General features: G+C 66.8%; 49 protein-coding genes and 1 tRNA gene (2 of these 50 only partly in view). 16 read left to right on the forward strand and 34 right to left on the reverse strand.

Annotated elements, in window-relative coordinates; genetic code table 11:
• From CFB40_RS11580 to CFB40_RS11595, 4 genes are all read right to left on the reverse strand, one after another.
• A protein-coding gene (locus CFB40_RS11580) for an L-threonylcarbamoyladenylate synthase (RefSeq protein ID WP_039364722.1) crosses the window boundary here: on the reverse strand, positions 1-210 show its 5' portion. Its footprint begins 423 nt before the window's first position; only the first 210 of its 633 coding nucleotides appear in the window; it begins with the start codon at positions 208-210; its stop codon lies off the left edge, out of view.
• A gap of 72 nt (positions 211-282) precedes the next feature.
• The gene (locus CFB40_RS11585) at positions 283-1,113 is read right to left on the reverse strand and encodes a 3',5'-nucleoside bisphosphate phosphatase (protein WP_179255063.1); all 831 of its coding nucleotides are present in this window, start codon (positions 1,111-1,113) and stop codon (positions 283-285) included.
• 81 nt (positions 1,114-1,194) lie between these two features.
• On the reverse strand, positions 1,195-2,085 hold the full coding sequence (locus CFB40_RS11590) for an alpha/beta fold hydrolase (protein ID WP_089431255.1): 891 nt from the start codon (positions 2,083-2,085) through the stop codon (positions 1,195-1,197).
• 179 nt (positions 2,086-2,264) lie between these two features.
• Complete coding sequence (locus CFB40_RS11595; protein WP_089431256.1) at positions 2,265-3,122, reverse strand: ferritin-like domain-containing protein; 858 nt, start codon at positions 3,120-3,122, stop codon at positions 2,265-2,267.
• A 149-nt stretch (positions 3,123-3,271) separates the two neighbouring features.
• Here CFB40_RS11595 and CFB40_RS11600 point away from each other — a divergent pair, with 149 nt between their 5' ends.
• The 3 genes from CFB40_RS11600 to CFB40_RS11610 all read left to right on the forward strand — a co-directional run bounded on the left by CFB40_RS11600 (position 3,272) and on the right by CFB40_RS11610 (position 5,266).
• Entirely contained in the window at positions 3,272-3,796 is a 525-nt protein-coding gene (locus CFB40_RS11600; protein WP_071334714.1) for a gamma carbonic anhydrase family protein, read from the forward strand.
• Between the two features lie 25 nt (positions 3,797-3,821).
• Entirely contained in the window at positions 3,822-4,772 is a 951-nt protein-coding gene (hslO, locus tag CFB40_RS11605) for an Hsp33 family molecular chaperone HslO (RefSeq protein ID WP_089425746.1), read from the forward strand.
• A 134-nt stretch (positions 4,773-4,906) separates the two neighbouring features.
• Positions 4,907-5,266 carry a hypothetical protein gene (locus CFB40_RS11610; RefSeq protein WP_089425747.1) on the forward strand — a complete coding sequence of 120 codons (360 nt, stop codon included), beginning with the start codon at positions 4,907-4,909 and terminating at the stop codon, positions 5,264-5,266.
• 90 nt (positions 5,267-5,356) lie between these two features.
• On the opposite strand, the gene ftsB is transcribed toward CFB40_RS11610, so the two are convergent.
• From ftsB to CFB40_RS11660, 9 genes are all read right to left on the reverse strand, one after another.
• Positions 5,357-5,782, reverse strand: coding sequence for a cell division protein FtsB (gene ftsB, locus CFB40_RS11615; RefSeq protein ID WP_046546044.1), 426 nt, complete (start codon positions 5,780-5,782; stop codon positions 5,357-5,359).
• An 81-nt stretch (positions 5,783-5,863) separates the two neighbouring features.
• Positions 5,864-7,147: a phosphopyruvate hydratase gene (gene eno, locus CFB40_RS11620; protein ID WP_011352544.1), complete on the reverse strand. Its 1,284-nt coding sequence runs from the start codon at positions 7,145-7,147 to the stop codon at positions 5,864-5,866.
• A 106-nt stretch (positions 7,148-7,253) separates the two neighbouring features.
• Positions 7,254-8,108, reverse strand: coding sequence for a 3-deoxy-8-phosphooctulonate synthase (kdsA, locus tag CFB40_RS11625; RefSeq protein WP_046546045.1), 855 nt, complete (start codon positions 8,106-8,108; stop codon positions 7,254-7,256).
• Positions 8,109-8,110: 2 nt separating this feature from the next.
• Positions 8,111-9,763: a CTP synthase gene (locus CFB40_RS11630; protein ID WP_089431257.1), complete on the reverse strand. Its 1,653-nt coding sequence runs from the start codon at positions 9,761-9,763 to the stop codon at positions 8,111-8,113.
• 181 nt (positions 9,764-9,944) lie between these two features.
• Positions 9,945-10,790: an alpha/beta fold hydrolase gene (locus CFB40_RS11640; protein ID WP_089425749.1), complete on the reverse strand. Its 846-nt coding sequence runs from the start codon at positions 10,788-10,790 to the stop codon at positions 9,945-9,947.
• 239 nt (positions 10,791-11,029) lie between these two features.
• Positions 11,030-13,513: a DNA internalization-related competence protein ComEC/Rec2 gene (locus tag CFB40_RS11645; protein ID WP_089431258.1), complete on the reverse strand. Its 2,484-nt coding sequence runs from the start codon at positions 13,511-13,513 to the stop codon at positions 11,030-11,032.
• 57 nt (positions 13,514-13,570) lie between these two features.
• Positions 13,571-14,359: a TatD family hydrolase gene (locus CFB40_RS11650; RefSeq protein WP_089425751.1), complete on the reverse strand. Its 789-nt coding sequence runs from the start codon at positions 14,357-14,359 to the stop codon at positions 13,571-13,573.
• Positions 14,360-14,427: 68 nt separating this feature from the next.
• The gene (gene lolD, locus CFB40_RS11655) at positions 14,428-15,186 is read right to left on the reverse strand and encodes a lipoprotein-releasing ABC transporter ATP-binding protein LolD (RefSeq protein WP_373452674.1); all 759 of its coding nucleotides are present in this window, start codon (positions 15,184-15,186) and stop codon (positions 14,428-14,430) included.
• Positions 15,179-16,432, reverse strand: coding sequence for a lipoprotein-releasing ABC transporter permease subunit (locus CFB40_RS11660; protein ID WP_089425752.1), 1,254 nt, complete (start codon positions 16,430-16,432; stop codon positions 15,179-15,181). The genes lolD and CFB40_RS11660 overlap by 8 nt, the downstream gene beginning before the upstream one ends.
• A gap of 162 nt (positions 16,433-16,594) precedes the next feature.
• Between CFB40_RS11660 and CFB40_RS11665 the strand changes: the two genes are divergently transcribed.
• The 5 genes from CFB40_RS11665 to CFB40_RS11685 all read left to right on the forward strand — a co-directional run bounded on the left by CFB40_RS11665 (position 16,595) and on the right by CFB40_RS11685 (position 23,329).
• A complete protein-coding gene (locus CFB40_RS11665; RefSeq protein WP_089425952.1) occupies positions 16,595-17,659 on the forward strand; it encodes a regulator in 1,065 nt (354 codons plus the stop codon).
• Positions 17,660-17,674: 15 nt separating this feature from the next.
• Positions 17,675-19,372, forward strand: a complete 1,698-nt coding sequence (gene recJ / locus CFB40_RS11670; RefSeq protein WP_089431259.1) for a single-stranded-DNA-specific exonuclease RecJ — start codon at positions 17,675-17,677, stop codon at positions 19,370-19,372.
• A gap of 152 nt (positions 19,373-19,524) precedes the next feature.
• Positions 19,525-20,629 (forward strand): peptide chain release factor 2 gene (gene prfB, locus CFB40_RS11675; protein ID WP_111941483.1). Its coding sequence is split into 2 segments (ribosomal slippage): positions 19,525-19,605 and positions 19,607-20,629, totalling 1,104 coding nucleotides; the frame shifts between segments, so codons are not numbered across the junction.
• Between the two features lie 82 nt (positions 20,630-20,711).
• Positions 20,712-22,238 (forward strand): lysine--tRNA ligase, encoded by a 1,527-nt coding sequence (gene lysS, locus CFB40_RS11680; RefSeq protein ID WP_089431260.1) that lies wholly within the window; start codon positions 20,712-20,714, stop codon positions 22,236-22,238.
• A 347-nt stretch (positions 22,239-22,585) separates the two neighbouring features.
• Entirely contained in the window at positions 22,586-23,329 is a 744-nt protein-coding gene (locus tag CFB40_RS11685; RefSeq protein WP_089431261.1) for a glycine zipper 2TM domain-containing protein, read from the forward strand.
• A gap of 132 nt (positions 23,330-23,461) precedes the next feature.
• Here the strand turns inward: CFB40_RS11685 and iscX are convergent, their stop codons facing one another.
• The 12 genes from iscX to CFB40_RS11745 form a co-directional block, all read right to left on the reverse strand.
• A complete protein-coding gene (gene iscX, locus CFB40_RS11690; protein WP_069621826.1) occupies positions 23,462-23,671 on the reverse strand; it encodes a Fe-S cluster assembly protein IscX in 210 nt (69 codons plus the stop codon).
• Between the two features lie 19 nt (positions 23,672-23,690).
• Positions 23,691-24,032, reverse strand: coding sequence for an ISC system 2Fe-2S type ferredoxin (fdx, locus tag CFB40_RS11695; RefSeq protein ID WP_011352558.1), 342 nt, complete (start codon positions 24,030-24,032; stop codon positions 23,691-23,693).
• 88 nt (positions 24,033-24,120) lie between these two features.
• Positions 24,121-25,989 carry a Fe-S protein assembly chaperone HscA gene (gene hscA / locus CFB40_RS11700; protein ID WP_089425756.1) on the reverse strand — a complete coding sequence of 623 codons (1,869 nt, stop codon included), beginning with the start codon at positions 25,987-25,989 and terminating at the stop codon, positions 24,121-24,123.
• Between the two features lie 54 nt (positions 25,990-26,043).
• Entirely contained in the window at positions 26,044-26,571 is a 528-nt protein-coding gene (gene hscB / locus CFB40_RS11705; RefSeq protein ID WP_042973645.1) for a Fe-S protein assembly co-chaperone HscB, read from the reverse strand.
• Positions 26,572-26,668: 97 nt separating this feature from the next.
• Positions 26,669-26,992: an iron-sulfur cluster assembly protein IscA gene (gene iscA, locus CFB40_RS11710; protein WP_012492710.1), complete on the reverse strand. Its 324-nt coding sequence runs from the start codon at positions 26,990-26,992 to the stop codon at positions 26,669-26,671.
• A gap of 64 nt (positions 26,993-27,056) precedes the next feature.
• Positions 27,057-27,464, reverse strand: coding sequence for a Fe-S cluster assembly scaffold IscU (gene iscU, locus CFB40_RS11715; protein ID WP_089425757.1), 408 nt, complete (start codon positions 27,462-27,464; stop codon positions 27,057-27,059).
• A gap of 68 nt (positions 27,465-27,532) precedes the next feature.
• On the reverse strand, positions 27,533-28,756 hold the full coding sequence (locus tag CFB40_RS11720; protein WP_089425758.1) for an IscS subfamily cysteine desulfurase: 1,224 nt from the start codon (positions 28,754-28,756) through the stop codon (positions 27,533-27,535).
• A gap of 64 nt (positions 28,757-28,820) precedes the next feature.
• The gene (gene iscR, locus CFB40_RS11725) at positions 28,821-29,360 is read right to left on the reverse strand and encodes a Fe-S cluster assembly transcriptional regulator IscR (RefSeq protein ID WP_009691731.1); all 540 of its coding nucleotides are present in this window, start codon (positions 29,358-29,360) and stop codon (positions 28,821-28,823) included.
• A gap of 114 nt (positions 29,361-29,474) precedes the next feature.
• Entirely contained in the window at positions 29,475-29,957 is a 483-nt protein-coding gene (locus CFB40_RS11730) for a low molecular weight protein-tyrosine-phosphatase (RefSeq protein ID WP_089431262.1), read from the reverse strand.
• 101 nt (positions 29,958-30,058) lie between these two features.
• A complete protein-coding gene (locus CFB40_RS11735) occupies positions 30,059-30,286 on the reverse strand; it encodes a hypothetical protein (protein WP_089425760.1) in 228 nt (75 codons plus the stop codon).
• Between the two features lie 129 nt (positions 30,287-30,415).
• The gene (locus CFB40_RS11740; protein ID WP_089431263.1) at positions 30,416-31,828 is read right to left on the reverse strand and encodes a lactate utilization protein B; all 1,413 of its coding nucleotides are present in this window, start codon (positions 31,826-31,828) and stop codon (positions 30,416-30,418) included.
• A 34-nt stretch (positions 31,829-31,862) separates the two neighbouring features.
• Entirely contained in the window at positions 31,863-32,585 is a 723-nt protein-coding gene (locus CFB40_RS11745) for a (Fe-S)-binding protein (protein WP_089425762.1), read from the reverse strand.
• 183 nt (positions 32,586-32,768) lie between these two features.
• Here CFB40_RS11745 and CFB40_RS11750 point away from each other — a divergent pair, with 183 nt between their 5' ends.
• Positions 32,769-33,578 (forward strand): IclR family transcriptional regulator, encoded by an 810-nt coding sequence (locus CFB40_RS11750; RefSeq protein WP_034183553.1) that lies wholly within the window; start codon positions 32,769-32,771, stop codon positions 33,576-33,578.
• Between the two features lie 90 nt (positions 33,579-33,668).
• Here CFB40_RS11750 and pbpG read toward each other — a convergent pair whose 3' ends face one another.
• Positions 33,669-34,835: a D-alanyl-D-alanine endopeptidase gene (gene pbpG / locus CFB40_RS11755; protein WP_089425763.1), complete on the reverse strand. Its 1,167-nt coding sequence runs from the start codon at positions 34,833-34,835 to the stop codon at positions 33,669-33,671.
• Positions 34,836-35,489: 654 nt separating this feature from the next.
• On the opposite strand from pbpG, the gene CFB40_RS11760 reads away from it, so the two are divergent.
• On the forward strand, positions 35,490-36,056 hold the full coding sequence (locus CFB40_RS11760) for a phasin family protein (RefSeq protein ID WP_039364780.1): 567 nt from the start codon (positions 35,490-35,492) through the stop codon (positions 36,054-36,056).
• Between the two features lie 202 nt (positions 36,057-36,258).
• On the opposite strand, the gene lpdA is transcribed toward CFB40_RS11760, so the two are convergent.
• From lpdA to aceE, 3 genes are all read right to left on the reverse strand, one after another.
• The gene (lpdA, locus tag CFB40_RS11765) at positions 36,259-38,025 is read right to left on the reverse strand and encodes a dihydrolipoyl dehydrogenase (protein ID WP_059233710.1); all 1,767 of its coding nucleotides are present in this window, start codon (positions 38,023-38,025) and stop codon (positions 36,259-36,261) included.
• Positions 38,026-38,304: 279 nt separating this feature from the next.
• The gene (gene aceF / locus CFB40_RS11770; protein WP_089425764.1) at positions 38,305-39,945 is read right to left on the reverse strand and encodes a dihydrolipoyllysine-residue acetyltransferase; all 1,641 of its coding nucleotides are present in this window, start codon (positions 39,943-39,945) and stop codon (positions 38,305-38,307) included.
• Between the two features lie 68 nt (positions 39,946-40,013).
• A complete protein-coding gene (aceE, locus tag CFB40_RS11775; protein ID WP_089425765.1) occupies positions 40,014-42,710 on the reverse strand; it encodes a pyruvate dehydrogenase (acetyl-transferring), homodimeric type in 2,697 nt (898 codons plus the stop codon).
• Positions 42,711-42,983: 273 nt separating this feature from the next.
• Here aceE and fixL point away from each other — a divergent pair, with 273 nt between their 5' ends.
• The 4 genes from fixL (at position 42,984) to CFB40_RS11795 (ending at position 49,565) form a co-directional block, all read left to right on the forward strand.
• The gene (fixL, locus tag CFB40_RS11780) at positions 42,984-45,500 is read left to right on the forward strand and encodes an oxygen sensor histidine kinase FixL (RefSeq protein ID WP_011352574.1); all 2,517 of its coding nucleotides are present in this window, start codon (positions 42,984-42,986) and stop codon (positions 45,498-45,500) included.
• Positions 45,497-46,135, forward strand: coding sequence for an oxygen response regulator transcription factor FixJ (gene fixJ / locus CFB40_RS11785; RefSeq protein ID WP_006493245.1), 639 nt, complete (start codon positions 45,497-45,499; stop codon positions 46,133-46,135). Before fixL ends, fixJ begins: the two co-directional genes overlap by 4 nt.
• Positions 46,136-46,373: 238 nt before the next feature.
• The gene (folD, locus tag CFB40_RS11790; RefSeq protein ID WP_089425766.1) at positions 46,374-47,234 is read left to right on the forward strand and encodes a bifunctional methylenetetrahydrofolate dehydrogenase/methenyltetrahydrofolate cyclohydrolase FolD; all 861 of its coding nucleotides are present in this window, start codon (positions 46,374-46,376) and stop codon (positions 47,232-47,234) included.
• 243 nt (positions 47,235-47,477) lie between these two features.
• On the forward strand, positions 47,478-49,565 hold the full coding sequence (locus CFB40_RS11795) for a M3 family metallopeptidase (RefSeq protein WP_089431264.1): 2,088 nt from the start codon (positions 47,478-47,480) through the stop codon (positions 49,563-49,565).
• Between the two features lie 61 nt (positions 49,566-49,626).
• Here the strand turns inward: CFB40_RS11795 and dinB are convergent, their stop codons facing one another.
• Entirely contained in the window at positions 49,627-50,790 is a 1,164-nt protein-coding gene (gene dinB, locus CFB40_RS11800; RefSeq protein WP_089425768.1) for a DNA polymerase IV, read from the reverse strand.
• A gap of 138 nt (positions 50,791-50,928) precedes the next feature.
• Between dinB and CFB40_RS11805 the strand changes: the two genes are divergently transcribed.
• Positions 50,929-51,621, forward strand: coding sequence for an aspartate/glutamate racemase family protein (locus CFB40_RS11805; protein WP_089431265.1), 693 nt, complete (start codon positions 50,929-50,931; stop codon positions 51,619-51,621).
• A 102-nt stretch (positions 51,622-51,723) separates the two neighbouring features.
• On the opposite strand, the gene CFB40_RS11810 is transcribed toward CFB40_RS11805, so the two are convergent.
• Positions 51,724-51,800 (reverse strand) — tRNA-Met (locus CFB40_RS11810).
• A gap of 183 nt (positions 51,801-51,983) precedes the next feature.
• Between CFB40_RS11810 and xth the strand changes: the two genes are divergently transcribed.
• Positions 51,984-52,760, forward strand: a complete 777-nt coding sequence (gene xth / locus CFB40_RS11815) for an exodeoxyribonuclease III (protein ID WP_089425780.1) — start codon at positions 51,984-51,986, stop codon at positions 52,758-52,760.
• 23 nt (positions 52,761-52,783) lie between these two features.
• On the opposite strand, the gene CFB40_RS11820 is transcribed toward xth, so the two are convergent.
• The 3 genes from CFB40_RS11820 to glnL form a co-directional block, all read right to left on the reverse strand.
• Positions 52,784-54,898 carry a prolyl oligopeptidase family serine peptidase gene (locus CFB40_RS11820; RefSeq protein WP_089431266.1) on the reverse strand — a complete coding sequence of 705 codons (2,115 nt, stop codon included), beginning with the start codon at positions 54,896-54,898 and terminating at the stop codon, positions 52,784-52,786.
• 89 nt (positions 54,899-54,987) lie between these two features.
• The gene (gene ntrC / locus CFB40_RS11825) at positions 54,988-56,502 is read right to left on the reverse strand and encodes a nitrogen regulation protein NR(I) (RefSeq protein WP_089425782.1); all 1,515 of its coding nucleotides are present in this window, start codon (positions 56,500-56,502) and stop codon (positions 54,988-54,990) included.
• Between the two features lie 46 nt (positions 56,503-56,548).
• On the reverse strand, positions 56,549-57,671 hold the 3' portion of the coding sequence (gene glnL, locus CFB40_RS11830; RefSeq protein WP_174975551.1) for a nitrogen regulation protein NR(II). 20 nt of this gene lie beyond the right edge of the window; 1,123 of the gene's 1,143 nt are visible here — the last part of the coding sequence; the start codon falls outside the window, past its right edge — the gene reads right to left on this strand; the stop codon is at positions 56,549-56,551.

Consider the following 57,671-nt stretch of genomic DNA (forward strand, 5'->3'; position numbering starts at 1 on the left):
GCGCACGAGCAGCGACAGGTGCTGCTTCTCGTCGAGGCCGCGAATCCGGCGCACGCGCTCGACCGCATCCTTGTCGTCGAGATGGCACGCGAGCGCATAGCTCGAATCGGTCGGCATCGCGATCACGCCGCCCTTGCTGACGATTTCCACGGCCTGCTTGATCAGGCGCGGCTGCGGATTATCCGGGTGAATCCTGAAGAACTGGGACATGGGGGGCGTAAAGGGGGAGAAATCGGATGCGCGCGGCCGGCAGCAACGCAGGTGGCAGGCCGCCGCCCGGTGTCAGAGCCAGCGTTCCCAGACCGGAGTCAGGTCGGGCGGCAACGGCGGCAGGCTGCCGAGCTCGACACGGCCCTCGCCTGGTGCATGGAAATCCGAGCCGCGCGACGCTTCGAAGCCGAAGCGGCGTGCGACGTCCGCATATTCGCGGTACTGGTCGGGGGTGTGGCTGCCCGTGACGACCTCGATCGCGCGGCCGCCCAGATCGATGAACTCGCCGAAGAACGCGTCGAATTCGACGGGCGTATAGCGATAGCGGCCCGGATGCGCGACCACCGCTTCGCCGCCGGCCGCGCGAATCCACGCAACGGCGTCGGGCAGCGTCGCCCAGCGGTGCGGGACGAAACCGGGCTTGCCGTCGCCGAGCAGCCGATCGAACACATCGGATGTCGACGTGGCGTGACCGTTTTCAACGAGGAAGCGCGCGAAGTGCGTGCGCGAGATCAGGTCGGGATTCGACACGTACTTCAACGCACCGTCGTACGCACCGGGAATGCCGAGCGTGGCGAGCTGCTCGCCGATCGCCACCGCGCGCGCCGCGCGGCCGTGGCGCGTGCGGTACAGGCCGTCGACCAGCACCGGATTCGCGGGATCGACATTCAGGCCGACGATGTGCACGGTGCGCGACGCCCACGTGACCGAAATCTCGACGCCGCTCAGGTAGCGCATGCCGAGCGCTTCCGCTTCGCTGCGCGCCGCTGCCTGGCCGCCGATCTCGTCGTGGTCGGTCAGCGCCCACAGGGTCACGCCGCCGGCATGAGCGCGGCGCGCGACGTCGGCAGGCGGCAGCAACCCGTCGGAAACATTCGAATGGCAGTGGAGATCGGCGTTCATTGTCGGCATGGCAGGTAAGGCTTCATTCTACTGCAACGCGGCAATGCGCCGCCCGCGTGCCACGCCGCTGCCGCCGCGCGCCTACGCGCAGAACGCCTCGATCAGCGCCGCGATCTGCTCGGGCTGGTCGTGATGCACCATGTGTCCGGCGTCCTCGACGAGCTTCTCGCGCCAGTCGCGGAACGCGTTGAAGCGCGCCTTGAATTCCGGCAACGGGATGTCGCCCGCGATGTGGGCCAGCGTCGGCGAATTGACGGCTTCGACGTGCAGCACCTTCGCGCGCACCTGCGCCCAGGTGGCCATCACTTCGTCGAGCCGGTACAGCTGCGGGCCCGGCATCTTGTGCGCGGGGTCGGCCAGCAGGTGGTACTGGCTGTCGTCGCCGCGCTTCGACCAGTGCGCGGCGAGGAACGCCGCACGGCGCGGGTCGAGCCGCGGATTGGTCTTGATCAGGCGCGCCGCCACGTCGTCGAGGGACGCATATGGGCGCAGCACGGGCGGTTCGCGCAACTCGTCCAGCCAGCCGCGCAACCGGCGCGGCGCCTGCTCGGCCCGCGCGGGCGCCAGCCCGAAACCCTCGAGATCGACCACGCGCCGCACGCGCTCCGGCCGCGCGCCGGCATACAGGCACACGACGTTCGCGCCCATGCTGTGCCCGACCAGGTTGACTTCGCCGGCCGGCGCATAGTGGTCGACGAGCGCATCGAGGTCGGCCAGGTACTCGTGGAACCAGTAATGGCCGCCGCCCTGCCGCGCGACCGGCCAGTCGGACAGCCCGAAACCGCGCGCATCGGGCGCGATCACCTGCCAGTCGCCCGCGAGCGCATCGACAACGAACTGGAACGATGCCGAGACGTCCATCCAGCCATGCAGCATGAACAGCGTCGGCGCATCGGGCCGGCCCCAGCGCCGGACATGCAGCTGGACGCCGCGCACCGTGACGAAATCGGAAACAGAACTCGATGCACTCATTGCCGCCGCCAGAAAAAAGAATGATCGTTCGATTATAGCGGCGCTGCCCTCTTTCCGGCGTCCGGCAATCGAGGGGCCGCTCTAGCGGCGCGCGTAAGCCCGGGGCCGCGGAGAAGCACCATGTCCCGGGCCCCCGAGACGGCGGGCGGCACGTCGAAGCGCGGCCGAACGCGCGCCGGCTAGCGTGGCGCGTTGCCGTCCGCCACGTCCTGCGCGGCCAGTTCGTCGAGTTCGGCCTGCTCGAATCCGGCATCGCGGCGCGCATCGAAATTGAACGGGCCGCGCAGCCGCGGCGCATGGTATTGCTCGGCGAGCTGCCGGTAGGTGGGCACCGGATCGCGGCCGGCTTCGTCGCACAGATGCCGGAACCAGCGGTTGCCGATGGCGACATGGCCGATTTCGTCGCGCAGGATCACGTCGAGGATCGCGGCCGACGCATCGTCGCCCGCCTGCACGAGCCGCGCGCGGATCGGCGGCGATGCGTCGAGCCCGCGGGCCTCGAGCGTGCGCGGCACGAGCGCCATGCGCGCCAGCACGTCGCCCTTGGTCCGCTCGCACATCTCCCACAGGCCGTTGTGCGCGGGAAAATCGCCGTACGCATGCCCGAACGCCGCCAGGCGCTCGGACAGCAGCGTGAAGTGATAGGCCTCCTCGGCCGCCACCTTCAGCCAGTCCGCATAGAACGGGGCCGGCAGGCCCGCGAAGCGCCAGACCGCATCGAGCGCCAGGTTGATCGCATTGAACTCGATATGGGCAAGCGCGTGCAGCAGCACGGCGCGCCCTTCGGGCGAACGCATGCTGCGTCGCTCGAGCTGGCGCGGCTCGACGAGCGGCGGGCGCGCCGGCCGGCCGGGCAGATCGGCCGGCTCGGGCAATTCGAGCGACGGCGCGATCGCCGCCTGCCCGGCCCGCAGCGCATCGTAGAGCGCGCGCACCTGGGCGGCCTTCGCCACGGGTTCGGCGTCACGCAGCGCGGCAAGCGCGGTGCGGCGCACACAGGCAGGCGCATTGCCGAAAGAAGAAGACTCCATGCTCATAAACGGGGACACCCTGCGTGCGCATCGCGGGAACGCACGCACGCGACGGTTTACAATAGGCGATTGTTCCGCGGCGCAATGCGCATGCGCCGGGCAAACCAGACGCGCCATTCTACCGGCGCCCATCATCGAAGAGACAAGGAGACTCCGTGACGATCTACAAGCTGGGCGATACGGCCCCGACGATCCACGAAAGCGTATTCGTCGCCGATACGGCGGCCATCATCGGCAAGGTCGTGCTCGAGGAGAACGCGAGCGTCTGGTTCGGCGCGACGATTCGCGGCGACAACGAGACGATCACCGTCGGCGCTGGCAGCAACGTCCAGGAAGGCGCGGTCCTGCACACGGACCCCGGCTTTCCGCTGACGATTGCCGAAAACGTGACGATCGGGCACCAGGCCATGCTGCACGGCTGCACGATCGGCGAGGGTTCGCTGGTCGGTATCCAGGCGGTGGTCTTGAATGGAGCGGTAATCGGCCGCAACTGTCTGGTCGGTGCCGGCGCGGTCGTGACGGAAGGCAAGACGTTCCCGGACAACTCGCTGATTCTCGGCGCACCGGCGAAAGTCGTGCGCGAGCTGTCGGCGGAAGACATTGCGCGGCTGCGCACGAACGCGAAGACATACGTCGAGCGGCGTGCGCATTTCAAGGAGCAACTCGTGCGGATCGGGTGATTCGCACGGATTTCAAGGAAGAAGAGTGAGCGACCAGTTACAGAAATTCATGTTCAATGCGGCGCCCGTGCGCGGCGAGATCGTTTCGCTGCGCAATACGTGGCAGGAAGTGCTCGCCCGCCGCGACTACCCTGCCCCGGTGCGCACGGTGCTCGGCGAGATGATGGCCGCGTGCGCGCTGCTGTCCGCGAACCTGAAATTCAACGGCACCCTGATCATGCAGATCTTCGGCGACGGGCCGGTCCAGATGCTGGTCGTCCAGTGCGGTTCGGATCTGTCGATGCGGGCCACCGCGAAGTTCGCCGGCGACTCCGCCCAGACGATCGGCGACGACACGCGCTTCGCGTCGCTCGTCAATGCGAGCGGCCACGGCCGCTGCGTGATTACGCTCGACCCGGCCGACAAGCTGCCGGGCCAGCAGCCGTACCAGGGCATCGTGCCGCTGAACGGCGTCGAAGGCCCGCTTGAATCCGTCTCGCAGGTGCTCGAGCATTACATGCATCACTCGGAGCAGCTCGACACGCGGATGTGGCTCGCGGCCGATCGCGACCGCGCGGTCGGCATGCTGCTGCAGAAGCTGCCGGGCGACGGCGGCATCGTGCCGCGTAACGCCGAAACCGATACCGATACGTGGGAGCGCGTCTGCACGCTCGGCGGCACGCTGTCCGCGCAGGAACTGCTCGAGGTCGAACCGGAAGTCGTGTTCCGCCGGCTGTTCTGGCAGGAAAACGTGCAGCACTTCGAACCGGCCGGCACGCGTTTCCAGTGCTCGTGCTCGCGCGAGAAGGTCGGCGCGATGCTGCGCATGCTCGGCCGTGAAGAAGTCGACAGCGTGATCGTCGAGCGCGGCCATGTCGAGATTCATTGCGAGTTCTGCAACCAGCGCTATGAATTCGATCCGGTCGATGTCGCGCAGCTGTTCGCGGCACCCGGCGTCGAGACGGGCATCGCGCCCGCGACCGAGCAGCGTCACTGATCAGTGGCCCGATGCCCGCCATCCGGGCACGGGCGCATAATGACGCACGAGCGTCGCACGCAAGGCTCCGGCGCCGAAGTCACGCACTTCGGCGCAAGCCGCTTCCCGTCGTCGGCGCGCTGCAGGAGAAACACATGAGCCCGCTTCATCGTCCGTTCCACACCATCGTCCTGACGAGCGTTGCCGCCGGCACGCTCGCGCTGGCCGGCTGCGCGATGCCGCCGCCGACCTCCACGATCCTGAGCCGCCTGCCCGAACCCGGTGCATCGGGCGGCCAGCCGCCCGCACTGTCGAGCGCCGAACGCAAGCGCTATGACGAGATCGACCAGCAGGTGCTGCGCGAACAGAACAGCGCGATGGCAGCCGAGGCCGCCGCGCGCGCATGGGCCTATTACTCGCCGCCGCCGGTGACGGTCTACGGCGGGTATTACGGCGGATGGGGCAATCGCTGGGGCTCCGGCATCAGCTACGGCTACCCGGGATGGTGGTGGTGAGCGTGCATCGCTCAGCTAATTGACTACCAGCAGGAAATAAAAAAGCGCGGCATTTCCCGCGCTTTTTCAATGGGTTCGAGCAATCATGCATCAGTGATGCGCGGCCTTGCCCTTGTCGCCGCCATGATGCCGCGACGGCTTCGCGATCGACTGCGGATTCGGCACGACACGCACCGGTGCCGCGGACACGGCGCCGCGCGTCGACGTATTCGACGGCGTGTTGTTCAGCGGGACGGCAGGCGCATTCGGCGACACGAACTGCACGAATACCTCGCCGTCCTTCACCATGCCCATCTCGTAGCGCGCGCGCTCCTCGATGGCCGCGGTGCCGCCCTGCAGATCCTGTACTTCGCCCGCGGTGCGCTCGTTGCGCAGCTTCTCGTCCGCGTTCTTCTGGAGCTGGTCGTCGAGCTGCTGACGCAATTCATGCACCCGCAGCCAGCCGCCGTGTCCCCACCATAGGGGGTACTGAATGAGCGCCAGCAAGGCAATCAGGACGACAGTGACAAGCCGCATGTAAGAACCGCAGATATAAGAAGCGCCGCTCCGCGCACATGCACAGAGCGGCGTCGATATGACGAACCCGATAGTAGCGCGTTAGCGCAGGTTATAGAAAGCCGATTTACCCGGGTAGCTTGCGATGTCGCCGAGATCTTCCTCGATGCGCAGCAGCTGGTTGTACTTCGAGATGCGGTCGCTGCGCGACAGCGAACCCGTCTTGATCTGACCGGCGTTCAGGCCGACCGCGATGTCCGCGATCGTCGAATCTTCCGTTTCGCCCGAGCGGTGCGAGATCACGGCCGTGTAGCCTGCGCGCTTCGCCATTTCGATTGCCGCGAACGTTTCGGTCAGCGTACCGATCTGGTTGATCTTGATGAGGATCGAGTTCGCGATGCCCTTCTCGATGCCTTCCTTCAGGATGCGCGTGTTCGTGACGAACAGGTCGTCGCCGACCAGCTGCACCTTCTTGCCAAGGCGATCGGTCAGCAGCTTCCAGCCTTCCCAGTCGCTTTCGTGCATGCCGTCCTCGATCGACACGATCGGGAACTTGTCGGCGAGCGTCGCGAGGTAGTCGGTGAATTCGGCCGACGACAGTTGCAGGCCTTCGCCCGCGAGCTGGTACTTGCCGTCGTGGTAGAACTCGGATGCCGCGCAGTCGAGTGCGAGCAGCACGTCTTCACCGGCACGGTAGCCGGCCTTCTCGATCGCCTGCAGGATCGTCGACAGGCACTCGTCGTTGCTGCCGAAGTTCGGCGCGAAGCCGCCTTCGTCGCCGACCGCCGTGCTCATGCCGCGGTCGCTCAGGATCTTCTTCAGTGCGTGGAACACTTCCGCGCCGCAACGCAGGGCTTCACGGAACGTCGGCTGGCTCACCGGGACGATCATGAATTCCTGGATGTCGAGGCTGTTGTTCGCGTGCGCGCCGCCGTTGACGATGTTCATCATCGGCACCGGCAGTTGCATGGCGCCCGAACCGCCGAAATAGCGGTACAGCGGCAGGCCGGCCTCTTCGGCGGCTGCCTTCGCGACGGCCATCGACACGGCCAGCATCGCGTTCGCGCCGAGGCGCGACTTGTTGTCGGTGCCGTCCAGCTCGAGCAGCGTCTTGTCGAGGAACGCCTGTTCCGACGCGTCGAGGCCCATGATGGCTTCGGAGATTTCGGTGTTGATATGCTCGACTGCCTTCAGCACGCCCTTGCCGTTGTAGCGGCCGGCTTCGCCGTCGCGCAGTTCGATCGCTTCACGCGAGCCGGTGGACGCGCCCGACGGCACCGCCGCGCGGCCCATCGTGCCCGATTCGAGCAGCACGTCGCATTCGACGGTGGGGTTGCCGCGCGAATCCAGAATCTCGCGGCCGATGATATCTACGATTGCACTCATGGGTTTCCTCTGAGAATGACGATGGATTCTTCAAACTGCGACGGCGCGCGCGCCTGAACCGCTTTCGCTACTGACGCGCGAAGCCGTCGCAAGGTTCATTCGATCTTTAATTGAAATCGTTTTCCAGGAACGGATTGCGCTTTACCGCCTGGTCGAGCGTGACGAGGGTCTCCAGCAGCGCACTCATCCGGTTCAGCGGCACCGCGTTCGGGCCATCCGACTTTGCTTCGGCCGGATTCGGGTGCGTCTCCATGAACAGGCCCGCGACGCCCGTCGCGACCGCCGCACGCGCGAGCACCGGCACGAATTCGCGCTGGCCGCCCGAGCTCGTGCCCTGCCCGCCCGGCAGCTGCACCGAGTGGGTCGCATCGAACACGACCGGGGCGCTCGTCTCGCGCATGATCGCGAGCGAACGCATGTCCGACACCAGATTGTTGTAGCCGAACGAGACACCGCGCTCGCACGCCATGAAGCGGTCTTCCGACAGCCCCGCTTCACGGGCCGCTTCGCGCGCCTTGTCGATCACGTTCTTCATGTCGTGCGGCGCGAGGAACTGGCCCTTCTTGATGTTGACGGGCTTGCCCGAGCGCGCGCATGCATGGATGAAATCGGTCTGGCGGCACAGGAACGCCGGCGTCTGCAGCACGTCGACGACCGACGCGACCTGCTCGATCTCTTCGATCGAATGCACGTCGGTCAGCACCGGCAGGCCGAGCTGGCGCTTCACCTCGGACAGGATCCGCAGGCCCTCGTCCATTCCGAGGCCACGGAACGACTTGCCCGAGCTGCGGTTCGCCTTGTCGTAGGACGACTTGTAGATGAACGGAATGTTCAGCTTCGCGCAGATCTCCTTCAGGCGGCCGGCCGTGTCGATCGTCATTTGCTCCGATTCGACGACGCAGGTGCCCGCGATCAGGAAGAAAGGCTTGTCGAGACCGACCTCGAAATCGCACAGCTTCATGCTTACACTCCGCGCGCTTGCTTGTTGGCAAGCGCAGCTTCGACGAACGACTTGAAGAGGGGATGACCGTCACGCGGCGTGGACGTGAATTCCGGGTGGAACTGGACGCCGACGAACCACGGGTGCATCGAACGCGGCAGCTCCATCATTTCCGGCAGATCCTCGCTCGGGGTACGGGCGCTGATGATAAGGCCGCCGGCTTCGAGCTGGGGCACGAAGCGGTTATTGACTTCATAACGGTGGCGATGGCGCTCGTTCACGTCCTTGCCATAGATCTCTTCCGCCATCGTGCCCGGCTTGATCGGGCAGCGCTGCGAACCCAGGCGCATCGTGCCGCCGAGATCGGATTCCTCGGTGCGCGTCTCGACCTTGCCGTCGCGGTCGTACCACTCGGTGATCAGCGCGACCACGCGTTCCGGCGTGTCCGGCTCGAATTCCGTGCTGTTCGCCTGCTTCAGGCCGACGACGTCGCGCGCGAATTCGATCACCGCGAGCTGCATGCCGAGGCAGATGCCGAGATACGGCACCTTGGCTTCACGCGCATAGCGGATCGCCGCGATCTTGCCTTCCGTGCCGCGACGACCGAAACCGCCCGGCACCAGCACGGCGTCGAGATGCTTCAGGCTGTCGACACCGTTCGTCTCGATCTCTTCCGAGTCGATGTATTCGATGTTGACCTTGGTCGACGTGTGCAGCGATGCGTGGCGCAGCGCTTCGATCAGCGACTTGTACGACTCGGTCAGGTCGACGTACTTGCCGACCATGCCGATCGTCACTTCGTGCTTCGGGTTCTCGAGCTTCTCAACCAGCTCCGACCACATGGTCAGGTCCGCATCCTTCGGCGACAGCTTCAGTTCCTCGCAGATGATGCGGTCGAGGCCCTGGTCGTGCAGCATCTGCGGAATCTTGTAGATGCTGTCGGCGTCCCACACCGAGATCACGGCGTCTTCCGGCACGTTCGAGAACATCGAGATCTTCTTCGATTCGTCGTCCGGAATGCGGCGGTCCGCACGGCACAGCAGCACGTGCGGCAGGATGCCGATCTCGCGCAGCTTCTGCACGCTGTGCTGGGTCGGCTTCGTCTTCAGTTCGCCGGCCGTCGCGACGTACGGCACCAGCGTCAGGTGCACGAAGCACGCGCTGTTGCGGCCGAGGCGCAGGCTCATCTGGCGCGCGGCTTCGAGGAACGGCAGCGATTCGATGTCACCGACCGTGCCGCCGATCTCGACGATCGCGACATCCGGCTCACCGCAGGTGGCCGACGCGGCCCCGCGCTCGATGAACGCCTGGATTTCGTTCGTGATGTGCGGAATGACCTGCACGGTCTTGCCGAGATAGTCGCCGCGGCGTTCCTTGCGGATCACCGATTCGTAGATCTGGCCGGTCGTGAAGTTGTTGGCCTTGCGCATCTTCGTGCTGATGAAGCGCTCGTAGTGGCCGAGGTCGAGGTCGGTCTCCGCTCCGTCTTCCGTCACGAACACTTCGCCGTGCTGGAACGGGCTCATCGTGCCGGGGTCGACGTTGATGTACGGATCGAGTTTGAGGAGGGTGACTTTCAGACCGCGCGATTCAAGGATCGCGGCGAGGGAAGCGGCGGCAATACCCTTGCCAAGGGAAGAAACTACGCCGCCGGTGACGAAAACATATTTGGTCATCGCTGGATGCTCGCGGGAAAAACGGATTATACCGTAAAGGCCGCCCTTCTCTCAGCAATTGACTCGATGATCGCGCCCTTTCGCGCCGCCCCGCACCAGCCGTGCGCGCCGGGACGCAACCGCCCGCCGGCCGGCGCAACCGCGCGTGCCGGAGGCGGCGCCCCGGCCGCCAAACCCTGCGTCAGGCGCGCTTCGCGAGGGGGATGACGCCCTGCGACACATCGCCCTCCGCCGCCTTCAGCGAATTCAGCATCCGCTGCAATGCGCGGGCGGTCTCGAGCGGCCGCTCCATCGGAAACAGGTGGCTGCCTTCCAGCCATTCGACGCGGCCGCGCGCCGCGCGGCGTGTCGCATCGAGCCCGACCTGGCGCACCTCGCGCGAACGCGTACCGGCGAGAAAGCCGAGCGGCACCGGCGCGCCATGCGCGAGCCGCGGGCCGAGCGTATGCGGCAGCGTCCGGTAGATCAGGTATTCGACCTGCCGGTCGAACGCGAGCGAGCGCTCGCCGTCGGCGCCGACCTGAGGAATCCCGTAGTCGATGTAGTCGGCCAGCATCCGTTCGTCCCAGCGGGCGAACGCCGGCTTTTCGCGGAAGTGCCGCCAGACTTCGTCACGGCTTACCCAGTGCGTACGCCGGTTGCGCGTCGCGGCGGCCGGCGACAGCCGCTCGTCGAGCCCCGCCCACTGGCTCGCGCGCAATGCACCGGCGCGCCAGCCCGCGATGATCGGCGAATCGATCATCACGACGCCGCGCACCCACTGCGGCTTCTTCAGTGCGGCCATCAGCGACAGGTAGCCGCCGAGCGAATGACCGACAAGCCAGACTGGACGCTCGTAGCGGCTGCCGATGTCGTCGAGCAGTTGCTCGACGAGATGCGGCCAGTCGCGCGTCACCGGGTAGCGGCGGTCGTGGCCGATCCGTTCGATGTAGCGCAGCTCGTAGTCGTCGGCCAGTTCGGCGAAGATCGTGCGGTACGTCGATGCCGGAAAGCCGTTCGCATGCGAGAAGTGGAGGATGTCCTTCAAACGCCGATGTCTCCTTTGTCGACCGGAGTTAGTGCTTTAGCACTTACTCCGGTCCCATGCTTCGCGGTCGACCCGAGTTGGCGCTTCAGCACTTACTCCGGTCCCGTGCTTCGCGGTCGACGAGAGTGAGTGCTTTAGCGCTTGCTCTCGCCCCATGCTTCGCGTTCTGCCGGGCCCACGCTTCGGCATTGAGCGCGGATCCCGGGCCATCTTTATTGATACGCCGGCTTTCGCCGCGCTCACCGATCCATCCAGTACCGCCGCCAAACGTCGCGATGACGCTCGAAGGCAAACCCGCCGTCGGCCGGCGCGACGTCGAACCGCACGGCGCCGTCGCGATCGGTGCGCGGCAGCGGGATCCCGCGCGCCTCGTAACGGGCGAGCACCGTCCGGTGCGGATGTCCGAAACGATTGCGATAGCCTACAGGAAATACCGCGACGCGCGGCCCGACCGAATCGAGGAAAGGCTCGACCGACGACGTGCGGCTGCCATGGTGCGGAACGACCAGGATCTGTGCGGCCAGCGCGTCGGGCGCAGCGTCCACGAGCCGGCGTTCGCCGCGCGCATCGACATCACCCGTCAGCAGCGCGGACGTCTCGCCCGCGTCGATGCGCAGCACGCACGACCGCCCGTTCGACGAGCCCGCGCCCGGGCCGCCTTGTGGCCACAGCATCGTGAACGCGACGCCGTCCCAGGTCCAGCGCTGCCCGGCCGTGCACGGCAGCCGGTCGGCGACGCCGGCGGCTGCCGCATCGCGCCACAACCGGCTGTTCGGCACGATGCCGGCCAGCAGCTGGCGCACGTCGGCTGCCGCATAGACGGCCGGTGCACCGCCCGCGTGATCGGCATCCGCGTGACTGAGCACGAGCGAATCGATCACCGCGATGCCGCGTGCACGCAACGCCGGCGCGACGATCCGCGCGCCGGCGTGGGTCGACTCCGCGCCCGGCCCCGCATCGAACAGCAAGGTGCGCCGCGCGGTCTCCACCAGCACCGACGCGCCCTGCCCGACGTCAAAAACGGTCAGCCGGAAGCCGCCCGGCGGCGGCGCATCAGATGCCGGCGCGACGAGCGGCAGCCACGTGAGCGGGGCCGCCCAGCGCAACGGCCAGCCGTGCGGCATCAGCGCCCATGCGACGCCCACGCAGGCCAGCACCAGCACCGGCCAGTCGGGCATGCGCAGCCAGAACACGCCGGCCGGCCAGTCGGCGAGGTATCCGAGCAGCGTCATCATCGGTTCGAGCGCCGCATGCGCAAGCCGGAACGCGTACGCATCGAGCGGCGCGGGTAGCGCGATTCCCGCCAGCACGACGGGCGTCACGACCGAGCTGACCCACGGAATCGCGAACGCATTGCCAAGCGGGCCCGACAGGGATATCTGCGCGAACCAGGCGGCCGTGAGCGGTGCGAGACCGATCGTCACCGCGTACTGCACGCGCGTGGCCTCGGCGACCCGGCGCCCGGCGCGGGCACCCCACGCGCGCAACCGGCTCGACAAGCCGGCCGTGCCGTCACCCTCCTCGTTTTCCGTATCAACCTCACGCACGCCACGCCAGCCGGCGACGGCCATCAGGATCACGGCGACCGCCCCGAACGACAGCCAGAACCCGGCCGACAGCACGGCCCACGGGTCGGCAAGCAGCACGCCGCCGAGCGCCGCGCACAGCACCGCGGAAGTCGGCACGCGGCGCCCGGCCAGGTACGCAATGCCGCCGGCCGCGATCATCCACCATGCGCGCTGCGCCGGCACGTTGAAGCCGGCAAGCGCCGCATAGCCGCCGGCAGCTGCCAAGGCGGCCAGCGCGGCCACGTACGGTGCCGGAAACACGAGCGTGGCAGCCCGTGCGCGCCAGCGCAGGCGACGCCAGACCATCGACACGAGCCCACCCGCGATCGCGCCGACGAGCCCGACATGCAGGCCGGAAATCGCGACGAGGTGGCTCGTGCCCGTGCTGCGCAGCACGTGCCAGTCGTCGTCGCCGATGTCAGACTGGTCGCCGATCGCGAGCGCGGCGACGATGCCGCGATGACCGGCGTCGCTGCCGAGCGACGCGTCGATACGCGCGCGCAGCGCATCGCGCAGCCGATCGATCGACGCACGCCATCCCGCCGCGCGCGCATCGAGCAATTCCGCCCGCCGGGGCGCACTCACATACCCGATCGCGCGAATGCCTGCGGCCAGCCACGCCGCCTCGCTGTCGCGCACACCGGGATTGGCCTCGGCATGCGGGCGCTTCAGGCGCACGACGAAACGCCAGCGCTGTGCGGCGCGCAGATCGGGAAGTGGATCGCGTGTCGCCGACGCACCATAGGCGCGCCACGACAGCCGGATCAACGGCGGAAAACGGGCCAGCCCCGCATCGTTCGACTCGACCGCGAACAGCAGCCGCGCGCCTGTCTCGTCGATCACGGGCAGCCCGCGGATCACGCCGGTGACGACGATGTCGCGCCCCTCCCACTCGACGGGCAGGCTGTCGCGCAGCCGCCATTCGGCCCGCGCGGCCGCATAGCCTAACCCTGCATCGCAGGCCACGAGCGCACACAGCAACCATCCGAACATGGCGGTGTTGCGCGTACGCTGGCGACGCCTGCACCACACGCTCAGCACCGCGCAGCCCGCGAGCACGGCCACACCGCTCGTCCATGCGAGCGCACCCGGCAGCGCCGCCTGCCGCTGCAGTACGACCACGCCGAGCGCGAACGCGATCCACCACACGCGCATCGCCCCTCCTCGTCGACCCGGCGCCGCCATCGAGCATGCAGCGCCTCAGGGCTACGATTATGCGGATGAAAGTGCGAGTCGCGGCAGCGCGGCGAGCGCGTTAGCCGAAGTGCATAGGGACACCGCGCCGGCGTCGATTCCGCGCAGTTCGGCGAGCACGCCGCCGATGCGCGGCACCTGGTCGGGCGTGTTGCGAGATTTGTACGCCCATTCGGGCGCGATGTCGGGTGCGTCCGTCTCGACGACGATCGCCTCGAGCGGCAACTGCGCCGCGAGCCGGCGGATCTGCAGCGCGCGGGTGAAGGTCACGTTGCCGCCGAAGCCGAGATGCAGCCCATGCGCGAGATACGCTTCGGCCTGCTGGAAGCTGCCGTTGAACGCATGCGCGATACCGCGCTGCACGCCGAAACGGCGCAGCCCGGCGAGCACGCGATCCTGCGACTTGCGCACGTGGCACAGCACGGGCAGGTCGAATTCGCGCGCGAGCTTCAGTTGCCCCTGGTAGAAGAACTGCTGCCGGTCTTCGTCGAGCCCCGGCACGAAATAGTCGAGACCGATCTCGCCGATCGCGACGAAGCGCGGATCGTCGAGGCTCGCCTCGATCTCCATGCGCAGCCGGTCGAGATCCTCGTCACGTGCGCGTGGCGTAAACATCGGATGGATGCCGAGCGCGTAGACCGCGCCCGGCGTGCGTTGCGCGAGTTCGCGCACCGTCGTGAAGTTGTCGCGCCCGACGCTCGGGATCACGATGCGCGACACGCCGGCCGCGCGCGCCGCGTGCGCGACCGCGTCGCGGTCGGCGTCGAACTCGGCGGCATCGAGATGGCAGTGCGTGTCGATCCACATGGCGGCAGTCCTGCGCGCTGGCGCCGCACCGGGACCACCCCCGGCAGCAGGCCAAGCGCGTTCGCTTCTTACACCGGCAGCGCCGGCTCCTCGTGCAGCACGCCGTCGCGCAGCCGCATGATGCGGTCGCAGCGCGCGGCGAGATCGGGATCGTGCGTGACGATCACGAAGCTCGTTTCGAGCGTCTCGGACAGCTCGAGCATCAGGTTGAACACCGTATCGGCCGTCGTGCCGTCGAGGTTGCCGGTCGGCTCGTCGGCGAGCACGCACGCGGGCTTCGTGACCAGCGCGCGCGCGATCGCGACGCGCTGCCGCTCGCCGCCCGACAGCTCGCCCGGCCGGTGCTTCGCACGCGGGCCGAGACCGACGCGTTCGAGCATCGCCTGCGCCTGCTCGCGCGCGTCCTCGGTCGTCATCCGGCGAATGCGCAGCGGCATCGCGACGTTGTCGAGCGCGGTGAACTCGGGCAGCAGGTGATGGAACTGGTAGACGAAGCCGAGCGCGCGGTTGCGCAACTCGTTGCGCTCACGCTCGGCGAGTTGTGTAAACGGCTTGCCGAGCAGCGACACCTCGCCCGCGCTCGGCTCGTCGAGCCCGCCCAGCACGTGCAGCAGCGTGCTCTTGCCGGAGCCCGACGCACCGACGACCGCGAGCTTCTCGCCGCGCCGCACCGTCAGCTCGGTATTGTTGAGCACCTGCACGTTGAAGCCGCCCTGCACGAACGCCTTCGTGATCCCGCGCGCCTGAAGCACGTATTCCTGCATACCTGCCGAATCCTGTCTGTTGTGTTGTTTTTCATCCGCGAATGCGGTCGCGCGGTCATTCATAGCGGAGCGCCTCCGCCGGCTTCACCTTCGCGCCGCGCCAGCTCGGATAGAGCGTCGCGACCGCCGACAGCGCGAACGCGATCAGGCCGATCCGGATCACGTCGCTCGCGACGAGTTCGGACGGCAGCTCGCTGATGAAGTACACGGACGGCGGCAGGAACTGCACGCCGAACAGGTGCTCGATCATCGGGATCAGCCACGGGATGCTCCACGCGATCAGGCAGCCGAGCGCGACGCCCGACGCCGTGCCGACGAAGCCGATCGTCACGCCCTGCACGACGAAGATCTTCATGATCGACCCCGGCTGCGCGCCGAGCGTGCGCAGGATCGCGATGTCGGCCTGCTTGTTGGTCACCGTCATCACGAGCGACGACACGAGGTTGAACGCGGCCACCGCGATGATCAGCGTGAGGATGATGAACATCATCCGCTTCTCGATCTGCACGGCCGAGAACCACGTCTTGTTCTGCTGGGTCCAGTCTCGGATGTACAGGCTGCCCGACAGCGTATGCGACAGCTCGACCGCCACGTCCGGCGCCTTCTGCATGTCCTTCAGCCGCAGCCGCACGCCGGTCGGCGCGGCCATCCGGAACAGCGCCTCGGCGTCGCGGATGTTGATCATCGCGAGCGTGCTGTCGTATTCGTAGTGCCCGGACTCGAACACGCCGACGACCGTGAACTGCTTCAGCCGCGGCATCATGCCGGCCGGCGTGATCGATCCTTCCGGCGCGACCAGCGTGACCTTGTCGCCGACCGTCACGCCGAGATTGCCCGCGAGCGCATTGCCGAGCACGATGCCGAACTGGCCCGGCACCAGCGCGCCGAGCTGGCCCGCCTTCATGTCCTTGCCAATGTCCGACACTTGCGGCTCGAGCGCCGGCTCGACGCCGCGCAGCATCACGCCGCTCACCGCGTCCTGGCGGGTGAGCAGCGCCTGCGCGTCGACGTACGGCGCCGCGCCGATCACCGACGGATTGCGGCGCGCTTCCTGCGCGGTCAGTTGCCAGTCGGGCATCGAGCCCGTCGGCGAGAACACCTCGACGTGCGCGAGCACCGACAGCATGCGGTCGCGCACTTCCTTCTGGAAGCCGTTCATCACCGACAGCACGACGATCAGCGCCGCGACGCCGAGCGCGATCCCGAGCATCGACACGAGCGCGATGAAGGAAATGAAGCCGTTACCGGTCGTGCGTTTGCCGGCGCGCGTGTAGCGCCAGCCGATCTGCCATTCGTACGGAAGTTTCAAGCGAATCCTTTCTGCTGGTTACGGCGGGGAGGCGCCCCGCGGCCGGACCGCCGCCCGGTGGCGGCCACCGGCCCGGGCACGGTCGAAAAACGGCCGCCGGACGCGAACGGGCCGTCAGCCGGCCCGATCACGCGCGCAGTTTGCCATACAATGCGCACCATCATGCACGACCGACGCCTCCATTTTCTCGTTCCGTTCGCGCTGCCGTCGGCGGCCGATGCGGCCTCGTCCCTGCACACGCTGGACAGCCCCGCGCTCGAAAAGTTGCTCGCCCGCGCCAGTCTCGTCGAGCGCGTGGCCGGCGAGGACTTCCAGCGCACGCTGCCGCACGAACGCTGGCTGGCCCGCCAGTTCGGCGCCACCCAGGGCAACGCCGCGGACGAGGCGCCGCTCGCGCCCTACATGCTGCTGGCGGACGGCGGCGACCCCGGCGCGCAAGCGTGGGCCTGCGTCGAGCCCGTCCACGTCGAAATCGCGCACGATCACCTGGTGCTCGTCGATCCGGCGGCCCTCGCGCTCGACGAAGGCGACGCCGCCGCGCTGCTCGCAGTCGCGCGGCCGCTGATCGAGGAGCTCGGCGTCCGGCTCGAGGCGCCGAACCCGTCACGCTGGTACCTGTCGAGCGAGCAGCTCGCCCGTCTCGCCGGCGCCGCGCCGCTACGCGCGAGCGGCCGCAACATCGAGATCTGGCTGCCGCACGAGGCCCATACGGGCGAGCGCTCGCGGATGTGGATGAAGCTGCAGAACGAAGTGCAGATGGCGTGGTTCCAGCACCCGGTCAACGAGGCCCGCGAGGCGCGTGGCCTGCCGGCCGTCAATTCGATCTGGTTCCATGCGCAGGGCACGCTGAAGCCGGTCGGCAAGCCGTTCGCGCGCGTGCTGTCCGCGTCGCCCGCGGCGCTCGGCCTCGCGCGCGCCGCGCAAGCCGACGCCGGCGCGCCGCCGGCCGCGTTCGGCTCGCTGCCCGCCGCCGATGGCGCGACGCTCGTCGAACTGCCCGCGCTGACCACCCCGTTCATCGAGCAGGACTGGGCGCGCTGGCACGACGGACTCGCCGCGCTCGAGCGCGACTGGTTCGCGCCGGCCCTTGCCGCGCTGCAGAACGGCGAGCTCGCGAGCGTCGATTTCACGCTGTGCGGCGACACGAGTTCCGTGACGCTGCACGCGACGCGCGGCGACCTGCGCAAGTTCTGGCGCCGCCGCGCGCTAGCCTCCCTGTTCGAATAACAAAGCAGACCCCGTATGACCCGGATCGTTACCCGCCCCGTCGCGCCCGCCGACGCCGAAGTGCTCGCGCGCCACGGCCTGCATCCCGTCCTTGCGCGGCTGTACGCGTCGCGCGGCGTGCAGTCCCCCACCGACATCGAGACCGCGCTGGCACGACTCGTTCCGCCCACCGAGCTGAAAGGCTGCGCCGACGCTGCATCGCTGCTCGCCGACGCGATCGCCGACAAGCGGCGCCTGCTCGTCGTCGCCGACTACGACTGCGACGGTGCAACCGCGTGCGCGGTCGCGGTGCGCGGCCTGCGGATGTTCGGCGCGCAGATCGACTACCTGGTGCCGAACCGATTCGAATACGGCTACGGCCTCACGCCCGAGATCGTCGAACTCGCTGCCGCGCGCAAGCCCGACCTGCTGATCACCGTCGACAACGGCATCGCGAGCGTCACGGGCGTCGAAGCCGCGAACGCGCGCGGCATCGACGTGCTCGTGACCGACCACCACCTGCCCGGCGACGCGCTGCCCGCCGCGCGCGCGATCGTCAACCCGAACCAGCCCGGCTGCGCGTTCCCGAGCAAGCACCTCGCCGGCGTCGGCGTGATGTTCTACGTGCTGCTCGCGCTGCGCGCCGAGCTGCGCCGCCGCGGCGCATTCGCGAGCAAGGAAGCCGAGCCGCGCCTCGACGGCCTGCTCGACCTCGTCGCGCTCGGCACCGTCGCCGACGTCGTGCGGCTCGACGGCAACAATCGCGTGCTGGTCGCGCAGGGGCTGCAGCGCATCCGCAACGGCCGCATGCAGCCGGGCGTCGCCGCGCTGTTCCGCGCGGCCGCGCGCGAAGCGCGTACGGCATCGGGCTTCGACCTCGGCTTCGGCCTCGGTCCGCGCCTGAACGCCGCCGGACGGCTGTCCGACATGTCGCTCGGCATCGAGTGCCTGATCACCGACGACATTGGCCGCGCGTGGGATCTCGCGCAGCAGCTCGACGCGATGAACCGCGAACGCCGCGAGATCGAGGCCGGCATGCAGCAGCAGGCGCTCGCCGATCTTGCCGACGTCGATCCGGCGGACGCGTGCACGATCACCCTCTTCAACCCCGAGTGGCACCAGGGCGTGATCGGCATCGTCGCCGGCCGGCTCAAGGAAAAATTCCACCGCCCGTCGTTCACGTTTGCGCACGCGGACGACGAAGGCAAGCGGGTCAAGGGCTCGGGCCGCTCGATTCCCGGCTTCCACCTGCGCGACGCGCTCGACCTCGTGTCGAAACGCGAACCGGACCTGATCGTCGCGTTCGGCGGCCACGCGATGGCGGCCGGGCTCACGCTCGACACCGGGAACGTGCCGCGCTTCGCGGCCGCGTTCGAGGCCGTCGCGCGCGAATGGCTGTCCGACGACGCGCTCGCCCGCGTGATCGAGACCGACGGCGAACTCGAGGATGCGTACTTCACGCCGCAGTTCGTCGGGCTGCTCGACGAGGCCGTCTGGGGGCAGGGCTTTCCGGCCCCGCTTTTCTCCGGCGAATTCGACGTCGTGTCGCAGTCGCTCGTGAAGGAAAAGCACCTGAAGCTGCAGCTGGCGCGCGGCCGCCAGCGCTTCAACGCGATCTGGTTCAATCACACGGAGCCGCTGCCGGAGCGCGCGCTGGTCGCCTACCGCCTCGTCGCCGACACGTGGAACGGCGTCACGCGCGTCCAGCTGATCGTCGAACACGCGGCCGGCTGAGCGCGGGCCGCCCGGCCCGCACTGCCCGCCGACGCATGCACGCCGCGCCGGACGGGGCCGCGGCGCGCGTGCGAGCACCGTTTGCGTCACCGGGCAACCCCGCCGATCGGCTATAATTCCGCTTTTTTACGAAGCAAGAATAGCGAACGATCATGGAAGCGGAACGTCTCAACGCGATCGAAAGCTCCCTGCTCGACCTGCGCAATCGCGCGGGCGAGCTTCGGGGGTATCTTTGACTACGACGCCAAAGCTGCGCGTCTGACCGAAGTCAACAAGGAACTCGAAGACCCGAACGTCTGGAACGATTCGAAGAACGCCCAGGCGCTCGGTCGCGAGAAGAAGCTGCTCGAGGGCGTCGTCACGACGCTCACCGCGCTCGATGGCGACCTGCGCGACGCGCTCGACCTGTTCGAGCTGGCCCGCGAGGAAGGTGACGAGGACACGCTCGTCGCGTCGGAAGAAGACGCCGCGAAGCTCGAGGCACGCGTGGGCGACATCGAGTTCCGCCGGATGTTCTCGAACCCGGCCGACCCGAACAACTGCTTCATCGACATCCAGGCCGGCGCCGGCGGCACCGAAGCGTGCGACTGGGCATCGATGCTGCTGCGCCAGTACCTGCGCTACTGCGAACGCAAGGGCTTCAAGGCCGAAGTGCTCGAAGAGTCCGACGGCGACGTCGCCGGCATCAAGAACGCGACGGTCAAGGTCTCGGGCGAATACGCGTACGGCTTCCTGCGCACCGAAACGGGCATCCACCGCCTCGTGCGCAAGTCGCCGTTCGACTCGTCGGGCGGCCGCCACACGTCGTTCTCGTCGGTGTTCGTCTACCCGGAAATCGACGATTCGATCGAAGTCGAGATCAACCCGGCCGACCTGCGCATCGACACGTACCGCGCATCGGGCGCGGGCGGTCAGCACATCAACAAGACCGACTCCGCGGTGCGGATCACGCACATGCCGACCGGTATCGTCGTGCAGTGCCAGAACGACCGCTCGCAGCACCGCAACCGCGCCGAAGCGATGGCGATGCTGAAATCGCGCCTGTACGAAGTTGAAATGCGCAAGCGCCAGGCCGAACAGGACAAGCTCGAATCGAGCAAGACCGATGTGGGCTGGGGCCACCAGATCCGTTCGTACGTGCTCGACCAGAGCCGCGTGAAGGACCTGCGCACGAACGTCGAAATGAGCAACACGCGCGCCGTCCTCGACGGCGACCTCGACGACTTCATCAGCGCGAGCCTCAAACAGGGCGTGTAAGCGCCGCGGCGCGACCCTGCCGGGTCGCGCCCCCTTGCCCTTCCCGTTTGCGTTGCCGCACCCACTCCGAATTCCGACCATCATGACCGAACCGACCCAAACGCAGCCCGCCGTCACCGCGGACGAAAACCAGATCATCGCCGAGCGCCGCGAGAAGCTGCGCGCCCTGCGCGAGCAAGGCGTCGCCTACCCGAACGATTTCCGCCCGGAACATCACGCAGCCGATCTGCAGACGAAATTCGCCGACTCGGACAAGGCCGCGCTCGAAGCGAACCCGGTCGAGGTGTCGGTCGCCGGCCGCATGATGCTCAAGCGCGTGATGGGCAAGGCAAGCTTCGCGACGGTGCAGGACGGTTCGGGCCAGATCCAGTTCTTCGTGACGCCGAACGACGTCGGCGCGGAAACCTACGACGCATTCAAGAAGTGGGACCTCGGCGACATCGTCGCCGCGCGCGGCGTGCTGTTCCGCACCAACAAGGGCGAGCTGTCGGTCCAGTGCAAGGAGCTGCGCCTGCTGTCGAAGGCGCTGCGCCCGCTGCCGGACAAGTTCCACGGCCTGTCGGACCAGGAAATGCGCTACCGCCAGCGCTACGTCGACCTGATCGTCACGCCGGAAACGCGCGACACGTTCCGCGCCCGCACCAAGACGATCGCGTCGATCCGCAAGTTCATGGACAACGCCGAGTTCATGGAAGTCGAGACGCCGATGCTGCACCCGATCCCGGGCGGCGCGGCCGCGAAGCCGTTCGTCACGCATCACAACGCGCTCGACATGCAGATGTTCCTGCGCATCGCGCCGGAGCTGTACCTGAAGCGCCTGATCGTCGGCGGCTTCGAACGCGTGTTCGAAATCAACCGTAACTTCCGGAACGAAGGCGTGTCGCCGCGTCACAACCCGGAATTCACGATGATGGAGTTCTACGCCGCGTACACCGACTACCGCTGGCTGATGGACTTCACCGAGCAGCTGATCCGCCAGGCGGCGATCGATGCGCTCGGCACCGCGACGATCCAGTACCAGGGCCGCGAGCTCGACCTTGCGAAGCCGTTCCACCGCCTGACGATCACGCAGGCGATCCAGAAGTACGCACCGGACTACACCGACGGCCAGCTGTCCGACGACGCGTTCCTGCGCACCGAACTGAAGCGCTTCGGCGTCGACGTGTCGCAGCCGGCGTTCCTGAACGCAGGCATCGGCGCGCTGCAGCTCGCGCTGTTCGAGGAAACGGCCGAAGCGCAGCTGTGGGAGCCGACCTTCATCATCGACTACCCGGTCGAGGTGTCGCCGCTCGCACGCGCATCGGATACGGTGCCGGGCATCACCGAGCGTTTCGAGCTGTTCATGACCGGCCGCGAAATCGCGAACGGCTTCTCGGAGCTGAACGATCCGGAAGACCAGGCCGCGCGCTTCAAGAAGCAGGTCGAGCAGAAGGATGCGGGCGACGAGGAAGCGATGTTCTTCGACGCCGACTACATCCGCGCGCTCGAGTACGGGATGCCTCCGACCGGCGGCTGCGGGATCGGCATCGACCGTCTCGTGATGCTGCTGACCGACAGCCCGACGATCCGCGACGTGCTGCTGTTCCCGCACCTGCGCCGCGAAGACTGATCGCCGCGCCCGCGTGTGCGCCGCGCCCTGCGGCGCGCACGCGTCAGCTTTGTAACGACGCGTAAATCCCGCCAGCCGGCGTCCGCCGGCTTTCGATCCTCCCCCGTTTTATCCCCTCGTCGCGACGGCCTTTTCCGGGTTTTCCCTGTCATGGCTGCCGATGCTCCGCTGCAATTCGTTACACCTTGATACGGCGCGCCGCTGGGCCGTGGACGACACTCCTGTTGCGTCACCACGCATGACCACGGGACCAGAACGAGGCGCCGGAACGCCGAGTCTGCTCGCTCCCGAGCGTGGGATCCTGCTCCGGCGCAGCGCGCCGATCCGGATCGACATTGGAGAACAAAATGGACAACCAGAATCAGACCACGCCGCAAAAGCAACGCCTCCACCCGCTGATCGCCACCGCGGCCGGCGCCGTCATCGTCGCCAGCCTCGCGGCGACGGCAGCGATCACGGGCGTCTTCCCGAAAGCCACCAGCAGCAACGAACAGAACGGCCAGACCCAGGCCGCGCTGATCGCGTCGCAGCCGGCCGTCGATACAGCCGCTGCCGCCAGCGCCGCGCTGGCCGCGCAGGCCCAGCAGCAGGCGGCCGAACAGGCCGCCGCGCAGCAAAAGGCTGCCGAGCAGAAGGCCGCCGTCGCGCAGGCTGAACCGAAGCCCGCGCCGCGTCCGGCTGCGCCGCATCGCCGTCACACCACGGCACCGCAGCCGCCGCAATACGCACAGCAGCCGCCAGCACCCGCGCAGTCGTACTGCCAGAGCTGCGGCACGGTCGTCGCGATCACGCAGACGCGCACGCCGGGCCAGAGCTCGGGGATCGGCGCCGTGGGTGGCGCAGCAGCCGGCGGCCTGCTCGGCAACCAGTTCGGCAACGGCAACGGCCGCACGGCGATGACGATCATCGGCGCACTCGGCGGCGGTCTCGCCGGCAACCAGGTCGAGAAGCAGGTGCGCGCGGAAACCGACTACCAGGTGCAAGTGCAGATGGAAAGCGGCGCGACGCGCACGTTCACGTACCGCAACCCGCCGCCGTTCGGCCAGGGCCAGCGCGTGCGGATCCAGAACGGCACGCTGGTCGGCGCGTGATCGCATGACTCCCCTGCCCGCGCAACGTGCGCGGGCAAGCGGCCTGAAAACGAAAAAAACGGCTCGTGAGCAATCGCTCACGAGCCGTTTTTTCATTGACCGCCGTCTGCGCCGTTGCGGCGCACGTGGGGCTCAGTCTTCGTCGTCGAAGTCCGATTCGTCGATCCAGTGGGCCTGGATCGCTTCGAGGATCTTCTCGCCGGAGTGCGCCGGATCGTCGTTGAAGCCGTCGAGCTCGAGCACCCATTGGCGCAGGTCGACGAAGTTGATCCGCTGGGGGTCGATGTCCGGGTGCTTGTCCGCCAGCGCAATGGCAATTTCACGCGAATCGGTCCATTTCATCGCCTGCCTCCGGTTCCTGTCAGTGGTTTTCCTTCGCGTGGTTGATCGAGTACTTCGGAATCTCGACCACCAGGTCCGAATCTTCCTTCACGATCGCCTGACACGACAGGCGCGACGTCGGCTCGAGGCCCCACGCCTTGTCCAGCAGATCGTCCTCGTCCTCCTCGGACGGCGTCAGATCGTTGAAGCCTTCGCGGATCACCACGTGGCACGTCGTGCACGCGCACGACTTCTCGCATGCGTGCTCGATCTCGATCCCGTGTTCGAGCAGGTTGTCGCAGATACTCTTGCCGGGCGTCGCGTCGATCACTGCACCATCCGGGCACAGTTCGACGTGAGGCAGCACCACCAGTTGAGGCATGTCCGTTCCGTCAGTCAGGGTGCGGCGCCAGGCGCCGCACGGTTCATTGTCGCGCGGGCCGTTGCCGGCCGATGCGCAGTTCGTGAGTTCAGATCTCGTCGAGCCGGCGGCCCGACAGCGCGCGCTTGATGCTCTTGTCCATCCGGCGCGCCGCGAATTCGTCGGTGCCGTCGGCCAGCGCCTTGGTCGCCGCTTCGATCGCGTTCGTATCGTCGCCTTGCGCGACCGCGCGCAGCGCCGCGGCCAGCGTGTCGACTTGCGCGCGCTCGTCCGCGTCGAGCAGTTCGCCGTCGGCCGCCAGCGCGGCCTGCGTCGCCTCGAGCATCCGCTCGGCCTCGACTTGCGCTTCGCGCAGCGCGCGGGCGCGCATGTCGATCTCGGCGGTCTTGAAGCTGTCCTCGAGCATCTTCGCGATGTCGTCGTCGGCAAGACCGTACGACGGCTTCACGACGACCGACGCCTCGACGCCCGACAACTGCTCGCGGGCGAACACCGACAGCAGGCCGTCCGCGTCGACCTGGTAGGTCACGCGAATGCGCGCGGCGCCGGCCGTCATCGGCGGAATGCCGCGCAGCTCGAAGCGCGCGAGCGACCGGCAGTCGGCGACGAGCTCGCGCTCGCCCTGCACGACGTGGATCGCCATCGCGGTCTGGCCGTCCTTGAAGGTCGTGAATTCCTGCGCCCGCGCGATCGGAATCGTCGAGTTGCGCGGAATGATCTTCTCGACGAGGCCGCCCATCGTCTCGACACCGAGCGACAGCGGAATCACGTCGAGCAGCAGCCAGTCGTCGCCGGTGCCGCGATTGCCTGCGAGCAGGTCGGCCTGGATCGCCGCGCCGAGCGCGACGACCTGATCCGGATCGAGGTTCACGAGCGGCGGCTGGCCGAAGTACTTCGCGACCGCGTCGCGAATCACCGGCATGCGCGTCGCGCCGCCGACGAGCACGACACCCTTGATGTCGGCCGGCGTCACCTGCGCGTCGCGCAGCGCCTTGCGGGTCGGCGTGAGCGTGCGCTGCACGAGCGGCTCGACGAGCGACGCGAACGTGTCGTGCGAGATCGTCTGCACGAGGTGCGCGCCACCCGACAGCGTGACGTCGAGCGACGCCTCCGGTGCGGACGACAGCGCTTCCTTCAGCACGCGCACACGGTCGAGCAGCAGGCGCACGTCCTCGGGCGCGAGCGTCTTCGCGTCGATGCCGGCTTGCGCGAGCACGTGATCGAACAGCGCATGGTCGAAATCGTCGCCGCCGAGTGCGGAATCACCGCCCGCGGCCAGCACTTCGAACACGCCCTTCGTCAGCTTCAGGATCGACAGGTCGAACGTGCCGCCGCCGAGGTCATACACCGCATAGAGGCCTTCGGCCCCGTTGTCGAGACCGTAGGCGATCGCCGCGGCGGTCGGTTCGTTCAGCAGGCGCAGCACGTTGAGGCCCGCGAGGCGCGCGGCATCCTTGGTCGCCTGGCGTTGCGCTTCGTCGAAATACGCGGGCACCGTGATCACCGCGCCAACCAGGTCGTCGCCAAGCGAATCTTCCGCGCGATAACGCAGCGTCGCGAGAATCTCGGCCGACACTTCGACCGGGCTCTTCACGCCGTCGATCGTGCGGATCTGCACCATGCCCGGCGCATCGACGAATTCGTACGGCGCGTTCGCCGCGCCTTCGACCTCGGCCTTGCCGCGGCCCATGAAGCGCTTGACCGACACGATCGTGTTGCGCGGATCGGTGGCGGCCTGCTCTTTCGCCTCGTGGCCGATGCGTCGGCCGCCCTTCTCGAGATAGCGGACCACCGACGGCAGCAGCACCCGGCCCGTTTCGTCCGGCAGGACTTCAGGCACGCTGTTGCGCACGGCCGCGACGAGCGAATTCGTCGTGCCGAGATCGATCCCGACGGCGAGTCGCCGCTGATGCGGCGCCGGCGCCATGCCCGGTTCGGAAATTTGCAGTAAAGCCATCTTGGTTCGTTCGGGCGCTCGGCCCGTTTGCTGCGCGTGCCGCAAGGCACGCGGTTAAGTTTCGAGGCGCTCGATCTGCGCGCCCACTTCCGACGCGACCCGTTCGATGAACATCAGCTGGCGCACCGCCTCGGCGGCCGCCTGATCGGCGCCGCTGTCGAGCAACGTGCCGAGGCGCTCCACCCGCACGCGCCGCTCTTCGCGCAACTCGGCGAGCAGCGCGTCGAGCGCGTCGACGTTGCGGGCGGCCGCGGCATCCTCGATGCCCTCGCGCCACTCCATCTGCTGCATCAGGAACGCGGGCTCCATCGCGGTATTGTTTTCCGCGCCGATGTCGACACCGCGCAGCGACAGCAGATACGACGCGCGCTTCAGCGGATCGCGCAGCGTGCGATACGCCTCGTTCGCGCGGGTGGCCCATTGCATCGCGATGCGCTTCTGCGCGTCGCCGGCCGCCGCGAAGCGGTCCGGGTGCACCTGCGTCTGCACCGTTCGATAGGCGGCGTCGAGCGCCGTCTCGTCGAGCGCGAATTGCGCCGGCAGGTGAAACAGGTCGAAGTGGCTGTCTTTCAGCGAGACCATCGTCGCGTTCAATTCCGGTTCGTCGCGCGGCAAACGCCGCACATTAAAAAGGCGGCCCGTGCCGCCTCTTGCCCGCATCGCGCGGAGACCCGCGTGGTCACACGCGGAACGATTCGCCGCAGCCGCACTCGTCCTTCACGTTCGGGTTGTTGAACTTGAACCCTTCGTTCAGGCCTTCGCGTGCGAAGTCGAGCTCGGTGCCGTCGATGTAGGCCAGGCTCTTCGGATCGACGATCACCTTCACGCCATGGCTCTCGAACACCTGATCCTCGGGAGCGAGCTCGTCGACATACTCGAGCTTGTACGCGAGCCCCGAGCACCCGGTCGTGCGAACGCCGAGCCGCAGGCCCATGCCCTTGCCGCGACGGACGAGGTATTTCTGGACGTGCTGTGCTGCTTTTTCGGTCAGTGTAATTGCCATGATGTCCTTGCCGCGGCGCGCCACCAGGGCCCGCCGCGTTCCTTCTGAAGCCGCTCGATGCCGCTCAGGCTGCTGCCTGATCGCCTGCCGTGGTGTCGTGACGCTTCTTGTAGTCGGCCACGGCTGCCTTGATCGCGTCTTCCGCGAGGATCGAGCAGTGAATCTTCACCGGCGGCAGCGCGAGTTCTTCCGCGATCTGCGTGTTCTTGATCGACAGTGCTTCGTCGAGCGTCTTGCCCTTCACCCATTCGGTGACGAGCGAGCTCGATGCGATCGCCGAACCGCAACCGTAGGTCTTGAACTTCGCGTCTTCGATCACGCCGTCCGCGCCGACGCGGATCTGCAGCTTCATCACGTCGCCGCAGGCCGGCGCGCCGACCATGCCCGTGCCGACCGTGTCGTCGTCCTTCGCGAACGAACCGACGTTGCGCGGGTTTTCGTAGTGATCCAGAACCTTGTTGCTGTAAGACATGACTCAGACTCCTTGACTCGTTACGTCTGCGTGCGCGAATCCGCCCGCGGGTATGTTCAATCCGGCGCTCAGTGTGCGGCCCATTCGATCGTCGACAGATCGATGCCTTCCTGGTGCATTTCCCAGAGCGGCGAGAGTTCGCGCAGCTTCGCGATCTTGCTGTTCAGCAGGTTGACCACGAAGTCGACTTCCTGCTCCGTCGTGAAGCGGCCGACCGTGAAGCGGATCGAGCTGTGGGCCAGCTCGTCGTTGCGGCCGAGCGCACGCAGCACGTACGACGGCTCCAGCGACGCCGACGTGCATGCGGAGCCCGACGACACCGCGACGTCCTTGATCGCCATGATCAGCGACTCGCCTTCGACGAAGTTGAAACTGATGTTGAGGTTGTGCGGGACACGGCGCTCCATGTCGCCGTTCACGTACGTTTCCTCGATTTGCGACAGGCCGCGCAGCAGCTTGTCGCGCAGCATGCGGATGCGCTCGTTTTCCGTCGCCATTTCTTCACGTGCGATACGGAACGCTTCGCCCATGCCGACGATCTGGTGCGTCGCCAGCGTGCCCGAACGCATGCCGCGCTCGTGGCCGCCACCGTGCATCTGTGCTTCGATGCGCACACGCGGCTTGCGACGCACGTACAGCGCGCCGATGCCCTTCGGGCCGTAGGTCTTGTGTGCCGAGAACGACATCAGGTCGACCTTCAGCTTCGCGAGGTCGATCGCGACCTTGCCGGTCGACTGTGCGGCGTCGACGTGGAACACGATGCCCTTCTCGCGGCAGATCTCACCGATCGTCTCGATGTCCTGGATCACGCCGATCTCGTTGTTCACGTGCATCACCGACACGAGGATCGTGTCCGGGCGCAGTGCGGCCTTGAACACGTCGAGGTCGATCAGGCCGTCATCCTTCACGTCGAGGTAGGTGACTTCGAAACCGTCGCGCTCGAGCTCGCGGCAGGTGTCGAGCACGGCCTTGTGCTCGGTCTTCACCGTGATGATGTGCTTGCCCTTGCCCTTGTAGAAGTTCGCGGCACCCTTGATCGCGAGGTTGTCCGATTCCGTTGCGCCGGACGTCCAGATGATCTCGCGCGGATCCGCGTTCACGAGCGCGGCCACGTTCTCGCGCGCTTCCTCGACCGCACGCTCCGCGTCCCAGCCATACGCGTGGCTGCGCGACGCCGGGTTGCCGAACTGCTCGCGCAGGTACGGCACCATCTTGTCGACCACGCGCGGGTCGACCGGCGTCGTCGCGCTGTAATCCATATAGATGGGCAGGTGGAGAGTGTCTTGGGTCATCTGTCGCTCCGGGAATTCTGTGCAGGGACTATGTGCGTTATGGGGTATGGCGGCGCCTTCGCGCTCACGAACTCGCGATGTTGAACACCGAATTGGGGCCGAGCGGCATCGTGCGAACCGGCTCGGCCGGCGCCGCAACGGGCTCCGGCGTGCGCCGGTCGCGCAGCACCGCAGGTGCGCCCTCGCGAGCGCGCTGCTGATCGACGAGATCCTGCAGCGACACCGAATCGAGGTATTCGACCATCTTCTGGTTCAGCGTCGACCACAGCTCGTGCGTCATGCAATGGCCGTCGGGCTGCTTCGAGCCGTCGCACGTGCCTTTGCCGCCGCACTGCGTGGCGTCGAGCGGTTCATCGACCGCGATGATGATGTCGGCAACGGTGACGTCCTGCGCGCGACGCGCGAGGTTGTAGCCGCCGCCCGGGCCGCGCACGGATTCGACGATTTCATGCCTGCGCAGCTTGCCGAACAGCTGTTCGAGATACGAGAGCGAAATCCGCTGGCGCTGGCTGATGCCTGCAAGCGTCACCGGACCCTGCTCCTGGCGCAGTGCCAAGTCAATCATCGCCGTGACGGCGAAACGGCCTTTGGTGGTGAGTCTCATGGTGTCTAGGGGACTGCAATCTTGACGATTTTGGTCAAGTATAAATATTTGACGTTTTTAGTCAAGTATCCATGTCTTTGAAAGGGTATTCGCAGATCGCTGAAAACCGCGCGATCAGCGCTCCGTACGGGCCCTGAGCGTCTCCAGCAGGCCCGCGCACGCGCGCTCGACCTGATCGAGCACCTGCTCGAAGCCCTGCGTACCGCCGAAATAGGGGTCGGCTACCTCGGTCTCGGCCGAATCCGGCGCGAATTCCATCAGCAGGCGCACCTTGTCGCGATGCTGCGGCGGGCAGCGGCGGCGCAGCTCCGCGAGATTCGCCTCGTCCATCGCGAGCAACAGGTCGAAGCGCTCGAAATCCGCCGCGCTCACCTGTCGTGCGCGCAGCGCCGACAGGTCGTAGCCGCGGCCGCGAGCGGCAGCCTGCGCACGCGTATCCGGCGGCTCGCCGACATGCCAGTCGCCGGTACCGGCCGAATCGATCGCGATCCGGTCCGCCAGCGCGGCCGCGTCGACCTGGTGACGCATCACGCCTTCCGCGGTGGGCGAACGGCAGATGTTGCCGAGACAGACGAAACAGATCGAAACGCGGGTCATCGCACTATCGGAAAGCCGCGGCGAGCCGCGTGGGAGAACAGCCCGCCATTATACAAAGGCGGCCGAAATCGCGCCGCCGCGCAAAGCGACGGCGCCATGCCTTACAGCGCCTTCGGCACGGCGAGCACGACGTCGCCGGACGCCGCCGGCAGCGGCTTCGCCGCATCGTCGACCAGCCCGAACGACACCGCACGCGCCAGCTCGGCGGATGCCTGGTGAACGGCGAGCGGGCCACGCGACGGCGCCTCGGCCATCGCATGCAGATAGGCAGCCGCGGCCAGCGGAACGACGATTGCCAGCGGCCAGTACATCGATATTGTCTTTTTCATGATGCGGACCTCCTTGACCTCGTACCCCGAAACCCAATTCCGGGGACTACAGACAAGATTCTATAGACCGCATCTATCGATATAAATATACAAATAGCGAACGCACTGTTGTCGCTCGATGAACAGTCGTCAGCCGAGGTGGCTTTGCGACGCCGCGTACAGCTCGCGGAACGTGCGCCCGGTCGGCGTCGGCATGTCGCGTGTGTCCATCCAGCCGCCCATCATCGGCAGGCGCCGCAGCGTGCCGCCGTTGCCGCCCAGCCGCTCGAGGATGCGCACAGCGAGCTTGGTCGTCAGCGCGTACAGCATCGGCCGGCGCGCGAAGAAACCCCATGCGGCGAGCGCCGCCCGCTCGCGCCACGGCCGCAGGTGTCGCTCGACCTGCTTCTCGCGCAGCGTGCGCAACAGGTGCGACAACGGAATCCCGGCGGGGCACACGCTGTCGCATTCCCCGCAAAGTGTCGCGGCCTGCGGCAGGTCGAGTGAGCGATCGAGCCCGACGTAGCTCGGCGTCAGTACGGACCCCATCGGCCCCGGGTAGACCCAGCCGTACGCGTGGCCGCCGACCTTCTGGTACACCGGGCAATGGTTCATGCATGCACCGCAACGGATGCAGCGCAGCATCTCCTGGAATTCGCCGCCGATCAGCCCCGTGCGGCCGCCGTCGACCAGCACCACGTAGTTGTGCTCGGGGCCGTCCTCGTCGCCCGGCCCGCGCGGCCCGGTCAGCAGCGAGAAATAGTTCGAGGTCTTCTGCCCCGTCGCGGAACGCGGCAGCAGGCGCATCGCGGTCGCGAGATCCTCGAGCGTCGGCAGCACCTTCTCGATGCCCGTCACCGCCACATGCACGCGCGGCATCACCGTGCACATCCCCTCGTTCCCTTCGTTCGTCACGATCGCCACCGAGCCGGTCTCGGCGATCACGAAGTTACCGCCCGTCACGCCCATGTCGGCCGACATGAAATGCGGGCGCAGCACCTCGCGCGCCTCACGCGTCATGTCGGGAATCTCGGTGAGCCGCTCGCGATGGTGCGTGCGCGCGAACAGGTCGGCGATCTCGTCCTTGTCCTTGTGCACGACGGGCGCGATGATGTGGCTCGGCGGCTCGTTGTCGTTGATCTGCAGGATGTATTCGCCGAGATCCGTCTCGATCGACTGCACGCCCATTTCCGCGAGCACCGCGTTCAGGCGCATTTCCTCCGACACCATCGACTTGGTCTTGATGACCTTCTTCACGTCGTGACGGCGCGCGATGTCGGCCACGAGCCGCGCGGCATCCTCGGTCGTTTCGGCGAACAGCACCGTCGTGCCGCGCCGCGTCGCCTCGCGCTCGAACGCCTCGAGCCACACGTCGAGGTTCTCCAGCGCGCGGTTGCGACGATCCTTCAGCGCGGCGCGTGTGGCCGGGAAGTCGATCGCGGTCATCGCGTCGGCGCGCGCGGACACGAACTTCGTCGACAGCTTCTTCAGGTTCTGCTGCAGGCGCTGGTCGGCCAGCTTCTGGCCGGCGCGCGCCTTGAAATGCATCGATTGGACTTGCATCGCGGTATCGGGGAAAAGTGAGCGGAACCGGGCGTCAGACGTCGCCCGCCAGCACCTGCGCGACGTGCAGCACGCGCGTGTCGCGGTCGCCGGTGCGGCGCAACCGCCCTTCGATGTTCAGCATGCAGCCGAGATCGCCGAGCACGACGGCGCCGGTGCCGGACGCCCGCACGTTCGCGCACTTCTCGTCCGCAATGGCCGCCGAAATGTCGCCGTACTTGACCGCGAACGTGCCGCCGAAGCCGCAGCAGTGCTCGCAGTCCTTCATTTCGGTGACCGCGATGCCGCGCTGCGCGAGCAGCGCGCGCGGCTGCGCCTTCACGCCGAGTTCGCGCAGGCCCGAACACGAATCGTGATAGGTGACGGGCCCCGTGAATTCGCCCGGCGCGAGCGACACCTTCGCGACGTTCGCCAGGAAGTCGGTCAGTTCATACACTTTCTGCTGGAACCGCGTGTAGCGCCCCATCAGTTCGGGGTCGTCGCGGAACAGGTCGCCATAGTGCGCGCGGATCATCCCGCCGCATGAACCCGACGGCGCGACGACGTAATCGAACTGCTCGAACTCGCACAGCGTCTTTTCCGCGAGATCACGCGCGAGCGCACGGTCGCCCGAGTTGTAGGCCGGCTGGCCGCAGCAAGTCTGCGCGGGCGGCACGATCACCTCGTAGCCGGCGTCGCGAATCAGCTTGAGCGCCGAAAAACCGATTTCGGGGCGCATCAGATCGACCAGGCAGGTCACGAACAAACCGACTCGCATACGTGCTCCTTCGAGAAAACGGCTCTCATTATCCGCCGTTTGGCCAGCAAGACCAACGCCGGCGCTCACGCAAGCCCGCACGGCGCGAAACGAGGATTTCCTCGAACGGCGTTCGCTTTTTTCACAATACGAGATACAATCGTTCCAACACCGCTTGACGCGTCAACCGATTTCTCCCCCGACATGAGCCAACCCACCCCGGATTCAAAAACGTCGATCCAGGTGATCGAACGCATGATGCGGCTGCTGGACGCGCTCGCCGCGCACAGCGACCCCGTCAGCCTGAAGGAGCTTGCGCAGCGGACGGAGCTGCACCCGTCGACTGCGCACCGTATCCTCAACGACATGGTGACCTGCCGTCTCGTCGACCGCTCCGATCCCGGCACGTACCGCCTCGGCATGCGGCTGCTGGAGCTCGGCAACCTCGTGAAGGCGCGCCTGTCGGTACGCGACGCGGCGCTGATGCCGATGCGCGAACTGCACCGCCTCACCGGGCAGACCGTGAACCTGTCGGTGCGCCAGGGCGACGAGATCGTCTACATCGAGCGTGCGTATTCGGAGCGCTCAGGGATGCAGGTCGTCCGCGCAATCGGTGGCCGCGCGCCGCTGCACCTCACGTCGGTCGGCAAGCTGTTCCTCGCGGCCGACGAAACGTCACGCGTGCGCGCGTATGCGACGCGCACGGGGCTGTCCGGCCATACGCAGAACAGCATCACCGACATCGCGAAGCTCGAGCGCGAGCTGACGATCGTGCGCCAGCAATCGTGCGCGCGCGACAACGAGGAGCTGGAGCTCGGCGTGCGCTGCATCGCGGCCGGCATCTACGACGATTCGGGCAAGCTCGTCGCGGGCCTGTCGCTGTCGGCGCCGGCCGATCGCCTCCAGGATGCGTGGCTCGGCCAGTTGAGCCGCACGGCCCTAACCATTTCGGAATCGCTCGGCTACCGGCCGGCGCCCGCGAAGGATGCGGACGGGCTGCAGCGGCAGGCGTAAGCCGCTCCCGCGCCCAATGAAAAAGCCCCGCGATTGCGGGGCTTTTTTTCAGCCATCGGCGCGGCGGCGAACCGCCACGCCATCGTGCGATCAGGTCCCGCCGTTCGGCGTGTTGGCCGCCGTCAGGCGCTCGCCGCCGCCGGCATCGAGCCAGTTGCGCAGGCGCGCCGCATCGGCGAAGCGCGAATACTTGCCGAACGAATCGAGCAGCACCATCACCATCGGCTTGCCGTGGATCGTCGCCTGCATCACGAGGCACTCGCCCGCTTCGTTGATGAAACCCGTCTTCTGCAGACCGATGTCCCACGAGCCATTGCCGCGAATCAGCGCGTTCGTGCTGTTGTAGACCAGGTTGCGCTTGCCCGTGTACACCTCGTAGGTGCGATCGGTCGAGAACTGACGAATCATCGGGTACTGGTACGCCGCGTTGACCATCTTCACGAGATCGCGCGCGCTCGACACGTTCGAGCTCGACAGACCCGTCGAATTCTCGAAGTGCGTGTCGGTCATGCCGAGCGACTTCGCCTTCGCGTTCATCGCGGCGATAAACGCCGGACGGCCGCCCGGGTAGTAACGCGACAGCGCGGCGGCCGCGCGGTTTTCCGACGCCATCAGCGCGATGTGCAGCATGTCTTCACGCGACAGCACCGAGCCGACCGACAGGCGCGAGCCCGTGCCCTTCTCGTAGTCGCGGTCTTCGTCCGTGACTTCGAGCTGGTCGGTCATCGGCGTCTTCGAGTCGAGCACGACCATCGCCGTCATCAGCTTCGAGATCGACGCGATCGGCACGACGGCGTGCGAATTCTTGTCGAACAACGGCTCGCCCGAGTTCTGGTCGACGACGTACGCGACGCTCGAACGCAGCGCGAGCGCGTCCGGCGTGTCGTGCAGGCCGAACGCCTGGCCGACGGTCGGCCGGCGCGGCTGGAACGCGACCTTGCGGACCGCGCCGTGATGGCCGCCATGCACGTTCGACGCGAGCGTCACGCGCTTGCGCGACGCCTTCGCGCGCGGCGCGTCGGCGGCCGCGACCTTCGCGGATTTGTCGGAGCTGGCCTTGGCCGACTTCTTCTTCGCGGACGAAGCAGGAGCGACAGCCTTTTTCTTGGCGGCTTGTTGGGTCTTCGCAGTGGCGGCAAAGGCGTCAGCAGGCGCGACGGACGCAGTGGTCGCCAGCAAGGCGACTGCGACCGACACAGCCGTGCCGAGCGTCATGCTCTGCAACAATCTGCGCGGTGAAAACGATTCGGCTTTCATTGGGGTCTGGACAAAGCGGGCGGGAGGTTTCCGCAAGTGTAGTTAAAGCTGAAAAAAAGAGCAATATTAGGCACTTACCGATCGTCGTTAAACCGGAATGTAAGGGTCGGCCAACCTCTGACCAATGAACCCTCCCGCTCCCATCGAAAAAATCCATGGGATGCGCTGCCCGACAGTACCCGTCTCCCGATTGCACACGGTTAATTGAGATAACGTCACTTCGGAGGCGATTTAAAGCGGGGAAACTACGTATCCGGCGCTCGGGGTGCCAGGGGCGCCGGTCTCGGCCGTGGCGGCGGCACGTCGCCACGGGACGCGCATCGAAACGGCGCGTTTTTCGACAGGAACAGAAGGATAACGTTCCACGGGCCTGTCAGGTTTACCTGTGCATGATCATGGTGCGCCGCGCCTGCCCCTCAGCCGTGCGCACCATCTGGGATCGCGGCATGAAACCGATTCCAAACAGGCACGATAACTCGTTGTTTTATCGATAATTTGTCACGATTGTGCAACGCACAAAAAATACTTGACATTGGTTTTCTCTGCCCTAAAATAAGCCTCATTGCTGCGTTGCACAAAGCACGCGCATCCGAGGTTCCCCAGCGTAGTGCCCTTTACCCTGCGATCGACGCGATCGCTTTTCAGGAGCTTGACATGTCCTTGCTGACCCCCGAGCAAATCGCCGCCGCCCAGAAAGCCAACCTCGAAAGCCTGTTCGGTCTGACGACCAAGGCGTTCGAAGGCGTCGAAAAGCTGATCGAACTCAACCTGCAGGTCGTGAAGTCGACGCTGGCCGAAGGCCAGGAAAACGCACAGCGCCTGCTGTCGGTGAAGGACGCACAGGAACTGATCGCGCTGCAAGCCAGCCTGTCGCAGCCGGTCGCGGAAAAGGTGCTGTCGTACGGCCGTCACCTGTATGAAATCGCATCGTCGACGCAAGCCGAGTTCGCGAAGGTTGCTGAAGCGCAATTCGAAGAGCAGAACAAGAAGGTCCAGGCACTCGTCGACAACGTCGCGAAGAACGCCCCGGCTGGTTCGGAAACGGCTGTCGCTGCACTGAAGTCGGCACTGAACGCTGCGAACACCACGTACGAAACGGTTCAGAAGGCCACGAAGCAAGCCGTCGAAATCGCTGAAACGAACTTCAACGCTGCTGCTGCCGTCGCAACGAAGGCTGCTACCGCCGCTGCTGCACGTCGTACGAGCAAGCCGGCCGCGTAAGCGTCCCCTGCTCCTGAAAGAGCCGCGCCCAGCGCGGCTTTTTCGTTTCTGGCGCCGGAACATGCTGGAACCGGCACGTTGCCGACCATTCTCGAACGTTCGTTTGAGCATCGGCCGCGCATAAAAGAAAACGCCGCCGCCCGGATCACCCGGGAGGCGGCGTTTTTTCACGGCCGGCACACTGCCGGCCGAGCCGGCCGCGTTACTTCTTGCGTTGCGGCGGCAGGTCGGTACAAACGCCTTCGTACAGCTCGGCGGCCATGCCGACCGATTCGCCGAGCGTCGGGTGCGGATGGATCGTCTTGCCGATGTCTTCGGCGTCCGCGCCCATCTCGACGGCGAGGCACACTTCGCTGATCAGGTCGCCCGCGTTCAGGCCGACGATGGCACCACCGATCACGCGATGGGTTTCCTCGTCGAAGATCAGCTTCGTGAAGCCTTCGTCGCGGCCGTTCGCGATCGCGCGGCCCGATGCGGCCCACGGGAACACGGCCTTGCCGTACTTGATGCCTTCGGCCTTGCACTGGTCTTCCGTCTTGCCGGCCCACGCCACTTCCGGATCGGTGTACGCCACCGACGGGATCTGCAGTGCGTCGAAGTACGCCTTCTCGCCGTGCGCGGCTTCCGCTGCGACGTGGCCTTCATGCACGGCCTTGTGCGCGAGCATCGGCTGGCCGACGATATCGCCGATCGCGAAGATGTGCGGGACGTTCGTGCGCATCTGCTTGTCGACGTCGATGAAGCCGCGATCCGTGACCGCGACACCTGCCTTGTCGGCGCCGATCTTCTTGCCGTTCGGGCTGCGGCCCACCGCGACGAGCACGAGGTCGTAGCGCTGCGCTTCCGCCGGGGCCTTCTCGCCCTCGAACTTCACGTAGATGCCGTCTTCCTTCGCTTCCGCGCCGACCGTCTTGGTCTTCAGCATCACGTTGCCGAAGCGCTTCGCGTTGTACTTTTCCCAGACCTTCACCAGATCGCGGTCCGCGCCCATCATCAGGCCGTCCATCATTTCGACGACGTCGATCTCGGCGCCGAGCGTCGAGTAGACCGTGGCCATTTCGAGGCCGATGATGCCGCCGCCGATCACGAGCATGCGCTTCGGCAGCTGGCGCAGTTCGAGTGCGCCGGTCGAATCGACGACGCGCGGGTCTTCCGGCATGAACGGCAGCTTCACGGCCTGCGAGCCCGCGGCGATGATGGCCTGCTTGAACTTCACGACCTTCTTGCCGTTTTCGCCCTGCACTTCCATGTGGAACGGATCGACGAATGCGCCGACGCCCGTGACCACTTCGACCTTGCGTGCCTTTGCCATGCCGGCGAGGCCCGTCGTCAGCTTCTTGACGACGCCGCCCTTGAAGTCGCGCAGCTTGTCGAGATCGACTTCCGGCTTGCCGAACGTGATGCCGTGCGACGCGAGCGCCGCGGCTTCCTCGACGACGAGCGACGTATGCAGCAGCGCCTTCGACGGGATGCAGCCCACGTTCAGGCACACGCCGCCGAGCGTCGAGTAGCGTTCGACGAGCACCGTCTTCATGCCGAGGTCGGCGGCGCGGAACGCGGCCGAGTAGCCGCCGGGGCCGGCGCCGAGCACGAGCATGTCGCATTCGATGTCGGCTGCACCGGCGTAGCTGCCGGCTTGCGGCGCGGGTGCCGGAGCGGCGGCGGCCGGTGCCGGCGCAGCAGCTGCGGGCTTGGCCGCTTCGGGTGCTTTTGCGGGTGCGGCGGCGCCAGCCGATGCTTCGACGATGGCGATCACGGTGCCTTGCGAGACTTTCTCGCCGGCCTTGACCTTGATTTCCTTGACGGTGCCGGCGACGTCGCTGGGCACCTCCATGGAGGCTTTATCGGATTCGAGCGTGATGAGCGTCTGCTCTTTTTCGATCACGTCGCCGGGTTTGACGTTGACTTCGATGACATCGACGCCGCTGAAATCGCCGATATCCGGAACCTTGACTTCGATGAGACTCATTACTGTCCCCTTCTTGATTAGCTGCAGACAGAGGGGGGAGAAACCCGCAAAAGAACCCAAGACTACGGCCTGACAAGAGAACGCGAACCTGGGCAGGACCACCTTTGCCGTCCGCCCAAGGACGCGCCTTTCTTTTGGTTACTTTTCTTTGGAAGACAAAGAAAAGTGACCGCCGCCCCGCGCAGGGGCGACGCTAATAGACCGTTAGCAAAACAGGTTCAACGACAGGGCGTGGATAACAAACAAGAACCCCACGCCCCCGCGAGCCCCCCCCGCTCATCAAAGAATGATGCGACGGAAATCGGCGAGCAACGCACCGAGATACGCATTGAACCGCGCGGCTTCGGCGCCATCGATCACACGATGGTCATACGACAGCGACAGCGGCAGCGTAAGCCGCGGCACGAACTGCTTGCCGTCCCACACCGGCTTCATCTGGCCGCGCGACAACCCGAGGATCGCCACTTCCGGCGCGTTGATGATCGGCGTGAAGTTGGTGCCGCCGATCCCGCCGAGCGACGAGATCGAGAAGCAACCGCCTTGCATCTGGTCCGGCTTCAGCTTGCCGTCGCGTGCGGCCTTCGACAGCTCGGCCATTTCCTTCGCGATGTCGACGAGCCCCTTCTTGTCCGCATCGCGGATCACCGGCACGACGAGACCGTTCGGCGTGTCCGCGGCGAAACCGATGTGGTAGTACTGCTTGAACACCAGGTTGTCGCCGTCGAGGCTCGCGTTGAACGTCGGGAATTTCTTCAGCGCGGCGACGACCGCCTTGATCACGAACGCGAGCATCGTGAACTTCACGCCCGCCTTCTCGTGCTCCTTGTTCAGCTGCACGCGCAGTGCTTCGAGCTCGGTGATGTCCGCTTCGTCGTTGTTCGTGACGTGCGGGATCATCACCCAGTTGCGATGCAGGTTCGCGCCCGAGATCTTCTTGATGCGCGACAGCGGCTTCGCTTCGAACGGGCCGAACTTCGAGAAGTCGACCTTCGGCCACGGCAGCAGGTTCAGCTCGCCGCCGCCTGCCGGCGCGGCTGCCGCGGCCGGTGCTGCGCGCTGGCCGGTCATCACGCCCTTCACGAAGCCCGTGACGTCTTCCTTCGTAATGCGGCCCTTCGGACCCGAGCCCTGCACGCGTGCAACTTCGACGCCGAGCTCACGTGCGAACTTGCGCACCGACGGCGACGCGTGGCTCGCGCGGTATTCGCCCGACGCGGCGGCCGGCGCCGGCGCAGCAGCAGCCGGTGCCGGGGCGGCCTTCGCCGGTGCGGCGGCAGGTGCCGGCGCCGGAGCGGCAGCGGCCGGAGCCGGTGCGCTCGCCTGCGGTGCGGCAGCCGCTGCGCCTGCGGCTTCGAGCAGCACGATCAGCGTGCCTTCCGACACCGAATCGCCCACCTTCACCTTGATCTCTTTCACGACGCCTGCGGCCGGGCTCGGCACGTCCATCGTCGCCTTGTCCGACTCGAGCGTGACGAGCGACTGCTCCTTCTCGACCGTGTCGCCGACCTTCACGCCGATCTCGATCACCGGCACGTCCTTGTAGTCGCCGATGTCGGGGACCTTCACTTCGAGCGTGCCGCCGGCAGCTGCCGGTGCGGCCGCCGGTGCTGCAGCAGCCGGCGCTGCCGCCGGAGCCGGAGCAGCAGCGGGCGCTGCCGCGCCGTTCGCCTGCGCCGCGGCGCCGCCTTCGAGCAGGATGATCAGCGAGCCTTCCGACACGGAATCGCCCACCTTGACCTTGATTTCCTTCACGACGCCGCCGACCGGGCTCGGCACGTCCATCGTCGCCTTGTCCGACTCGAGCGTGACGAGCGACTGCTCCGGTTCGACGGTATCGCCGACCTTCACGCCGATCTCGATCACCGGCACGTCCTTGTAATCGCCGATATCCGGCACCTTCACTTCGATCGCTTGACTCATCTGTTTCTGTCTCCATGGCCGCGCGCGCCCCTCGAGGAAGCGGCGCGCGGCATCACACGGCGTGTGCGTTAAACGGTCATCGGGTTGGGCTTCGACGGATCGAGGTTGTACTTGGCGATCGCGTCCGCGACCACCTTGCGCTCGATCGTGCCCTCGTCGGCCAGCGCGTTGAGCGCGGCGACGGTGACCCAGTGACGGTCGACTTCGAAGAAGTGACGCAGCTTCTCGCGGGTATCCGAGCGGCCGAAGCCGTCCGTGCCCAGCACGACGAAGCGGCGATCGATCTGGCCGCGGATCTGGTCGACCAGCGCACGGACGTAGTCGGTCGATGCGATGACCGGGCCCTGCGTGTCCTTCAGGCACTTCTGCACGTGCGACAGACGACGCTCTTCGGTCGGATGGAGCAGGTTCCAGCGTTCGACCTGGTGGCCTTCACGCGCGAGCTCCGTGAAGCTCGGCACGCTCCACAGGTCGGCGGCGACGCCCCAGTCGTTCTTCAGCAGGTCGGCGGCAGCGATCACTTCGTTGAAGATCGTGCCCGCGCCGAGCAGCTGGACGCGCGGCGCCTTCTTGTCGGCGTCGGCCTTCTTGAACGCGTACATGCCCTTGATGATGTCGGCCGCCACGTGCTCGCCCTGCGGAATCGCAGGGTGCTCGTAGTTCTCGTTCATCACCGTGATGTAGTAGTACACGTCTTCCTGGTCCGCCACCATGCGGCGCAGGCCGTCCTGGACGATCACGGCAAGTTCATAGCCGAAGGTCGGGTCGTAGCTCACGCAGTTCGGCACCGATGCCGCCCACAGGAGCGAGTGGCCGTCTTCGTGCTGCAGGCCTTCGCCGTTCAGCGTCGTGCGGCCCGCGGTACCGCCGAGCAGGAAGCCGCGCGAACGCATGTCGCCCGCGGCCCATGCCAGGTCGCCGATCCGCTGGAAGCCGAACATCGAGTAGAAGATGTAGAACGGCACCATGATCTCGCCGTGCGTCGAGTACGACGTCGCCGCCGCGATCCAGTCGCACATGCCGCCCGCTTCGTTGATGCCTTCCTGCAGGATCTGGCCGGTTTCCGATTCCTTGTAGAACATCAGCTGGTCGGAATCTTCCGGCACGTACTTCTGGCCCTGCTGGTTCCAGATGCCGATCTGGCGGAACAGGCCTTCCATGCCGAACGTACGCGATTCGTCCGGGACGATCGGCACGACGCGCTTGCCGAGCGCCTTGTCCTTCAGCAGGATGTTCAGGATCCGCACGAACGCCATCGTCGTCGAGATCTCGCGGCCTTCGCCCGTGCCCTTCAGCAGCGGCTCGAACGCGTCGAGCGCCGGCACCGGCAGCGACGTCGCCTTCTCGCGGCGGTGCGGCAGGTAGCCGCCGAGGTCCATGCGCTGCTTGCGCATGTATTCGAGTTCCTTCGAGCCTTCCTCGAACTTCAGGTACGGCACGTCGGCGATCTGCTCGTCGGTGATCGGCAGGCGGAACTGGTCACGGAACTTCTTCAGTTGCTCGACCGGCAGCTTCTTCTGCTGGTGCGTGATGTTCATCGCCTGGCCCGACTCGCCCATCCCGTAGCCCTTGATGGTCTTCGCGAGGATGACGGTCGGCGCGCCCTTCGTGTTCGTGGCTTCGTGGAAAGCCGCGTAGATCTTGTGCGGATCGTGGCCGCCGCGGTTCAGCGCCCAGATGTCGTCGTCCGACCAGTCGGCGACGAGCGCCTTCAGCTCAGGCGTGTTGAAGAAGTGCTCGCGCACGAACGCGCCGGATTCCGACTTGTACGTCTGGTACTCGCCGTCGACGACTTCCATCATGCGGCGCATCAGCGCGCCCGACTTGTCGCGTGCGAACAGCGCATCCCAGCGGCTGCCCCAGATGACCTTGATCACGTTCCAGCCGGCACCACGGAATTCCGATTCGAGTTCCTGGATGATCTTGCCGTTGCCGCGCACCGGGCCGTCGAGACGCTGCAGGTTGCAGTTGATCACGAACACGAGGTTGTCGAGCTTCTCGCGGCTCGCCATCCCGATCGCGCCGAGCGATTCCGGTTCGTCCGTCTCGCCGTCGCCGAGGAATGCCCACACCTTGCGGCCTTCCGTCTTCGTGATGCCGCGCGCTTCCAGGTACTTCATGAAGCGGGCCTGGTAGATCGCCATGATCGGGCCGAGGCCCATCGACACGGTCGGGAACTGCCAGAAGTCCGGCATCAGCCACGGGTGCGGGTACGACGAAATGCCGTTGCCGTCGACTTCCTGGCGGAAGTTGTCGAGCTGCTCTTCCTTCAGGCGGCCGAGCAGGAACGCGCGCGAGTAGACGCCCGGCGACGAGTGGCCCTGCACGAACACGAGATCGCCGCCATGCTGCTCGGACGCTGCGTGCCAGAAGTGGTTGTAGCCGACGTCATAGAGCGTCGCGGCCGATGCGAACGATGCGATGTGGCCGCCGACGTTCGTGTCCTTGCCTGCGCGCAGCACCATCGCCAGCGCGTTCCAGCGCGTGTACGAACGGATGCGGTGCTCGATGTCCTGGTCACCCGGGATCTTCGCCTGTGCGGCGACCGGGATCGTGTTGATGTACGGGGTATTCGCGGAAAACGGCAGGTGTTCGCCATGCATGCGGGCGAATTCGATCTGCTTTTCGATCAGGTAGTGCGCGCGGCCAGTGCCCACGGAGGAGATTACGCCGTCGAGCGACTCGAGCCATTCGACGGTTTCCTGCGGGTCGTCGTCATGTTCGGCGGCGACATATTTCATCACTTCGTTCGGTACAGCGGACATTCTCGTCTCCTGGGTCCTGGAATGTGAGGATCGCTCTCGTGCAGACGACGCGACGCGACCGGCTGCGGGCAAGCTCCGACGGATTGTAATGAGCGTGCGCGGGCATGCGCAACAAAATTTTCGAATTGTGAGATCTTTTCTCGCAATGCGGAATATTGCTGCGCTGCACCCATATTCCGGGGCTCTCCGGCGCATCGCGGCTGAACAAATCCGTTTCCGTTCAACATATCCGGTATAGGTTTTCCATGTATTGCGCTGCGCTACAATCCTGCCATGTTGACCGATCGGCTTTTCGCACGCTCGGCGCGACCGTCGGGCCCGCCGGCGGAGTCGCAGCCGTCCCGTTGGCACCACGGACCGTGGTGGTCCAATTCCTATTTGCTGACGCCCCTGCTGTCGATCCTGGTGTTCCTGGTGGTGATGAGCCTCATCCTGTGGAGCCTCAATCGCCGCGAACAGCAGCAGCAGGAAGACACCCTCTTCCGTAACGTCGCATGGGCGCAGCAGCAGATCCGCCTGTCGATGACGGGCGCGCAGGAACAGCTCCAGGCGCTGTCGCGCGATCTCGCTTCCGGCCGCCTCGACCAGAACGCGTTCCAGATGGCGGTCGCGGACGTGATGCAAACGCATCCGGAAATCCTCTACCTGAACTGGTACACGTCGCCCGGCGTGCAGCGCTGGCCGACCGTGCATCCGCCGCTGCTCGGCCAGCGGCTCGCGAAGCCCGGCGAAGCGCAGATGCAGGACGCCGTGCGCGGCGCGTACGACGAGGCGCGCAGCACGCGCCGCCAGGCGTATTCGCCGCTGATCTACGACGACTTCGGCAACGGCTTCATCACGCTGCAGACACCCGTGATGCGCGGCGACCGCGAGTACCTCGGCTCGATCGCCGCTGTGTTCTCGGTCGAAGGCATCCTGAAGCACGACATCCCGCAGGAGTTGTCGTCGAAGTACAAGATCTCGATCACCGACGCGAACAACCGCGAGCTGTCGTCCACGTCGACGCGCCCGCGCCTGCCGCGCGACTCGCACTACGACCTGCCGCTCGATCCGCCCGGCCAGGGGCTGACCGTGCGCGTGTACGCATTCCCGCAGCTCACGAACCTGACCAACAACACGCTCGTATGGCTCGTCGCAGGCCTGTCGTGCTTCGTGCTGTGGAGCCTCTGGAGCCTGTGGAAGCACACGCGCCAGCGCTTCGAGGCGCAGCAGGCGCTGTACGCGGAAGCGTTCTTCCGCCGCGCGATGGAGAACTCGGTGCTGATCGGCATGCGCGTGCTCGACATGCACGGCCGCATCACGCACGTGAACCCCGCGTTCTGCCGGATGACGGGCTGGGACGAAACCGACCTCGTCGGCAAGGTCGCACCGTTCCCGTACTGGCCGCGCGACGCGTACCCGGAAATGCAGCGCCAGCTCGACATGACGCTGCGCGGCAAGGCGCCGAGCTCGGGCTTCGAGCTGCGCGTGCGGCGCAAGAACGGCACGCTGTTCCATGCGCGCCTGTACGTGTCGCCGCTGATCGACAGCTCGGGCCGCCAGACCGGCTGGATGTCGTCGATGACCGACATCACCGAGCCGAAGCGCGCGCGCGAGGAACTCGCGGCCGCGCACGAGCGCTTCACGACGGTGCTCGAAAGCCTCGACGCCGCGGTGTCGGTGCTGGCCGCCGACGAAGCCGAGCTGCTGTTCGCGAACCGCTACTACCGCCACCTGTTCGGCATTCGCCCGGACGGCCATCTCGAGCTGTCGGGCGGCGGCTTCGACCGCGCGCAGGCCTCGTCCGACTCGATCGACATGGTCGACGCGTTCGCGGGCCTGCCGGCCGCCGCGCTGACGAGCAGCACGGCGGACGCGCAGGAGGTGTACGTCGAGAGCATCCAGAAGTGGTTCGAGGTGCGCCGCCAGTACATCCAGTGGGTGGACGGCCACCTCGCGCAGATGCAGATCGCGACCGACATCACGACCCGCAAGAAGGCACAGGAACTCGCACACCAGCAGGAAGAGAAGCTGCAGTTCACGAGCCGATTGATGACGATGGGTGAAATGGCGTCGTCGATTGCTCACGAATTGAACCAGCCGCTCGCCGCGATCAACAACTACTGCTCGGGCACGCTCGCGCTCGTGAAGAGCGGCCGCGGCACGCCGGAAACGCTGCAGCCCGCGCTGGAAAAGACCGCGCAGCAGGCGCTGCGCGCGGGGATGATCGTCAAGCGGATCCGCGAATTCGTGAAGCGCAGCGAGCCGAAGCGCCAGCCGGCGCGGGTCGCGGACATCGTCGCCGACGCGGTCGGGCTCGCCGAAATCGAGGCCAGGAAGCGCAGGATCCGGATCGTCACGGAAATCCTCGCAAGAATGCCTATTATTTATGTCGACCCCGTGCTGATCGAGCAGGTGCTCGTGAACCTGATGAAGAACGCGGCCGAAGCGATGGCCGACGTGAAGCCGGCGTCGGTGGACGGCGTGATCCGCGTCGTCGCCGACATCGAGGCGGGCTTCGTCGACATCCGCGTGATCGACCAGGGCCCGGGCGTCGACGAAGCGACCGCCGAGCGCCTGTTTGAACCGTTTTACAGCACCAAGTCCGATGGCATGGGCATGGGGCTGAACATCTGCCGTTCGATCATCGAATCGCATCGGGGGCGTCTGTGGGTGGTCAACAACGTCGAGCCGGATGGCCGCATATCCGGCGCAACGTTCCACTGCAGCCTGCCCATTGGGGAACCCGCTGATCTCGGCCAAGGGGGGCGCGAGGCATCGGCATCACATACCGTTACGGGAGAACTATGAATAGCCCTGTCACCACCACTCAGGAAACCGTCTTTGTCGTTGACGACGACGAGGCCGTACGGGACTCGCTGCGCTGGCTGCTGGAGGCGAACGGCTATCGCGTGCAATGCTTCTCGAGCGCCGAGCAGTTCCTCGATGCCTACCAGCCTGCCCAGCAGGCCGGCCAGATCGCGTGCCTGATCCTCGACGTCCGGATGTCCGGCATGAGCGGCCTCGAACTGCAGGAGCGCCTGATTGCCGACAATGCCGCGCTGCCGATCATCTTCGTCACGGGTCACGGCGACGTGCCGATGGCCGTCTCGACGATGAAAAAGGGTGCGATGGACTTTATCGAGAAACCGTTCGACGAAGCCGAGCTGCGCAAGCTCGTCGAGCGGATGCTCGACAAGGCCCGAAGCGAAAGCAAGAGCGTCCAGGAACAGCGTGCCGCGAGCGAACGCCTGTCGAAGCTGACCGCGCGCGAGCAGCAGGTGCTCGAACGGATCATCGCGGGCCGCCTGAACAAGCAGATCGCCGACGATCTCGGCATCAGCATCAAGACGGTCGAAGCGCACCGCGCGAACATCATGGAAAAGCTCAACGTCAACACGGTGGCTGACCTGCTGCGCCTCGCGCTGTCGAAGAAGCAGGCCTGAGCGAGCGCCGGCCGCGGCGGCGCTGCCCGCCCGGCCCGCAGCCAGCCCTGGCCGCCCCGCGCGATGCGGCCCACTCGCGCGGCGGCGGCCTTTCTCCCGGCGCGCGAGCGCCGCGGCCATGACGCTTCCTGCTTATTCGCTGTCGGACGGCAGCAGGCGAACGGTATAATCGCGTGCTTTGCTGCGACGCTTCGGGCGCCGCACGACCGCATTCCAACTTCCCGGCAGGACCACCACCATGACAGCCCTCCTCATCGACGGCAACGCCCTTTCGAAGACCCTGCGCGCACAGGCCGCCGAACGCGCCGCCGCCCTGACCGCACGCGGCCACCAGCCCGGTCTCGCGGTGATCCTCGTCGGCGCCAACCCGGCAAGCGAAGTCTACGTGCGCAACAAGATCAAGGCGTGCGAGGACAACGGTTTCTTCTCGCTGAAGGACGCGTACCCGGACACGCTGTCGGAAGCCGACCTGCTCGCGCACATCGACGCGCTGAACCGCGATCCGAAGATCCACGGCATCCTCGTTCAGTTGCCGCTGCCCAAGCACATCGACAGCCACAAGGTGATCGAGGCGATCGCACCGGAAAAGGACGTCGACGGCTTCCACGTCGCGAACGCCGGCGCGCTGATGACCGGCAAGCCGCTGTTCCGCCCGTGCACGCCGTACGGCGTGATGAAGATGTTCGAGGCGCACGACATTCCGCTGCAGGGCGCGAACGCGGTCGTGATCGGCCGCTCGAACATCGTCGGCAAGCCGATGGCGATGATGCTGCTCGACGCCGGCGCGACCGTGACGATCTGCCACAGCAAGACGCGCGACCTCGCCGCGCACACGCGGCAGGCCGACATCGTGGTCGCCGCGGTCGGCAAGCGCAACATCCTGACCGCCGACATGGTGAAGCCCGGCGCGACGGTGATCGACGTCGGCATGAACCGCGACGACGCGGGCAAGCTGTGCGGCGACGTCGACTTCGCGGGCGTGAAGGAAGTGGCCGGCCACATCACGCCGGTGCCGGGCGGTGTCGGCCCGATGACCATCACGATGCTGCTGATCAACACGATCGAAGCCGCCGAGCGCGCCGCCGACGCGGCCGCCTGAGCCCCTGCACCATTCAGCCGGCGTGCGGTTCCGCGCGCCGGCGCCTCGCCGGCCGCACCGCACTGCGTCGGTCGCGCCATCAAACGACTCCACCCCGCATCCGACCCCGCGTCAATCGCGTCGTTAGAAACTAACGATTGGAAAGCGCGCGATGCGCCCCAATAATGTCGATATCGGGCGCCGCGTTGCCTTGCGCGCCTACCCTTTTCACTCCGGTTCATCCGGCAACAGACAGGGAGTCTTATGTCCGCCAGCGCCAACCCCAACCCGCTGCTCGATTTCTCGGGCCTGCCCCGCTTCGGCGAGATCCGCCCGGAACACGTGACGCCCGCGCTCGACACGCTGCTCGATGACGCCAACCGTGCGGTCGAGACGGCAAGCGCGGCCGCGACGCCGGCAACCTGGGCAGCCGTCGTCGAGACGGTCGAGCAAGCGACGGAGCCGCTCGGTCGCGCGTGGGGCATCGTCGGCCACCTGAACGCGGTTGCCGATACGCCCGAACTGCGGGCCGCCTATGGCGAGAATCTGCCGCGCGTGACCGAATTCTGGTCGAGCGTCGGCCAGAACCTCGCGCTGTACGAGAAGTACAAGGCGATCGCCGCAAGCGCCGAATACGCGACGCTGTCCACCGAACGCAAGAAGATCCTGGACAACGCGCTGCGCGATTTCCGCCTGTCGGGCGCCGAGCTGCCCGAGGACCAGAAGCCGCGCTTCGCCGAACTGCAGGAACAGCAGGCCGCGCTGTCGAAGGCATTCTCCGATCACGTGCTCGACGCGACCAACGCGTACGCGTATTTCGTGCAGGACGAGGCCGATCTGGCCGGCCTGCCCGGCGACGCGATCGAGGCCGCCCGCGAAGCCGCGCAAAAGGATGCCAAGGAAGGCTGGAAATTCTCGCTGCACTTCCCGTCGTACTTCCCGGTGCTGCAATACGCGGACAACCGCGCACTGCGCGAGACGCTCTACCGCGCCTATGCAACGCGCGCGTCGGAACTCGGGCCGCAGTACGGTGACGGCAAGGCCGAATGGGACAACACGGCGATCGTCGCCGATGCGCTGAAGCTGCGCCGCGAAGAGGCGCTGATGCTCGGCTTCCGCAACTTCGCCGAAGTGTCGCTCGCGCCGAAGATGGCCGAATCGCCGCAGCAGGTGATCGCGTTCCTCGAGGATCTCGCGACGCGCGCGCGCCCGCACGCGGACAAGGACTGGGACGAACTGCGCACGTTCGCCGCGAAGGAACTCGGCCTCGCCGAACTCGCGCCGTGGGACGTCGCATTCGCGGCCGAAAAGCTGCGCCAGCAGCGCTACGCGTTCTCGGAAAACGAAGTCAAGCAGTACTTCCCGGAGCCGGCCGCGCTGAAGGGCCTGTTCACCGTCACCGAGACGCTGTTCGGCGTGCAGATCAAGCCGGACGACGCGCCGGTGTGGCACAAGGACGTGCGTTTCTTCCGCGTCGAGAACCGCGACGGCTCGCTCGTCGCGCAGTTCTATCTCGACCTGTACGCGCGCGAAGGCAAGCGCGGCGGCGCATGGATGGACGACGCGCGTTCGCGCGCGAAGCGCGGCAGCAGCGTGCAGACGCCGGTCGCCTATCTCACCTGCAACTTCTCGGCGCCGGTCGGCGGCAAGCCCGCCTGCTTCACGCACGACGAAGTCATCACGCTGTTCCATGAATTCGGCCACGGGCTGCACCACATGCTCACGCGCGTCGACGAACTCGGCGTGTCGGGCATCAACGGCGTCGAATGGGATGCCGTCGAGCTGCCGTCGCAGTTCATGGAAAACTTCTGCTGGGAATGGGACGTGCTGTCGTCGATGTCGTCGCACGTCGACACGGGCGCCGCGCTGCCGCGCGAGCTGTTCGACAAGATGATCGCGGCGAAGAACTTCCAGAGCGGGCTCGGCACGCTGCGTCAGATCGTGTTCTCGATGTTCGACATGCTGCTGCACGTCGACTTCGACCCGGCGGGCGCCACCGGCGTGACCGAATTCGCGCGCGAGATCAACGAGCGCTATCACGTGATCCCGCAAGCCGCGTTCTCGCGCTGGCCGAACACGTTCAGCCACATCTTCGCAGGCGGCTACGCGGCCGGCTACTACAGCTACAAGTGGGCCGAGGTGCTGTCGGCCGATGCGTACGCGGCGTTCGAGGAAGCGGCGGCCGCAAGCGGCAGCGTGCTCGACGCGGCGACCGGCACGCGCTATCGCCGCGAAATCCTCGAGGTCGGCGGCAGCCGCCCGGCGATGGATTCGTTCAAGGCGTTCCGCGGCCGCGAGCCGCAGATCGATGCGCTGCTGCGCCACAACGGGATGGCTGCGCCCGCGCACTGAGCGGGCCGCCAGCGCGTTCGGCTGCATGTGAGCAAAGGCACCGCTTCGGCGGTGCCTTTTTTCATGGCGCGGGCGACTCGTCGTCGAACAGCGAGAACTGCCCGTGGCGCTCGGCGGTATCTTCGTCGATACGCACGCCGACGCCGAGCAGCCGCACCGCCTGCGCCCGCCGTTGCAGCCCCTTCGCGAGCAGCGTGACGGCCGTGTCCGCATTCGTCGCATCGGCCACGCACTCGACCGTCGTGCGCTGGAAGTCGGCGAAGCGGATCTTCACGTACAGCTTGCGGATCGAGCGCGCGGCGCCCGCCCGTTCGATCCGCGCGTCGAGTTGCACGACGAGGCGGCGGATTTCCTCCGCGCACTGCTCGAGCGTCGTCAGGTCGGTCACGTAGGTCGTCTCGACACTGACCGACTTGCGCTCCTGGTCGGCCTGCACGCGCCGCTCGTCGATCCCGCGCGACAGTTCGTACAACCGCCGCCCGAACGCGCCGAATTCGCGGTGCAGGTCGATCAACGGCCAGTCGCGCAACTGCGCGCAAGTCTGGATGCCGAGCCGGTCGAGCCGCGTGGCCGTCACCTTGCCGACGCCGTGCAGCTTGCGCACCGGCAGCGCCGCGACGAACGCGTCGATCTCGTGCGGTCGCACGACGAACAGCCCGTCGGGCTTGTTCCAGTCGGACGCGATCTTCGCGATGAACTTGTTCGGCGCAACGCCGGCCGACACGGTCACGCCGACCGTGTCGAACACGCGCTGGCGGATCTCCCGTGCAATCAGCGTGGCACTCCCCTGGCACCGCTCCGACCCGCTGACGTCGAGGTACGCCTCGTCGAGCGACAGCGGCTCGACGTCGGGCGTGTAGTCGCGATAGATCGCCATGATCTGCCGCGATGCCGCGCGGTACTTGTCCATCGCGGTCGGCAGGATCAGCAGGTCCGGGCACTTGCGCATCGCCAGCGCCGACGACATCGCCGAATGCACGCCGTAGCGCCGCGCCTCGTAGTTGCAGGTCGCGATCACGCCACGCTGGTCGGGCCGGCCGCCGACCGCGAGCGGCCGGTTGCGCAGCGACGGGTCGTCGCGCATCTCGACCGACGCGTAGAAGCAGTCGCAGTCGCAGTGAATGATCTTGCGCATGCGCGGCTGCGCGTCGGCCGGCGGCGGCACGTGCGGATCGGCAGGCGGAATGATGGTCGGGTTCACGGTGCCGATACTGTACAAAAACACAGTGCCGGTTTCAACTGTCGCGTGCGGCCGGGCCCGGCGGCGCCGTACTGGCCCGCCTTGCGCGGATCGTACCGGCCGGGCACGGACAGCCGCGCCTATACTCGTCTGCCGCAAGACACGAAACGCAAAAGGTGACGGATGAAGACGATCGGACTGATCGGCGGGATGAGCTGGGAATCGTCGGCCGAGTACTACCGGATGATCAATCGCCATTCGAAGGCGTTGCAGGGTGGACACCACAACGCGAAGAGCGTGCTGGTCACGGTCGATTTCGCGGAGATCGAAGCGCTGCAGCGCACGCACGACTGGGCCGCGCTCGGCGAACGGATGGCCGGCGCCGCACGACAGCTCGAAGCGGCCGGCGCCGATCTGGTCGTGCTGACCACCAATACGATGCATCGCGTCTGCGATGCGATCGAAGCCGCGGTGAAGTTGCCGTTCCTGCACATCGCCGATCCGACCGGCACTGCGCTGCGCGATGCGGGCGTCGAGCGCGTCGCGCTGCTCGGCACGCGCTACACGATGGAGCTGCCGTTCTACGCGGAGCGGCTGCGCGGGAAGTTCGGGATGGAGGTGCTGGTGCCGGACGAACGCGGGCGCGACGACGTGCACCGGATCATCTACGACGAGCTGTGCCACGGCATCGTCTCGCCGGAATCGCGCGCGACGTACGTGGCGATCATCGAGGAACTGGCCCGGCGCGGTGCGCAGGCCGTGATCCTCGGCTGCACGGAAATCACGCTGCTGATCGGCGCGGACGACTCGCCGCTGCCGGTGTTCGATACGACCGCGCTGCATGCGAAGGCGGCGGTCGAGTGGGCGGCGCGCTGATCGCTGCCGCGCGGAAAACAAAAAACCCGGCACGGGGCCGGGCCGGGTTCCTGTCGACGAAGCGCGCATCGGTCACTTGCGCTGCACATCGTCTGGTGTGCTTGGTTGCGGGGGTAGGATTTGAACCTACGACCTTCGGGTTATGAGCCCGACGAGCTGCCAGACTGCTCCACCCCGCGTCAGAGAAATAAATTATAGGGTGAGGGAGTACTCACGTCAATACTTTTGTCACAATTTCTTCCCGGTTCATCGAAACAGCTGCGCGCGGCGCCTCCCCCGCCCCGCACGAAGCGCGCGTTCGCGCCCCGTGCTCGCGGTAAGATGGCGGCCTTCGCATTCACCCCGCACGCACACTCCCGTTCATGAAAATCGCCACCTGGAACGTCAACTCGCTCAACGTCCGCAAGCAGCACGTGCTCGACTGGCTCGCGCAAAGCGGAACCGACGTGCTGTGCCTGCAGGAACTGAAGCTGCCGGACGAGAAATTCCCGCGCGCCGATCTCGAGGCGGTCGGCTACCGCAGCTGGTTCACCGGCCAGAAGACCTACAACGGCGTCGCGATCCTCGCGCGCGACACGCTGTCCGTCGACGAATCGGACGTCGTGCGCAACATCCCCGGTTTCGACGACCCGCAGCAGCGCGTGGTCGCCGCGACGGTCGACGGCGTGCGCATCGTGTCCGCCTATTTCCCGAACGGCCAGGCGCCCGACTCCGACAAGTTCGTCTACAAGATGCAATGGCTCGACGCGCTGCAGGCATGGCTGCGCACCGAGCTGCAGCGCTACCCGAAGCTCGCGCTGCTCGGCGACTACAACATCGCGCCGGAAGACCGCGACGTGCACGACCCGGCGAAATGGGAAGGCCAGAACCTCGTGTCGCCGCAGGAGCGCGCCCACTTCGCGCAGCTGATCGAGCTGGGCTTCGTCGACGCGTTCCGCCGCTTCGAACAGCCGGAGAAGACCTTCACGTGGTGGGACTACCGGATGATGGCGTTCCGCCGCAACGCGGGGCTGCGCATCGACCACGTGCTGCTGTCGCCGGCGCTCGCGGAAACCTGCACGTCGTGCGAAGTCGATCGCACGCCGCGCACGTGGGAACAGCCGTCCGACCACACGCCCGTCGTCGCGGTCGTCGGCTGATCTCCCGGGCAGCCCGCGCGCGTTCAGCGCCGCGCGGACGCCGGCCCGAGATGGGCCCACAGGAACCCGAATTCGGCCGCATCGGCCTCCGCGCGTTCCAGATCGTCGGCGCTGCCGTGGCCGCCGTCGGTATTCTCCCAGTACCACACCCGTTCGTGACCGAGCGCGTGCATGCGCGCGGCCATCTTGCGTGCATGCGCCGGATGCACGCGGTCGTCGCGCGTCGACGTCGTCAGCAGCAGCGGCGGATACGCGACGCCTTCGCGCACACGGTGATACGGCGAGTACGCGGCTAGCGCCGCACCTTCGTGCGGATCGTCCGGGTCACCGTATTCGTCGAGCCATGCGGCGCCCGCGTGCAGCTTCGGATAACGCTGCATGTCGAGCAGCGGCACGCGGCAGAGCACCGCGCCGAACAACTCCGGCCGCTGCACCATGCACGCGGCGACCAGCAGCCCGCCGTTGCTGCCGCCTTCGATGCCGAGCTGCGCGGCGGTCGTCACGCCGGTCGCGACCAGATCCTCGGCCACCGCGATGAAATCGTCGAACGAACGCTGACGGTGTTCGCGCTGCGCATCGACGTGCCAGCGCGGCCCGAACTCGCCGCCGCCGCGGATATGCGCGAACGCCATCACGCCGCCGCGCTCGAGCCACCCGATACCGAACGCATCGCTGTAGCCCGGCAGGTTCGGAATCGCGAAGCCGCCATAGCCCGACAGCAGGCACGGCCGCGCGACACGCGCGGCGCCGTCGGCCACGTCGAGTGCATCGCGCGGCCCGATCAGCGTGTACGGCACCATCGTGCCGTCTTGCGAACGCGCGCTCGCGCGACGCACGACGAGCCCGGCCGCATCGAACTGCACCGGCGGCCGGTCGAGCAGCACGCGGCGCGACGGCGCATCGTCCGCGCGATCCGCAAGGTCGGCCAGCCAGCATTCGGGCGGATCGAGATAGGTGTCGACGTCCACGTAAATCTCGTCGTTCAGCGTCGATTCGACGGGCTCGACGTCGATCTGCGCATCGCCCGGCCCCGGCCACTCGAACGGCCGCGCGTCCCACGTCCACGTGCCGTCGTCGGCCTGGCTCGGCTGCCACAGCATCGTGCGGTTGTGCACGTCGTCGAGCCAGCTCGCGATCAGCGTCGTGCGCGTGTGCGTCCACGTGCATGCGGACGTCGACGGTTGCGGCGCGAACAGCGTCGTGAGTTCGCGCGACCCGGCCAGGAACGCCTGCTCGCGGATCGCGAGCAGCGAGCCGCCCGCATGGCGCACGCCGTCGCACTCCCAGTCGAGGCGCGGCTCCAGCATGAGCCAGCCTTCCCAGAACCCGACCTCGACGTGGGTCGGCACGTCGTAGCGCACCCACTCGCCCGCCTCCGTCAAGCGGTACGCATGTGCGTCGAAGAAATCGACGCTGCGCCACGCGACGTGACGGTTGTCGATCGGATCGAATCCCGCACCCGCGCTGATGTCGTCGGGTTCGCCGCGGAACACGACGGGCGCGTCGGCGAGCGCGGTGCCACGCACCCAGCGCCGCGCTTCATACGGATAACCGGCCGCGGTCGCATGCGCTTCGCCGCGATCCCAGCTCACGTAGACGGTATCGCGATCGATCCAGCCGACCGTGTGATGCCCCGGCTCGTCGATCGTGAAACCGCCGTCGACGAAACGACGTTCGACGAGATCGAATTCGCGCACGACGACCGCGTCGGCCCCGCCCGGCGACAGCGACAGCAGCGCGCGATCGCCGTCCGGGTACAGGATCGCGTCCTGCTCGAACACCCACGACTCGCCCTCCTCCGCACCGAGCGCGTCGACGTCGAGCAGCGTTTCCCATGCCGGTTTTCCCGCGCGCCAGTCGTCCCAGCGCGTGCGGCGCCACAGCCCCTTCGGATGGAGATCGTCCTGCCACAGGTCGTAGGCCCAGTCGCGCCAGCGCGTCGGAATCACCGGGCGCTCGCGCGGCAGGTACGCTTTGGCGAGGCGCGCCGTCAGCGCGCGATACGCGTCGTCGTCACGCAGCGCGGCGCGCGTGCGCGCATTCTGCTCGTCGACCCACGTGCGGGCGCGCTTGCTGTCGAGCGCTTCGAGGAAACGGAACGGGTCGGCCCCGGTGGGCCAGCGGAAGGAATCGGACATTGAGGATCGGCGGAATGGCAAACGGCGTGCAAACCGCGATTATGTCCGATCGCGGCATGCGCGATGCCCGCGCATGCCGCAAATCGTGCTCAGGGCTCCAGATGGAGTTCCTGGATCTTGCGCGTGATGGTGTTGCGGCCGATGCCGAGCCGCTCCGCGGCCTCGACCTTGCGGCCACGCGTGAAGTCGAGCGCCTCGCGGATCACGGCCGCCTCGAAGCGGCGTGCGAGTTCGTCCATCACGTCGGCCGAGTTCTCGCGCAACAGCCGTGCAACCTCGGTGCGCAGGCCGTGCTCCCACAGCGGATAACCGGCCGGCACACCGCCGTTCGGCGCCGCCCCGACGGGCGCGGACGCCACCGCTGCCACACCGGTCGCCGGTTGCGCGAGCGCCGTCTCGCCGCCGCCGTGCGCATCGGCACCGTCGCCCGTTGCAGCGACCGGCGCGCCGGCCGGCACGAGGTCGGGCGGCAGATCCTTGATCTCGACCGTCTGCGCGGGCGCCATCACGGTCAGCCAGTTCGCGAGGTTCTCGAGCTGGCGTACGTTGCCGGGAAACGCCAGCGACGTGAGGTAAGCCAGCGCTTCGTCGGACACGCGCTTCGGCTCGACGCCGAGATCGCGCGCGCTCTTCTGCAGGAAGTGGCGCGTGAGCAGCGCGATGTCCTCGCTGCGCTCGCGCAGCGGCGGCAGGCGCAGCCGGATCACGTTGAGCCGGTGGTAAAGGTCCTCGCGGAACAGCCCCTGGCGCACGCGCGATTCGAGATTCTGGTGCGTCGCGGCGATCACGCGCACGTTCGCGCGCAGCGGGTTGTGGCCGCCGACCCGATAGAACTGCCCGTCCGACAGCACGCGCAACAGGCGCGTCTGCAGGTCGAACGGCATGTCGCCGATTTCGTCGAGGAACAGCGTGCCGTTCTCGGCCTGCTCGAAGCGGCCCTGCCGCGTCGTCTGCGCGCCGGTGAACGCGCCGCGCTCATGGCCGAACAGCTCGGATTCGAGCAGGTCCTTCGGAATCGCCGCGGTGTTCAGCGCGATGAACGGCCCGTTCGCACGCGGACTGTGACGGTGCAGCGCACGCGCGACGAGCTCCTTGCCGGTGCCCGATTCGCCGGTGATCAGCACGGTCGCGGCCGAGTGCGACAGCCGGCCGATCGCGCGGAACATGTCCTGCATCGCGGGCGCCTGGCCGAGCATCTCGGGCGCCTCGGCCACGCGCTCGTCCTGCGGCGCGCCGCCGCGCAGGCTTTCTTCCACCGCGCGGCGGATCAGCTCGACCGCCTTGTCGACGTCGAACGGCTTCGCGAGATATTCGAACGCGCCGCCCTGGAACGCCGCGACGGCGCTGTCGAGATCGGAGAACGCCGTCATGATGATGACGGGCAGGCCCGGCAGGCGCTCGTGCATCGCCTGCAGCAACTCGAGGCCCGAGCCGCCCGGCATCCGGATGTCGGATACGAGCACCTGCGGGGTCTCGTGGTCGAGCGCGGCCAGCGCGTCACGCACGTTCGCGAAGCTCTTCGTCGCGAAGCTGTCCCGGGCGAGCGCCTTTTCGAGCACCCAGCGGATCGATTGGTCGTCGTCTACTATCCAGATCGGCTTCATAGGTCGGTCAGATATGGGTAAATCTGGTGAATCGCCATGCCGCCGCTCAATGGTCGAGCGGTAGCAGGATCTGAAATTCGGTACGTCCGGGCCGGCTTTCGACCTCGATCGTCCCGTCATGCTGCTGCACGAACGTCTGCGCGAGCGTCAAGCCGAGGCCGCTGCCGTCGTCGCGCCCGGACACGAGCGGGTAAAAGATCCGGTCGCGGATTTCCTCCGGAATGCCGGGCCCGTTGTCGATCACGTGCAAGTCCAGTGCCAGCCGGTACAGGCGCTTCGCGATCGTCACCTTGCGCGCAATGCGCGTGCGCAGCTCGATCTTCGCGTCGCCCTGCGCGATGCGTTCGCGCAGCGCCTGCGCGGCGTTGCGCACGATGTTGAGCAGCGCCTGGATCAGTTGCTCCTTGTCGCCGCGCAAGTCCGGCACGCTCACGTCGTAGTCGCGCTCGATCGTGAGCCCGCGCGGGAATTCCGCAAGCATCACCGCGCGCACGCGTTCGCATACTTCATGAATGTTCACGTCGCCGACGATGTGCGGGTGCCGGTGCGGCTCCAGCAACCGGTCGACGAGCGTCTGCAGGCGGTCGGACTCCTTGATGATCACCTGCGTGTATTCGCGCAACTCGCCGCGCTCGCGCTCGCCGAGCTCGAATTCGAGCAGCTGGGCTGCGCCGCGAATGCCGCCGAGCGGGTTCTTGATCTCGTGCGCGAGGTTGCGGATCAGTTGCTTGTTGACCGCGGTCAGGTCGTGGATGCGCTCCTCGCGATCGGTACGCGACTGCCGCTCGTTCTCGAACAGCTCGACGAGCACGAAATCGGGCGCGGTCTCGAGAAAGCCGACGATCGCGTGCACATGCAGCGGTTCGCGGCCGGGCCGGTCGAGCACGGTATCGAGGTGCGTCGCGTGAAAGCGTTCCTCGCCGATCGCGGTGATCGTCGATGCCAGCTCGTTCGCATTCGGAAAAATCTCGCCCCACGGCCGCTGCGCGAGCTGCCGGCGCGAGATGTCGAGCATCGCCTCGGCAGACGGATTCGCGAACGCGATCCGCAGCGTCTTGCGGTCGAGCACGATCACGACCGTCGGCAGCGCTTCCAGCCCCGCCAGCAGGCCCGAGCGTGCGAGCCGCTCGTCGTCCGTCAGTCGCTCGGGCTGCCCCGTTCTCGCCTTG

This window comes from Burkholderia sp. AU31652, assembly GCF_002223155.1.
In the GTDB taxonomy this organism is placed as follows: Bacteria; Pseudomonadota; Gammaproteobacteria; order Burkholderiales; family Burkholderiaceae; genus Burkholderia.

Bases quoted from the DNA above. Each gene is read 5' to 3' on its own strand.
- CFB40_RS11585 (WP_179255063.1), bottom strand. From the start codon at position 1,113: ATGAACGCCGATCTCCACTGCCATTCGAATGTTTCCGACGGGTTGCTG.
- CFB40_RS11590 (WP_089431255.1), bottom strand. From the start codon at position 2,085: ATGAGTGCATCGAGTTCTGTTTCCGATTTCGTCACGGTGCGCGGCGTC.
- CFB40_RS11595 (WP_089431256.1), bottom strand. From the start codon at position 3,122: ATGAGCATGGAGTCTTCTTCTTTCGGCAATGCGCCTGCCTGTGTGCGC.
- CFB40_RS11610 (WP_089425747.1), top strand. From the start codon at position 4,907: ATGAGCCCGCTTCATCGTCCGTTCCACACCATCGTCCTGACGAGCGTT.
- ftsB (WP_046546044.1), bottom strand. From the start codon at position 5,782: ATGCGGCTTGTCACTGTCGTCCTGATTGCCTTGCTGGCGCTCATTCAG.
- eno (WP_011352544.1), bottom strand. From the start codon at position 7,147: ATGAGTGCAATCGTAGATATCATCGGCCGCGAGATTCTGGATTCGCGC.
- kdsA (WP_046546045.1), bottom strand. From the start codon at position 8,108: ATGAAGCTGTGCGATTTCGAGGTCGGTCTCGACAAGCCTTTCTTCCTG.
- CFB40_RS11630 (WP_089431257.1), bottom strand. From the start codon at position 9,763: ATGACCAAATATGTTTTCGTCACCGGCGGCGTAGTTTCTTCCCTTGGC.
- CFB40_RS11645 (WP_089431258.1), bottom strand. From the start codon at position 13,513: ATGCGCGTGTGGTGGATCGCGTTCGCGCTCGGCGTGGTCGTACTGCAG.
- CFB40_RS11650 (WP_089425751.1), bottom strand. From the start codon at position 14,359: ATGTGGATCGACACGCACTGCCATCTCGATGCCGCCGAGTTCGACGCC.
- lolD (WP_373452674.1), bottom strand. From the start codon at position 15,186: ATGAATGACCGCGCGACCGCATTCGCGGATGAAAAACAACACAACAGA.
- CFB40_RS11665 (WP_089425952.1), top strand. From the start codon at position 16,595: ATGCACGACCGACGCCTCCATTTTCTCGTTCCGTTCGCGCTGCCGTCG.
- recJ (WP_089431259.1), top strand. From the start codon at position 17,675: ATGACCCGGATCGTTACCCGCCCCGTCGCGCCCGCCGACGCCGAAGTG.
- lysS (WP_089431260.1), top strand. From the start codon at position 20,712: ATGACCGAACCGACCCAAACGCAGCCCGCCGTCACCGCGGACGAAAAC.
- CFB40_RS11685 (WP_089431261.1), top strand. From the start codon at position 22,586: ATGGACAACCAGAATCAGACCACGCCGCAAAAGCAACGCCTCCACCCG.
- iscX (WP_069621826.1), bottom strand. From the start codon at position 23,671: ATGAAATGGACCGATTCGCGTGAAATTGCCATTGCGCTGGCGGACAAG.
- fdx (WP_011352558.1), bottom strand. From the start codon at position 24,032: ATGCCTCAACTGGTGGTGCTGCCTCACGTCGAACTGTGCCCGGATGGT.
- hscA (WP_089425756.1), bottom strand. From the start codon at position 25,989: ATGGCTTTACTGCAAATTTCCGAACCGGGCATGGCGCCGGCGCCGCAT.
- hscB (WP_042973645.1), bottom strand. From the start codon at position 26,571: ATGGTCTCGCTGAAAGACAGCCACTTCGACCTGTTTCACCTGCCGGCG.
- iscA (WP_012492710.1), bottom strand. From the start codon at position 26,992: ATGGCAATTACACTGACCGAAAAAGCAGCACAGCACGTCCAGAAATAC.
- iscU (WP_089425757.1), bottom strand. From the start codon at position 27,464: ATGTCTTACAGCAACAAGGTTCTGGATCACTACGAAAACCCGCGCAAC.
- CFB40_RS11720 (WP_089425758.1), bottom strand. From the start codon at position 28,756: ATGACCCAAGACACTCTCCACCTGCCCATCTATATGGATTACAGCGCG.
- iscR (WP_009691731.1), bottom strand. From the start codon at position 29,360: ATGAGACTCACCACCAAAGGCCGTTTCGCCGTCACGGCGATGATTGAC.
- CFB40_RS11730 (WP_089431262.1), bottom strand. From the start codon at position 29,957: ATGACCCGCGTTTCGATCTGTTTCGTCTGTCTCGGCAACATCTGCCGT.
- CFB40_RS11735 (WP_089425760.1), bottom strand. From the start codon at position 30,286: ATGAAAAAGACAATATCGATGTACTGGCCGCTGGCAATCGTCGTTCCG.
- CFB40_RS11740 (WP_089431263.1), bottom strand. From the start codon at position 31,828: ATGCAAGTCCAATCGATGCATTTCAAGGCGCGCGCCGGCCAGAAGCTG.
- CFB40_RS11745 (WP_089425762.1), bottom strand. From the start codon at position 32,585: ATGCGAGTCGGTTTGTTCGTGACCTGCCTGGTCGATCTGATGCGCCCC.
- CFB40_RS11750 (WP_034183553.1), top strand. From the start codon at position 32,769: ATGAGCCAACCCACCCCGGATTCAAAAACGTCGATCCAGGTGATCGAA.
- pbpG (WP_089425763.1), bottom strand. From the start codon at position 34,835: ATGAAAGCCGAATCGTTTTCACCGCGCAGATTGTTGCAGAGCATGACG.
- CFB40_RS11760 (WP_039364780.1), top strand. From the start codon at position 35,490: ATGTCCTTGCTGACCCCCGAGCAAATCGCCGCCGCCCAGAAAGCCAAC.
- lpdA (WP_059233710.1), bottom strand. From the start codon at position 38,025: ATGAGTCTCATCGAAGTCAAGGTTCCGGATATCGGCGATTTCAGCGGC.
- aceF (WP_089425764.1), bottom strand. From the start codon at position 39,945: ATGAGTCAAGCGATCGAAGTGAAGGTGCCGGATATCGGCGATTACAAG.
- aceE (WP_089425765.1), bottom strand. From the start codon at position 42,710: ATGTCCGCTGTACCGAACGAAGTGATGAAATATGTCGCCGCCGAACAT.
- fixL (WP_011352574.1), top strand. From the start codon at position 42,984: ATGTTGACCGATCGGCTTTTCGCACGCTCGGCGCGACCGTCGGGCCCG.
- fixJ (WP_006493245.1), top strand. From the start codon at position 45,497: ATGAATAGCCCTGTCACCACCACTCAGGAAACCGTCTTTGTCGTTGAC.
- folD (WP_089425766.1), top strand. From the start codon at position 46,374: ATGACAGCCCTCCTCATCGACGGCAACGCCCTTTCGAAGACCCTGCGC.
- CFB40_RS11795 (WP_089431264.1), top strand. From the start codon at position 47,478: ATGTCCGCCAGCGCCAACCCCAACCCGCTGCTCGATTTCTCGGGCCTG.
- CFB40_RS11805 (WP_089431265.1), top strand. From the start codon at position 50,929: ATGAAGACGATCGGACTGATCGGCGGGATGAGCTGGGAATCGTCGGCC.
- xth (WP_089425780.1), top strand. From the start codon at position 51,984: ATGAAAATCGCCACCTGGAACGTCAACTCGCTCAACGTCCGCAAGCAG.
- CFB40_RS11820 (WP_089431266.1), bottom strand. From the start codon at position 54,898: ATGTCCGATTCCTTCCGCTGGCCCACCGGGGCCGACCCGTTCCGTTTC.
- ntrC (WP_089425782.1), bottom strand. From the start codon at position 56,502: ATGAAGCCGATCTGGATAGTAGACGACGACCAATCGATCCGCTGGGTG.